We start from the raw sequence: 53,886 nt of genomic DNA, 5'->3' as shown, positions 1-53,886 counted from the left end.
CCAGCGCGCCCTCGGCTTTCTTGAGGCCGAGACTATCGGCGATGTCCGCGGTCACCGGCTGAATCTGGACACCGATCCATCCGCGGCTCACCGAGCCCTTGTCCTTGAGCTGGGCGACAACATTCTTGACGGTGTTGGCCGGAATCGAAAACGCGATGCCGACGCTGCCGCCGGACGGCGAATAGATCGCGGTGTTCACCCCGATCACGTCGCCCTTCATGTTGAAGGCCGGACCGCCGGAGTTGCCCTTGTTCACGGGCGCGTCGATCTGGATGAAATCGTCATAGGGGCCGTTGCCGATGTCGCGGCCGCTGGCCGACACGATGCCCGCCGTCACGGTGCCGCCGAGGCCGAACGGGTTGCCGACCGCGAGCACCCAGTCGCCGATCCGCGCCTTGTCATCCGACAGCTTCGCAAACGGGAAATTCGAGCCGCCCTCGACCTTGATCAGGGCCACGTCGGTACGAGGATCGGTGCCGATCACCTTGGCGGTGTAGGTCTTGCCGTCGTCGGTCGTGACTTCGACCTTGTCGGCGCCGTCTACGACATGGTTGTTGGTCACGGCATAGCCGTCGGATGAAATGAAGAACCCGGAGCCCTGCCCGGTCACGACGCCATGGCCATGCCGGCCGCGCAATCCGGGCGGCAGGCCGTCCGGTCCGCCGAAGCGGCGGAAAAACCGTTCCATCGGCGAACCAGGCCGGAACGGCGACTCCGCGTCATCGTCACCGGCGGCAACCTTGTCCTTCATGCGAACCTTCACCGAAATCACCGACGGCTTCACCCGCTCCACGATGTCGGCAAAACCGATCGGCTGGGCCACCTTGCTCACGTCATGGTTGACCTGCGCATAGGCGGGACTGGTGAAGAGATCGGCTTTGTTCGTCGACGGGCTGAACCCGTAGGCGGCCAGACCCAGGCCGGCGCCAACGGACGCCATCAACGCGAGCTTGCGCGCGGTGACCCCGAAGCGGCGGGCGGGCTTGAACGGAGAAGGCGGTGTATGGTCGGGCCTGGCGGTCATGCGGGGTCTCCAGAAGCAGATTGATATGGTGCCGAAGGCCGGCACTTCATGCCCTGAAGATGGGGATTTGCGCCTTACAGTGGGCTGGCCGGGAAATTAATGTTTGGTAACAATGGCAAACGCCTCGTGCGGCTGTTTGGCGCACGCATCACATTTTCAAGCGAAGAGCATCGCTTCGCTGTGAAGAAATTTGCGGTGAAGAAAACGCGTCGAACGAAAAGCCGGCCGCATTCGCAAAAAGGCGCTTCGCTGAAGGGCGACGCGTCCAGTCAGACCGGGTCACCCGTGGAAGGTTCCGTGGCCATCAGTTTTGCGAGCCGCGCCTCTTCTTCCTCGCTCAGGCGGGGCGGCGCATCCGCGGCCGCCTTCATCGCCTTCGAACGCCGCCGGCTGTATCCCCAGAGAGCGAGTCCGCCGCCCAGCAGAACCAGCGGGGTCAGCAGCCAGAGCGGCAAAGTGCTCTTCTCGAAGGGCGGCTTCAGCAGCACGAAGTCGCCGTAACGGGCGACCAGAAAGTCCAGCACCTGTTGATCGCTGTCGCCCTCTGCGATGCGCTCGCGCACCAGCAGACGGAGGTCGCGCGCCAGCGGTGCCGAGGAATCGTCGATCGACTGGTTCTGGCACACCATGCAGCGCAACTCGCGCGACAGGTTGCGCGCGCGCGCCTCCTGGGCGGGATTGGACATGATCTCGTCGGGCTGCACCGCACGGACGGGAGACGCCATCGTAAGCGCGAGGAGAAGAAGAACGCCAACGATGCGCGCGAAATTTCCACCCGCACTGAGTTGTCCCCGCCACGGCGTCCTTTGCATCACCTCATACACAACCCTACTCCGCCGGCTGCAGGGCGTGGAGAGCCTTAGCCGGCTTCGGCGCGCCAACTCGCAGGCGGCGGTCGGACAACGACAGCACGCCGCCGAAGGCCATCAGAACCGGCCCGAACCAGATCAGCAGCACCATCGGCTTGTGATAGATGCGCACCGCGATCGAGCCATCGGCGGCGGTATCTCCCAACGAAATGTAGAGCTGGCTTACGCCTCGCGTCAGCAGGGCGGCTTCCGTGGTCGATGCCGCGCGCGTGGTGAAGTTGCGCTTCGACGGCGTCATCACCGCGATCGGCTGCCCGCCTTTGCTCACGGTGAAGCGCGCGGTCTGTTCGCGATAATTGGATTGCTGCCGCTGCGACGTGCCATCGAAGGTCAGGCTGTAGCCGCCGACCTGCGCCACGTCGTTCGGCTTCATGGACGCGATGAATTCGGTGTTCCAGGTGGTTTCGCAGACGATGCCGATCAGGGCCACGCCGAGGCCGGCGTGAGCGAAGACGGTGCCCCAGGCCGAGCGCGGCAGCCCCTTGGCGCGGCGAAACGATACCGGGAGCGATGCACGAAACAGGTTGATGCGCTCGGCAAGATCACTCAGCGCGCCAAGAATCACGAACACCGCCAGTCCGATCGCCAGCGGCGCGAAGGTACTGCCGCCGCGCGTCCATGCCCACAGCACGGCCACCGCGATCACGCTGCCGATTCCGGCCGCCATCAGCCGTTGCGAGGCGCCGGCCAGATCGCCGCGCTTCCACGCCAGCAACGGGCCGAACGGCACCGCGATCAACAGCGGCACGAACAAGGGAGCAAATGTGAGATTGAAGAACGGCGCGCCGACCGAAATCCTGTTGCCGGTGAGGACCTCGAGCGCCAGCGGATACAGCGTGCCGACGAAGACGGTGGCGCAGGCCGTGGTCAGGAACAGGTTGTTGAGCACGAGCGCGCCCTCGCGCGAGATCGGCGCGAACAGCCCGCCCTGCTTCAGGGCGGAGGCGCGCCAGACATACAAGGACAGGCTGCCGCCGATGAAGGTGCACAGGATCAGCAGGATGAAGACACCGCGCGTCGGATCGGTGGCGAAGGCATGAACCGACGTCAGCACACCGGAGCGCACCAGGAAGGTGCCGAGCAGCGACAGCGAGAAGGTCAGGATCGCGAGCAGGATGGTCCACACCCTGAGCGCGTTGCGCTTTTCCATCACGACAGACGAATGCAGCAGCGCCGTTCCAGCCAGCCACGGCATCAGCGATGCGTTCTCAACCGGGTCCCAGAACCACCAGCCGCCCCAGCCGAGTTCGTAATAGGCCCAGTACGACCCCATCGAGATCCCGAGCGTCAGGAAGATCCACGCCATCAGCGTCCATGGCCGCACCCAGCGCGCCCAGGCGGCATCGATGCGGCCTTCGATCAGCGCGGCGACGGCGAAGGAGAACGAGATCGAGAATCCGACGTAGCCGAGATACAGCATCGGCGGATGCACCGCGAGCCCGATATCCTGCAGCACCGGATTGAGATCGCGACCTTCCAGCGGCGGATTGGCGATCCGCATGAACGGATTCGATGTCAGCAGGATGAACAGATAGAACGCGGTCGCGACCCAGGCCTGCACCGCCAGAACGTGCGCGCGCAGCGACAGCGGCAGATTGTTGCCGAACGCGGCGACCAGTCCGCCGAACAGCGCGAGGATCGTCACCCACAGCAGCATGGAGCCTTCGTGATTGCCCCAGACGCCGGTGATCTTGTAGATCATCGGTTTGAGCGAATGCGAATTCTGGAACACGTTGACGACCGAGAAGTCGGACACGACGTGCAGCGTCACCAACGCCAGGAACGACGCGCCGACGAACACCAGTTGCGCCAGCGCGGTCGAGCGCGCGACATTCATCAGCGCGCCATCGTTCAGCCTCGCGCCAATGATCGGAATGGTGGACTGGATCAGCGCAAGACCAAGCGCCAGCACCAACGCATAATGCCCGGCCTCTGCGATCATTGCGACACTCCCTGCTTGCTCGAGGCCTGCGCGCCCTGTTTGCTGGAAGCCTGTTCGCCGTAGTCGTCCTTCCAGTGGCCCTGCTTCTTCAGGGCGTCGGCGACTTCCTTCGGCATGTAGGTCTCGTCGTGCTTTGCCAGCACGGTGTCGGCGCGGAATACGCCCGAACTATCGAGCGCGCCCTCGGCGACCACGCCCTGCCCCTCGCGGAACAGATCCGGCAGGATGCCTTTATAAGCAACCGGAAGCGTCGCGCTGCCGTCGGATACCTTGAACCTGACCGCGAGATTGTCGCCGCGGACCAGCGAGCCCGTCTCCACCAGGCCGCCCAGGCGGAAGCGCTGGCCGGGCTTGATGTGATGTTCGGCGACCATCACCGGCGTCGAGAAGAATACGATGGAGTCGCGCAGCGCGTTCAGCACCAGCGCCGCCGCGATTCCGAGCACCACGAGGGCTCCGCCGATCATCGTCAACCGCCGCTGCTTGCGAGTCATGCTGTTTCACCTGCGCGGAACATCTTGATCATCCGTCTATCCCGAGCGCCTTGAGCCCTTCGTTGAGCTGGCGCAACCCTGCTTCGTTCCGTTCGAGCGCACGGCGGGCGTCGTCACGCACGACGCGCGACTTCTCCGGCTCCTTGAGCACCATATAGGCGCGAGCCAGACGCAGCCATCCCTCGACGTCGTTGCCGTCCTGTTTCAGGCGCGCGGAAAGCCGGTCGACCATTTTGTGGATCATCGCGGAACGATCGGCCTCGCTCATGTCGCTCGCCGCGGCCACCGCTTCTTCTGTCGGACGCGGCGCGCCGTTCCCGACCTGGTTCAGCGCATCCTGCACCGCGCCGCGCCATTGCGCATCCGCGGGCGCATCGGCCAGCAGAGCCTTCCATATCGTGACGGCGTCGGCGGTGCGGCCGTCCTGCTCCGCCGCCATTCCGAGGAAAAACCGCGCCTTAGGATCCTTGGGATCGAGGGCGACCGCGCGCTCGAACTCGCTTTTCGCATCGGTGGTGACGATGCCGTTGGCGGCCCCCGTAATCGCCGCGCCGAGATCGGCGCGGAGCTGCGCCGTCTCACCGGTATAGGCGATCACGTTGCGATAGGCGCGCACAGCGTCGTCGAAGCGGCTGAGCTTTGCGAGCACCGGCGCCAGCACGGTCCAGCCGCGGCCATCGGTGGGATGCTTTTCCAGATGCGATTCGACCTGCGCCACCAGGTTCTCGAGCGATTGCGATGCATCGGCTGATTGAACGCGCTCCGCCAGCGGGAAATCGGGCAGTTGCGGCGATCCGAGCGGCAGGTAGATCACCAGCGCCAGCAGCGGCATTCCGGCCAGCGCTCCGACCGCCACCACGCGCCGCAGCCAGAGCCTGGAGGCCTGGGGCTGATGATCGTCTTCGGCGTCGGCGGCCTCCAGGAGCCGCCGGCCGATTTCGACCCGAGCCGCGGCTGCCTCCGGCGCGCCGATCAGGCCGGCTGCGGCATCACGCCCGACTTCCGCCAGTTGATCCCGATAGACGGTGGTCTCGCTACCGCCTGACGTCTGCGGCCTCGCCGAACGACCAAGCGGCCACAGCACCGCAAAGACCGCTCCAGCGGTCATCAGCGCGAACACAAACCACAGCGTCATCTCATCAGCATTCCGATGGCCCGGCGCAGGAAACGGCCGGTCCGATGGCGGGGTTACATCACGACTGGACAGGGGACGCAATTGACAATTGCGGCACAATTGGCAGCAAACCCCTGCAACCCTCTGATTCTAGGGCGCGATCGGCAAAAGCGGGATCACACGCCTCGACGGACTAGCCGGCCCGCGACGACTTGGGTTCCGCCGCCAATGCGTTCTCGGCCGCCCGGCTCATCAGCGATGAATAATCGTGGCCGAACAGAACCTCGCAGAAGCGAATCGTCGCCTTGACCTGCTGCTGCCGGAATGGGCGGGCGCGCTCATCGCAGTTGCGGAGCGATTCCACCAGGGTTTGCGCGGCCCGCTCGACGTATTGCTGCAAATCCGAATAGGTGCGCATCGTGACTTCATTGATGGCCAGTTCGCTGGCATAGGTCCGGCACACCGCAACGAAATCGATCAGTGCGGCGGTTTCCTCGACCTCGGTCGGGTCGATCCGCGCGCCGGCCGGAATGTCCTTATCGGGACGCTGGCGGAGCAGACGCCGCACCCGGCCGGGGACATCATCGATTTCCGATTGCAGGCCATTGGAAATACCGACCCTGAGCGCCGCGAGTTGGCGGCCCCAGTTTGAATCGTTGCGGATGTCGAGTTCGGTCCGCAGGCCCCGAATGCCGTCGTGCACGGTCTTCAGATGCTCGGACACGTTTTCGAAACGCCCCCGCCGGATATCGTCATGCAGCGCGGCCGCTGTCCGCGACAAATCCTCCAGCACCAGCGTCACCGCCGCGCCATAGGGCGTGGCCGCCACCCGGAACTCGTCGTCCGCGCCGGCGAACTTGATCGCCAGGCGGATGACCTGCCACGACGCGGACAGCCGCTGCATCACCAGCGACAGCGCGAACGGCGCGGCCAACGGGGTCAGCAGGGAAGGAACATTGAGCGCGGGCATCAGGAGGGCAATCTGGGAATCCCCGCAGACCCGCATGAAACTCGGCAGCCGGATAATGAGGGTGTCGAGGGCCTCGCGAGCGTTCAGAACCGCTCCGATGGAGACAAAATCTTCAGCGACACTGGGCGCGCCGATACGGCCGAGCGCCCGCTGACGGTCGTTGCCATCGGCAATGCGCTGGATGGCGGCTGCGGCGGCCGTCTGCAATGTCCACGTCGCCGCTTCGATATCGGACGCCGATGCGGTTTGCGTTGCGAGAACAGCCTCGAACGCGCGCACGGCATCGGGCGCGCCGTCCTGCGCCAGCCATCGCCAGACAGGCATGAGCGAGGTGCGCCGGATCTGACCGGGGCGCGGCGCAGTCTCCCCCTCGATAAGAAACGGCTCCAGCGGACGGAACAGAAGCCGGGCCGGATCCTCGCGCCGTGGCGGCGCGCTGTCAGCGTGTCCGCCAGAGATTTTGCGCAACTCTTGGAGCACGAAGCTCGCGACCGCGGCGTCTTCATCGCGCTCGACGGCACGCTCGAACTCCCGCATCAGCAACGCCTGCGACTTCGCCGGGAGTTGCGCGAGATAATTCCTCAGCCGTTCGATCGAGGCCTGGTCCATGCCTGTAAATCTTGACGCGAGCGATCGCGCGGGCGCCGGAAGGGCCCGTGGCATGTCATAGCAGGGGCGGTATTAAGGATGCGTTGAGGAAGGCTGGAGCGTCGGCGAAGCGAAGCATGTCTTCGCGGCTCGACGCGAACACGGGTACCGCTTGGCGTGAAAGAGACCCGTCGAACCAAAAACGGAACGCTTCGCTTCTGCCGTCAAGGGTTGCACTCACATCTCAAAAAGAGCTTGCTCCAACATAAGGATAGGCACGGCTTTTAATACGGTCTCGCAGCCGGATCAGCCCACCGCGGCCCATTTGCCGTCGCCGCTCCGGCAGGCGGTTTTGCGCACGGTTTCGAGCTGGCCGCCGATCGTGACGGTGTGGGAGTAGCCGCGGCACGTCGCGCTCTTCACCCTGTAGGCGGGGCCGGCGACGATATTGCCATGGCGGCCAGAATCCGGATTGCGCCACGCAATCGGCGCGCCGGGCGCGCCTCGCTCAAGGGCATCCATCTGGGCCTGATACGCCAGACGGCGGTCGTCATCATCCAGCGCCGAATCGAGTTTGGGCCCGATCAGCCCGCCGAGCGCCGCCTCGGTCGCAGCCATCACCGCACGGTCGCGCGCCGCATCGCCTGTCCCTCCCGTCTGGACGGCGAATGCACCCGCAAACAAGCCCGAGCCGTCGGAGCCACCGGAACTCGTCACGTCGCAGCCGCCGAGGGCGAGCGCCGCCGCCGCGACAATCAACAGCGTATTTGTCTTGCTCATGACCCCTCCGGCGCCCACCCGCCGGGAAGATTTTTGCGTCCGGCCGCACAGGACCCGGCAATTCGGGCGGGACTGCGGCGATGTGGCCGCTTCTTCGTCGGGGTGGATACGTACGTCATGCCGCGGGCAGCACCAGTTCGGCCCGCAGGCCGCCGATCGGTGACGCACCGAGGCTCAGGCTGCCGCCATAAAGCGCGGCGAGGTCGGTGACGATCGACAGCCCGAGTCCCGATCCCGGCTTGGTCTCGTCGAGGCGGCGGCCGCGCTGCGAGGCCTGCATCCGCTCGTCGCCCGACAGTCCGCGGCCGTCGTCGTCGACGATGATGCGCAGCCACGCCGGCTCTGTTCCGGAGGGCGGGCAAATGGAAGCCCCGATGAACACCCGCGACCGCGCCCACTTGCAGGCATTGTCGACGAGGTTGCCGGCCATTTCCTCGAGGTCCTGGCGTTCGCCGCGGAATTTCGCCCCGGCGCTGGCCTCGACGTCAATGGCGACGCCGCGGTCGCGGTGAATCTTCTCCATGGTCCGGCGCAGCGCCTCGATGACGGGAACGACATCGGTCACCGTGGCAACGACGGTAAGCCGCGCGGCGATGCGGGCGCGCTCCAGATGATGAGCGACCTGGTTGCGCATCACCTCGGCCTGTTCGAGCACCTTCGCGGCGAACGGGTCGCGTTGATGCGCGTTGGCCTCGTTGACGATGACCGAGAGCGGCGTCTTGACCGCGTGCGCGAGATTCCCGACATGGGTGCGCGCGCGCTCGACGATCTCCCGGTTGGCATCGATGAGCGCATTGGTCTCGCGGGCGAGCGGTGCGATCTCGACCGGAAATTCGCCCTGGAGCCGTTCGGCGCGGCCGGACCGGATGTCGGCGATGGCGTCCGAAATGCGCTTCAGCGGGGCGAGACCGAACCGCACCTGAAAGATCGTGGTCAAGAGCAGGCCGATCGTGAGCGCGGCAAAGGTGCCGCCGAGGTAATAATCGAAGCTCCGCGTCTCGTCGAAAATCTCGGTTGCATCGCCCGCCACCGTGACGCGGAATTTGCCGTCGGCGCCGAGATCGACCGGCCTCTCCGCCATGCGCAGGGTCTGGCCCTCGGGGCCGTCGACATATCCGACGCGAACCCCCGAGGAGGAGAGCTCGATGCCCTGATCCTCCAGCTTCGGCAGCTTCTTGTCCCACAGCGAGCGCGATGCGCGAATCTCCTTCTCGTCCGGATCGGTGCGGACGATCTCCCAGTACCAGCCCGACAGCGGCAGATCGAACAGCGGCTCGCCGAGCGACTGGAATTGGCGATCGGCCGGCTCGTCGGGCGTCGCCACTTCGGCGATCAGGGTGCGAAGATAAAGATTGAGACGGCGATCGAAGGCGCGCTCGGACGCCGAGCGATAGACCGACGACAAAATCACGCCGGTGATGAACAGAACGATCACCACCCAGGCGGTCGCGGACAGGAACAGCCGCGTTGCCAGCGAAGTCGAGCGACGGGTCAGAAATTCCCTAGCGCGCATCTGCCGGCGGTGTCAGCAGGTAGCCGAGCCCGCGCACCGTCTGGATGATATCGACATCCAGCTTCTTGCGAATGCGGCCGACAAAGACTTCGATGGTGTTGGAATCGCGATCGAAGTCCTGATCGTAGAGATGCTCGACCAGTTCCGTGCGCGAGACCACCCGCCCGGTATGGTGCATGAGATAGGCGAGCAGCCGGTATTCGTGCGAGGTCATCTTGATCGGGTTGCCGCCGACGCTGACGCGGCCGGTGCGGGTATCCAGCGTCACCGGCCCGCAGGTCAGCTCGGACTGGGCATGGCCGGCGCTCCGGCGCAACAGCGCGCGAATGCGTGCCAGAATTTCCTCGAGGTGGAAGGGTTTTGCGACATAGTCGTCGGCGCCGGCATCGAACCCCTGCACCTTGTCGCTCCAGCGGTCGCGCGCGGTGAGGATCAGGACCGGCATGGTGCGCCCCTGACGCCGCCAGGACTCCAGCACCGAAATGCCGTCCATCTTCGGCAGTCCGATATCCAGCACGACGGCGTCATAGGGCTCGCTGTCGCCGAGGAAATGTCCCTCCTCGCCGTCGAACGCACGATCGACCACATAGCCGGCGTCGGTCAGCGCGGTCGTGAGCTGACGATTGAGATCGGGATCGTCTTCGACAACGAGAAGGCGCAAGGCAGGCTCCGCTGATTCCAGCCTTCAAGATGAACCGTCGCCGCGTGAATGGCAAATGAACGGCGAAACCCCGCTCATGTCATATTTCCGTGCGGCGGCAGCACCTTGTCCTCTCTCCGGGCAGTTCCTCGGCGGCGTCAGGTTGTGGTCGAGCCGTCGTCCGGCGGCAGCGGACTCAGAAACGCGCCGGCCGCCGCGTTGATCCGCTCCAGCACCGCATCGATCTCATCGGAGGTGGCGTTGCTGCCGCCGATCAGGCCGGCGATGGCCTGAACATAGGGGATCGACGAGACCACGCCCTGCTCGATCGCCGGCGCGACCTTGACGATGGCTTCGACGATGGCTTCGGCGACCGCAAGGCCGGCCTCGATTTCTGCTGCTGTAACCATGTTACTGTGCTCCCGATGCGAGGATCTGCTGGACGGCGACAAGCGCCGACTGCGCCGCCGAGAGCGCATTGGTGATGTCGACGGACGGATAGGTCTTCTGCAGAGCCACCAGATTGTTGACGGCGAGGTGCGCCTTGAGCATCGCGGCCTGCAACCGTTCGATCACCGACCGCCTTGCGCAGATGTTGGTCGCGCCCGGCAGGGTGCCGGTCCTGCAAAGCGGCAGCGCCTTGTAGGCATTGGCGGCATTCACCGCGACGCCATAGGCGTTTTCGATGCCGTAGACTGTGTTGCGTGCAACGGCCGTGTTCAGATTCAAGGACGGCAGCGAGACGGTCTGGCAACCTGCCAGCGCCAGACCGGAGACGAGCGCTGTCGCGACGACGAGCTTTCGCATGAGAACTCCTGTTGTTCGTGAACTTACTTGACCGCGCCGGTCGCGGCGCTGACGGTCGGCACGTCGGGACGCGCGGCCGCAACCGACGGGACCGCCTTGGTGCCGGCCTTGACGTAGAGGCCCCATGCCACTGTGAAGAGCGTGCCGATCGCGCCGATGATGCTGGTCACCTGGTCGGAGGTGACCCATCCCTTGCCGGTAGCGAAACTGCCGGCGGCGATCAGCAGATAGCGCACGATCTGCCACACCGAATCCGATGTCATGTCTTGTCTCCAGTGATGTTGCGATTGCCTGAAACCGTCAGGCGACGGGAAAAACCATGGCCTGCGCCCGACGCCACTCGGTTTCGGTCATGGGATACGGCTTGCCCGCTTCCCACTGCGCTTGCGCCTGCATCAGCGCGAGGCCCTTCGGAGAGGCGAGCAGCGCAGGCGTGATCCAGGTTTCCGCCGTTATGCCGACATGTTTGCCGAGGAAGGCCATATAGGCGGCCGAGGAATTGTGGCCGGACCATTTCTTTATCGCCGCCGCCAGCGACATGTTGCAGTAGCCGACCTTCCACAGCGCGAACTGCGCCGCCGCGCCGTGAACAACATCGGGAAACACGGCGATATGGTTGGCCTGTCCGTCCTTCAGCACAACATCGGAGACGGCGCCCCATGTGTTGGCGTGCCTGCCGCCCCACATGGCGCCGGGGTTCTTGTATCGAATGGACGCGGGTTCGCGCGCCGCCTTGAGGGCTGCGTTGGGCATTGGCTCGATCCTCTTTGATAATTGAGTGGATGCTACCGCATTCGGCGCGCCCGGATGGCTCCCCACGCCGATATGGTCGATGTGGACCAGTCAGCACGAGCGACAAGATAGTAAGTCGTACTACTGGCAATGCTGACGCGGCTTACCGGGATCGTTAACACCGAGGCGGCGGTGTCGCCTCCGCCCGGAGTCTTGATGCCCAGGATCGACACTCTCCCGCTGTCATTTGATGGCATGGTATTTGTGGCGGTACTGATTCCTGCACGATAGGCCGTCGTCACGACCGTGCCGCCAGGATTGAACCCGATCCAGCCTGAGATATCCCAATCGCCCGGGGTGAGGGTCAGGGACACAACTGTCACTACGGCGCCGCTCGTCAACGCGACCGCGCTTGCGATAGCCAGGTTGGCGATTTTCTCCTCGCCAACATCGCCAGCCGCTGCATCGGTATTCGTTGCGATGCCCGGGACTTGCCCCACGTCCGCAGTGGCAATGGCTGTCAGGCCAAGGTTGCTGCGCGCCGTCGCGGCACTCGCGAGGTCGCTCAGGTTGTTTGTCGACAGCAGGTCGCCGCCACCCGAAGCCCCCGCCCCGCCCGCGATCGCCTGCCAGCGCGTGGCGGTGCCGTCGTAACGCAGGATCGCGGCCCGCTTTGCCGCGATCGTCAGGTTTCCGCCGAAAGAAAAGCGGTTCGATGCCGACGACGATGTGCTTTCGTCAAGCAGCGTCACGGGCTGGCTTCCGACATTGATGATGGCGAGGCAACGCCCCTCCGCTCCGCTGGCCAGGCCCGAAATGTTGCGCGCCGCGTTCGCGTTGATTTGCAGTACCGACGCCGCCGCAAGACCGGTGGGATTATAGTTGTTCTGATCGGCGGTGATCTGCGCCGGCGAAATGACGCCGGTCAACGACAGCCCGCGCGGCAGCGTCAGGTTGCCGGAACTCTGATCGATCGTGAACGCTTCGATCCAACTCGATCCGTCCGGCGAAACCTTGAGCTTGAATGTGTCGGCGCCGACCAGGCCGAACTCCGCGCGGCCCGAGAAATTATCCGAGAAGAATACTGACGCCGTATTCGCCGAGCCTTCCTTCGAGACCTGAAGACGCATGTCGCCGGTGCCGCCGTCGGCAGCATCGATGGCGGCGAACAGTGCGGCGTTGGAAGCAACCGCCAGCAGATTGGGACTGCTCGCCGCCATGTTGACGCCGAGATGCGCCACATTATCGAGCGACGCCGAACCGCCTGCGCTCTGCCAGGCCGCGCCGTCGAACACGAACAGGCCGCTGTCAGCTGCCGACCAGATACACCATCCCGTCTTCGGCGCAAGGAACGCCCAGGCGCCGTCCTGCCAGGTCGCGATGGTGTTGTCTTTTCCGGTCCATGCGCCGGTCGCGCTGCTTGCGACCACGTGCCGGTCGCCGTCCGCCGGACTGGAGGGCGGTGTCGTGCGCGTCCGATCGAGCACGCCGATCTGCACCACTGCGTCGAGAATGCGCAACGCCTCGTTATGGGTGACGTGCTTCTGCGCCTGGCTGCCGTCGATATACGGCAGTCCGAGATTCGGTGTGTCTGTCATGGCAACTCAGAGGGTGAGAGTGAGTTCAGTGGGATGTCCCGCGCCGACCGTCGCCGATACTTGCGCGACGCGAACATGCAGGCTGGTTTGGGCGGTACCGAAATCGGCGAGTTCGTCGGCGTTGGCGTAGAGCGTCTCGGATGTGTTGCACGCGATGCTGCGTACGATCGAACCGCCGGAGAAGATGTCGAGCGTATAGGCTTCGCTGTCCTCACCAAGCGGCACCTCGACGCCCCAGCCGTCGCCGTCGATACGTGTCCGGCGAATCCACGAGATATGAACGCCGCCGCTCTCGCGCGATGCCTTCACCTGCACCGGCGACAGCGGCAGCAGCGCGGTGGCTCGCGGCGTCACCGTCAGCGTGACCGCGGTCGGATCGTCATGGTTTCGTCCGGCGGCGGCGAGCCGCACCAGGACCGGCCGGTCCAGTGCGTTCAATCCGCGCGCCAGCGGCGTAAGATGCGTGTCGAGCAGGACGAACCGCGCGCCCGCCGGCAACATGTCGGCGATGGCGTATTCGCTGCCGGCCTGCCCGCGCAGCAGGCGGGATACTTTATAAGTGCCCTCGTCCACCAGCTCCGCATTGGCGAACTGCAAAACTTCCCAGTCGCCGTCGGCACTCTGTACGGCGGCCGCGTTGGCGCCCGCCAGCACGCGGGCATCAGACAGCGACGTGAGCGCGCCGCCATAGAGCCGCACGCGGAAGACGTTGCCGCAATCCCAGCGACCCGAGGGTCCCCCCGCCAGCGGGTCCAGCGTTTCACCTGATGTGGCGGGGGCCGGTATCACCGCGGACGGTTGAAAGCTCGCGCCATCCGGCGAGGTCCAGACCGTCACCGACGTCGGCCACGGGCTGGCGAAGACGGCGAGCCGCGTCAGGATCGGCGGCTCCGACGACTCGATGGTCGGCAGATCGAGCACATCGGCTTCAACCGGCCCGAGCGCGGCCGGCATCGCGGGCTGCGTTGGGCGCGGCGTCGACAGCGGCACCGAAAACACCTCGGGATCGATGCTGCGCGCGGTCACCTGCCGCGCTTCCGCATCGACGGTCGCGCTGATTTCGAACAGCCGCCGCCGTCCGTTGACCGTCACCGCGATCACGTCGCCCGCCGTCAGCGACAGGCATTGCGGGCCGAGCGAGAACGCAGCGCTTTCGCGTCCCGCCCACAGATCCTGCAACCAGATCTCGGCGCGCCGCGCCATCGCGGCGTCGTCGCTGACGACCGCAAGGTCGGAGTGAACGCTGCGGTTCGAGCCGCCTGCGAGTCGTCGCGACGTCACCGCGGAGCGCCTGTAGTCCACGGTGCCGTCGGTAAAGCCGAAACCGGCCTCGCGCGGCAGTTCGGTTTCCTGCGCGCGGCTCAGCCGCGCCGGAGCGCCGTCGTCCGGGAGCACCAGGTCGTCCTCGACGAATTCGGCAACCGGCGCGCCGCCGCGTGAAAGGAAGCGCAGCGTGCCGTCAGCGGCGGTCGCGTCAAAAGCGTAGGCGCCGGCAAGCGGCTCGATCATGGCACGCGGCGACATCGGCCGGTCGATCACGTAGCCATCGCAAGCCTCGCGCAGCGCGGAGGTGTCGGCGCCGGCGATACCGCAGTCCGCGAGCAGCGACGCAACCAGCGCGTCCATTGGCGCGGCGCCGAGCCGTCCGGTGAGCCAGTGCCCGGTCTGCCAGTTCGGCCCGTCGCTCCAGACCTCGGTCGCGGCGGGAAACGCCGGATAGGGCCGCGCATCCCAGGTCCACAGATGGATCGCGGACGCATCGATCATGCGGCCGCCATAGACCGAAGAGACCGGATTGTCCGCATCCGCCGCGCCGAACGCGGGATCGAACTTGCCGAGAAACGCTTGCAGATAGCGGCGCTGGATCAGATCGTCGCGATTGCCGCCGGAGAAATATGGCAGGTTGTTTTCCGACGATTTGGGATCGGGAAACACGCTCGGCTGGTTGGCGCCCTTGTCGACCGCCGGGCAGCCGATCTCGGTGAACCAGATCGGCTTGCCTTGCGGCAGCCATGCGGTTGGGCTTGCGAGTTCAACGCCACTGATGCGCTCGTGATGCGCCGACGACCACCATGACCTGATGTCCTTGACGCGGAAGGTCCACGGCTTGCCGAGGCCGTCGGTGATCGGCGAGCGGTCCTGCGCCGCGCGCGCGGCGTCATCGGTGTAATACCAGTCGAACCCCTCGCCGCTGTAGACATTCCCGGCGAGATAGCCGACGTCGTAGGTCGAAGCCGCGATGCTTGAGTCAAGATGCCCGGCCTCGTCGCGCCAGTCCGCCAGCGGCGCGTAGTAATCGATGCCGACGACATCGATCGCGCTCGATGCCCACAAGGAATCGAGCGGAAAACGAACCTCCGAGGCGTCCGGCGTGACGACATCCGCGCCGTATTCGGTCCAGTCCGCGCCATAGGTCACGATCGTCGATCCGCCGACGATGGCTTTGACGTCCGCCGCGAGCGCAGCAAGCGCATTGACGGCGGGATAGACGCCGCTGCCGGAGCGCACCCGCGTCAGCGACCGCAACTCCGATCCGATCATGAAGGCGTGGACGCCGCCGGCGGAAGCCACCAGGTTCGCATAGTGCAGGATCATGTTGCGATAATTCCAGCTTCCGCCGGAGAAGAAATTGTTGACCTGCGTCCCCGCCGCCGGTGCGCCTTGCGGCGAGCCCGTCCGCCCCGGCGCGGGATCGCAGGTGATGCGGCCGCGCCAGGGATAGGCCGGCTGCGACGATGCTCCGCTCCATGGATCGGCGAGGCCGTTGCCGGCGGCAATATCCATCATGATGAAAGGATAGAACGTAACCTTGAGGCCGCGCGCCTTCAGTTCCGCGATCAGATGAACCACGCTGGCGTCCGAAGGCGTGCCGCCGAACGCCGGACGGCCATCGACCTGCGACACCACATAGGCGCTTCCCCGCGTCACGCCGGCGACCGACCAGTCGCCGCCGCGCGTGACCTTGCTTGCGCTGTCGACGCCCGGGCGAACGATGCAGCTTCCGGCGCGCAGGTCAGAGCCGAACCATGCCACAACGATCGCCACGCGTTCGAGGTTGGGACATGCGCCTTGCAGATCGTCGAGCGCCGCGATCACGTCGGACTCGGCGTTCGACACATGACGGTTTTCCGTCGCCGACTGACCGGGACCGAGCGAGCGCACGATAGCGGACGGCTCATAACCGAATTCTGTCGTGCCGGGGATCAGCGTCACCGCGCGCGCCATCCGTTCGAGCTGGCCGATGGGGCGGATGATCTCGAACGAAAGCTGCGGAATGCGGTTGCCGAAATTCGCCAGCGGCAGCCGCTCGAACACGACATAGGCGAGTCCGCGATAGGCCGGCGCGTTGCCGGCGCCTTCCTTGGCGACGATCAGATCGTCCGGGGCCTGATCCTCGGTGCCGCGGTGAACACGGATCGTCAGTCCGTGGAGATCGAACGGCCGTCCGTCGGCCCAGATCCGCCCGACCCGTCCAATCACGCCTTCGCAAAGGCCGACCGCGAAATTGGCGAAATAACTGTAGGTGGTGGTGGTCGTGGTGGGGCCGCTGAACAGTCCGCCCTTGCCGCCGGACGACGAGCTTGTTCGGCTGCTGACAACCTCTTCGAGTTGCGTCGCCCAGATCACCTGGCCGGACAGCCGCGCGCGGCCGTAGACGCGCGGGATCGGCGCGCCTTCGGTCGAAGCCATCACGTCGAGGTCGGCGAGCCGCGGACCGATTACATTCTGGTTGCCGGGGCCGAACAGCTTGCGGTCGACGACGTTGCCGACCAGCGCGCCGACGATGCGGCCCGCGATCGCGCCGGCCGGACCGAACAGCGCGCCGGCGGCGCCGCCCGCGACGGAAAGAACCAGCGCTGCCATCAGACGGACACTCCCGGAAAACGAAACGCGTAAGCCAGCCGACGCCGCCACCACGGCGCGAGAGCGATCTCGCAGACGGCCGCGCCGTCATGGGCGTGAATCATCGTGCGCTCGCCGGACGCGATCGCGACGTGCTTGGCGACGAAGCCGTCGCGCCAGCGGAACAACAGCACGTCGCCTGCTCCGAAGCCGTCGCCCGCGACCGGCACCAGATGACGCAGCGCCGCCGCGACCAGCGTCTCGTCGCCCTTGGCTTCGGCCCAGTCCGGCGCATAGGGCGGCGGCGTTTCCGGCTCGTCGCCGATGCAGTTGCGCCAGACGCCGCGCACCAGACCAAGGCAGTCGCAGCCGACGCCCTTGAGCGACGCCTGATGGCGATAGGGCGTGCCGATCCAGCCGCGGGCTTCCGCGACGATGGCGGCGCGGGTCGTATGCGGGAAAGTCATGAGCCGCCTCCGTAGTCCGCCTTGGTGCCGCTGCCGTTATCCGGCGAGCCGGGCAACGGGTAGCTCACGATGAAATCGTTGCCGGGAATCTGCGGAAAGCCGCGAAAATTGACGGTGTTGGCGAAACGATCGCGGCAGGTTGCGAAACTCTTGTCGCAGCCGGCGGTGATCGCAAAACTGTCGCCGACCGCGATCGGCTCGGCCATCGCCTGCCACAGCGACAGCCGCACGTCGCCCGCGGCGATGTGATGCTGTTTCACCTCGACGGCAACACCGGCATTGGCTCCGGTCGTCCACAGCACCCGCCCTGCGGTGAACCAGCCGTCGGCAAGGCCATCGAGACCCGAGACCGTGACCAGCGACGTTCCCTCGATTGAGGTCACCGCGCCGCTGCGGCGAAAAGTCGAGCTGGCCAGATTGACGCGGCATTTGCCATCGCCGAGATCGACGCCGCAGCGTGCCGTGAACAGACGCCCGCTATCCTGCGCCAGCGCATCCGCGAGTCCGCGCAGTTCCGCGGTGAACGCCGCCCCCTCGCGCCGCACCTCGCCGAGCGAGCCCCGCGCGATCATGACTTTCAGCGCGACGTCGCTCCAGTCCACCAGCCAGGTCGCGACTTCGGCGGCATCGTAACGTCCGGCGGCGAGATCGGCCTCGCTCAGCGCGTCGTCGGAAAACGCGCCGGAGATTTCGGAGCCGTCGACCGCAAGGTCGAACCGGCTGGTGGCTTCCGACGCGGTGAAGCCGGTGGCGGCGCGACAGGTGATGTCGCCGACCGCCAGATCGCAATCGTGATCGGTGAAGCCGAGCACGACGCCGTCGCGCCGCGTCACGATCCAGCAGCGCGCCAGCGTGGTCGCGCCGGAATCGAGTTTGGCCTGAAGCATGGGAGGGATGCTTCTCACAGACGTATCTCCACCAGCGGAATCTTCGGAATGGCGCCGGCGGCGAAGGTCGCGAGATCGACCTCGAGGTAGTCGGTGTCGAAGCGCACCGGCACGTCGAAACTGAATCCCGCGGTGATCGCAGTTCCCGCCGGAGGGACATGCCCGGCGGCAAACGTGACGACGCCCGTGGTCGCATCGCAGGTGAACGCGGAGCCCGCCGCGACTTCCTCGTCGGCGACTGCGACGCGCACGCTGCCGCTGACCGGCTTGGCGATCGCGCGCGCATAGGGCGCGAACGCGCCGCCATATGTCTTGATCAACTGAAACGACGCGGTCGCGCCGTCGCCGATGCCGATGACCTGGTCGAGCGGCGAGATCGCAACACCCGTCAACGCCGAACAGCAATCCACCCGGTCGCGCCAGCGAAAGCCGTAAAGCCGGCCACGACGCTCCTCGAAGAACGCAACGACGGCCTGCAAGGCATCCAGCGTCCTGACGCCGTAGCCGGCGTCATAGCGCCGGCGCGACTGCGCCCAGCGCGCGTTGCGCGCCTCGCGGCCCGAGCCGAAGCTCACGATATCGGTGCGCCGTTCCGGCCCGCCTGCGCTCTTCAGCGCGACATCGAGCGGAAACAGGACTTCGTGGAAGCTGGTCATGACATGTCCTGCGAGGCGATCAATGATCGTCATTGCCGGGCTCGACCCGGCAATCCATCACGATCAAATCATGATTGATGGATGGCCGGATCAAGTCCGGCCATGACGCTCGAATGAGACTCCAGACCATCACAAGCTCCGCTGGCCCCGCGCCACCGCGCGCGCGATCTGGCCGGTGACGTAACTCTCGGAGCGGCGGAAGCTGTCGAGATCCGGCGTGGCGATCTGCACGGTGATGCTGTTGCCGCCGCCGCTGCCGGAGACGCCGAGCCGGCCGTCGGGACCGCGCGCCAGCGGCATGATCGCCTCCGGGCCCGCCTCGCCGGCAAGGCCGACGCCGCCGTCCATCATCGGAAAGTAACTCGGCGCGCCGATCACGCCGCCCGACGCGAACGGCTTGATGGCGCCGAGCGCATTGGCCTGCACGCCGGCCGCGCCGATGCTGCCAGTCAGTCCCGAGAACAGGCTGGAGATGCCGCTGGTCAGGCTTGCCGTCAGCGGCTTGAACGCGGCGGTTACCGCCAGACTCGAGACGCGCAACGCCAACGTCTTCAGCACGTCGTCGAACTGCTTGCCGCCGATGACCGACGACGAGAACGCCTGCGTCATCGCGCGCGCAAAGCCGCCCGCGCTGACGGTGAGCGCCTGGGTCTTGGTGTTGAGGCTGTCCAGCGTACTCGATGCATCGTCAAAGCTCGTCTCGTCAGTCATTGTGTCCTCACTTGCGGGGCGTGTCGGGAAACCGTGCCAGCAGATCGTCGAGGTCGGTCCGCGCCAGCGGCGCGACGGAAGGCCCGCGCACCGCGCGGATCGCCTGCGCCAGTTCGCGCGGCGTCATCCGCCAGAAGGCATCCGGCGCGAGCCGCAACACGCCGAAGCCGAAGCCCATCGCATCCGCCCATGGAAACGGCTTCACCGCGCACCACCGTCATCGAAGGTCGCCGCGATCAGATCGGCCGCGATTTTGACGAAGCCGGCCACCCCGCCATCGACGGTCATGACCGCGACCTCATCGTCGGTGATGGCTTCGCCCGCGCCGCGCAAGCCTGCAGCGATGATGCGGGTCAGATCGCGCGCCGACGGCCGTCCCGAACCGAAACGCTCCGCAAGCGCCACCAGGTCGCCGGCGCCGAATGCAGATTCAAGCTCCGCGAGCGCGCCCAGTGTCAGCACCAGCGTGCGCTGCCGCCCGCCAAGCTCGGCGGCAATTTCGCCGCGATGTCTGTTCGGCATGAAGTAACCTCGTTTTTCCCTCTCCCCTTGCGGGAGAGGGTGGTTTCGAACGAAGTGAGAAATCGGATGAGTGGAGCTTGCGAACGAGGCGCTCCCCTCACCCGCCTTCGCTCCGCTCAGGCACCCTCTCCCACAAGGGGAGAGGGAAGGCAGCAAACGTCACATCGCCGTAAACGCCAGCGCCCCGGCGGATTCGAGTGCGACGTCGAACGTCACCTCGCCATTGTGCTCGCCGGCGAATTCGAGACTGGCGATCTGGAACGGGCCTTCGATGGTGCCGAAATCCGGCACCACGACCTGGCAATCGTTGATCGTGCCGTTGAAGAACGCCTGTCGCACCAGCGCGTCCGACGCCGCATCCTTGAACAGGCCGCGGCCCGACAGCGAGGCGCGCTTGACGCCGGCGCCGGCCAGCAATTCGCGCCAGCGATCGGTCGACTCCGCGTTGGTGATATCGACGATCTCGGCGTTGAACGCGATCCTGCGGCTGCGCAATCCCGCCACCGTGACGAAGCTCGCGCCGTCGCTCATCTTCAACAACAGGTCCTTGCCCTTTTGTGCGCCCATGACGGCTCCTTGATTCTAGGTTGTCGGTTCGGTCACGGCGCGGAATCGCACCAGCGCGTGATAGGTGCGGCCGTCGGACTCGCGGCGGATATCCGCGACCGCGAAGCGAAAGTTGACCAGCCGGTGGCCAGTGAGCGTGAGCGGCGCGTCGTCGAGCGCCTGCAGCATCGCGCCGGCAATGAGGTGAGCTTCGCCCTGCCCGCCCTGGCGCGAGCGCGCATGCAGCGTGATCTGATGTTCCTGTGTCGGCCCGTCGTCGACCGACGCATCGGTGACGCGCGCCTCGCCAATGCTGACATAGGGCAACAGCGCTCCGCGCGGTGGTTCGTCATAGACCCGCTTGCCGCCGAGCGCGGCATGAAGCCCGCTGTCGGCAGCGAGCGCATCGTGCACGGCAGCGCGAAGCGCTGAATTGGCGCTGGTCATCATGATGTCCTTTTCGAGTATGCGAAAGCGGTCACAACACCTGCACGCGATAGCTCGCGATCATGGCGCTGACGCTAGCCGGCATCATTGCGACGCTCTGGCCGATCGCGATCAGGCCGCGGTTCTCGTACCAGTGCGCCACCAGCGTCCGCACCGCATGGCGCAGCACATCCGGCACGTCGGTCGCACCCGTGCCGAAGCCGATCTCGACATCGAGTTCGATGCCGGCGGTCGCGCGTCCCGGCGCCGGCAGGCTCCACGCCGACGGCGCGATCACGCCGGCCGTCTTGTCGAGGACGAATGTTTCTGCATCGATGACCGAGGCATTGCCCGCGGAATCGTAGATCCGCGCGGCGACAAGCGTCCGCAGTGGACCACGGCCTAATCTGATGCACCCGTCCTTCGGCCATCGGTCCAGCACGAAGCGCCAGGTCTGCGCGATCAATGCGCAGCGCGTCATGGCTTCGACATGGCTGCGCGCCGCCGCGATCAGCGAGGCGATGACAGTGTCGTCGTCATCGTTCTCGGCGCGCAGGAAGCTCTTGGCCTCCGCGACCGACCACGGTTCGATCGCAGGCCCACTCAAAAGTATCGAAGGCATATTTGTGCTTTTCCTTTTGCTTGATTAATACGCCAGTCGGCTTGCTTCACCTCTCCCGTCGGGAGAGGTCGGCCTGCTCAATCGCGCGGAGCAGACCGGGTGAGGGTTACGGCTTGTCGAGAGGCAATGCCCCTCACCCCGCCTCTTTTTGCGGGAGGAAGCCTGTTGCGTATCCAGTTGACAGCCGCGCTACGCGATGGCTGACATCGCTCCATGATTCATAAATGTATTCGCCTGGCTGTGGCCGCGACGGTCCTGACGCTGATGCAGCCCTCATTCGCCATGATCGGCGGCGGCAGCGCGCCTTCGCACGCTGCGGCAGGCGCGGTCGTCACCATCGTCGGCTCGCACGGCAACTCCTGCACCGGCGCGCTGATCGCGCGCGATATCGTTCTCACGGCGGCGCACTGCATCGCGCCCGGGACCACCACCAAGATCGTGGACTACAAGAGCCAGCCGCCGCGCCTGCTCGATATCCGGCGCACCGCCGTTCATCCGCGGTTCGACATGCAGAGCCTGCTGGCGCATCGCGCCACCGCCGATGTCGCGCTGCTGCAACTCGCCTCACCCCTTCCCGCGCAACCCGCCGCGCTCGGCGGCGCGCTGATGCCGATCACTGTCGGAATGCGTCTCACCGTCGTCGGCATGGGCGTCGCGATCGCCGGCGACGGCCGCAGCGGCGGCGTGGCGCGCGCCGCGAGTCTGGCCGTCACGGGACGACCCGGCACCTTGCAGATCCGCCTGGTCGATCCTTCAACCAACAACACACGAGCCGGCCTTGGCGCCTGCACCGGCGATTCCGGCGCGCCTGCGTTTCTCGATTCGGGCGGTGGCGCCGTCATCGCCGGCGTCGTGAGTTGGTCGACGGGGCCGAACAATGCGTCAGGCTGCGGCGGCCTCACCGGCATCACGCCGCTCGCGCTCTATCGCGACTGGATTTTGAAAACGGCGCGAAGCTGGGGCGCGGGGATTTAGGGAGTGCCGGTTTACTCTGGCTTTATTCCCGTCAGCTTCAAATCGCCATCCATGATGGCAAGCGCCATCCCGGCGTCGCCGGCCTGAGGCATCCAGTGACTCTCCGCGATAGCCTCGATTTGCCGGCGAGCCTCGACGGGAAAAACTTCGCGTGTGTGTATCGCGGCTTTGAGCCTGACCTGTATATTTGGATGCTGGTAAAGAGATGCAAGCGCCCGTCGCTGATCACCGTCCCGGTTCTTCAGTTCATTCGATAGTTCAACCATTTGGTTAAATAGACCATTGAATTTTGCAACCTGACCACCAAGCAATGCTTGATCCTGCGCAACACCGATCTCTGCAAAACGGGCAACGAGATATTCGATGGGCATTTTGGAGAGATCAGTCTGCTTCATTGTTTCAAGACCTTAAATTTGCGTAACGCATAAAGACCCACTTCCCTACGTTCCGCCCAAGTTTTGTCGCTCAAATATTCGCGCGGGGACTGATTTCCAAAATATTCGCTCGGCGTCCCATACCATCCCGTGATCTGGTAGTGCATCAGCCTTGGAATACTAGCGAGGTTTGACGGATCATCAATCTGCGATCGCGCAAAACCAAAATATTCCGCCCATGTCTGCTCGACGATATGGTGATCATCATATCCTGGCCGCTTCAGGCCAACGTTGGCTTGTAGTTCATCAAGTGTCTTTGGCTCGTCGCTCGCAGCCTGAATGAGGGCGTGATAGTCTTTGAGCCATTCTACATTATTCATCATGCCGACATAGGCAACTGCGGCCGGCCCGCTGTTTCTCGCCAGCCAGCCTGCCGCCGCACGAAGATATTGCGTTCTTTCGGCACTGGTTATTGGCCGCTGCTTCGGAATCTCCGGGGGTTCATCCAGTGGCGGACCCTGGTTGTGTCCCATCCCCGGCGGCCAATCGCCGGCAAGTTGCACCCCTTCGATCGTATTGTCGCGCGGCGTGATCTGAAAAAGGCCGAGACTGCCTCCCTCGGCGCCGCCATCCGTCCACTGGCCGCCGTCCGGATTGCCCGCCGGCACGCGCGGCTGGTCCGGGTTGAATTTGCGCGCCAGCGCGGGAAAGGCTTTGGCGACATCTACGCCCGGCGGAAGAAACCGCGCAGCGTCGGGGCGAACCCAGCGGGCCGCATCCGGCCGCAGCCATCGCGATTGCTGATGGCGCAGCCAGGCGTCATGGTGCGATGACATCGGATACTGCCTGTCATTGGTAGCGTTTTCGAGCGAAGTGGATACCGGTTCGCGTCAAGAAAACGCGTCAAATCAAAATCATAGAGCCCCGCTTCTGATTCCATCAGAAGCGGAAAGGCTCGGATGATGGAGGATGGACAATGGAGAGGTCGCGCCACGGATGCGACGCCAGCCGCGAAGCGCTGTGCTGCCGATCCGTGACCGCTCCACGAAAGAAGCCGCACTCCGCGGCGGTACCGGTTCAGCGACGCGGCGTTGCACGCCGCATCGCGCCCGGGACACGAGACGCCTCAGCTCGCCGCGAACTTCATCAGCTTGATGGCGTCGAAGTCCTGCACGCCGCCGCCGACGCGCTTGGTGGTGTAGAACAGCACGTAGGGTTTCGCGGAGTAAGGATCGCGCAGCACGCGCACGCCGGAGCGGTCCACCACGAGGTAGCCGCGGCGGAAATCGCCGAACGCGATCGACAGCGAATTCGTCGCGACATCCGGCATGTCCTCGGCCTCGACCAACGGGAACGTCATCAGCGAAGCGCGCCCGCCCGCCAGCGACGGCGGCTGCCACAGATAAGAGCCGCCGGTATCCTTGAACTTGCGGATCGCGGCTTGCGTCTTGCGGTTCATCACGAAGGCGGCGTTCTGGCGATAACCGGCCTTCAGCGCGTAGACCAGGTCGACCAGCGCATCGGAGGGGTTCGACGCAGCGAACCCGCCGGCGAGGCCGCTGGCGACGTAGCCGAGCTTGCCCCACACCCATGAACCATTGGCCACGGTGTCGGATTGCAGGAAGCCCTTCGGCTTGTTGGTGCCGTCGCCGTTGACGAAGGCCGCGCCCTCCTGCACCGCGAAGGTCAGTTCGACCTCCTGCGCGATCCACTCGTCGATATTGACAGCCGCGTCGTCGAGCAGCGTCGCCGTTGCCGCCGGCATGGCGTAAAGCTCCATCGCCGGGAAGCTCAGCGCGTCCAGCGTCGGCGATGTGGTTTGCGTGCGCGAGTCGGTCTCGCCGACCCAGCCGGTGGCGGGCCCCGCCGTCATGAACGGCTTCTTGTAGACGTTGCCCGAGATTGTGCGCACCGACGAAAGCGCGCGGATCGGCGAGATCGCCGCCAGCCGCTCGCCGATGGTCTGTTCAAGTTCGACCGGCACCAGATAGCCGCCGTCGGGATTGGAGCCGACAGACATCGCCTTGGTCTCCAGTCCGCGCAAGGCGCCCGCCTCGCCGCCGCGCACATAGGCCTCGAACGCGCTCTTGTGCTCGCGCGACGCCGCATCGGTGGCGATGCGGCCGCGGCCTTCAAGCGCCGGACGGGCGTGCTTCAGCGCCAGTTCGTCCATACGCTTGTGCTGCGCATCGAGCGCGGCATTGATGCGATCGACCTTTTCCTCCAGCAGCACGTCGCCGCGCTTCTTCTCCAGCCGCGCCAGGCGCTCGTCGTTGGCAGCCTTGAATTCCTCGAAGGTGATGCGGAAGTCATCATAGTCGCCGCGGGCGGCGACGCCGGATTTGTGTTCTGGTGCGGTGTCGGTGATATCGTAGTCCATTCACATTCTCCTCGGTGGTGGTTGGTTTCGCGGCTATGTCGCCCAAGACTTGTGCGTGACACTGCGCTGGAGCGTTTCCCGCGAGGCATGTCCTCGGGCTTGACCCGGGGATGGGATACCGGTTCGCGGGAAGAAAACGCGTCACAACAAGAATCTGGAGCCCCGTTCCGATTTGATCGGAACGGAAATGGCTCTAGAATGGCTTCCCGCAACGAGAGCATCGTCGAGGCGAACCATGCGCTTTCTGATCTTTGTCTGGATAACTCTCGCCGTCGCCGCCGCGGCCAGTGCGTGGTATGCGATGGAGCCGTCGCGACGCGGCCCGGCCCGGTTCTGGATCGGCGTCTGCGCAGTGCTGCTGGCGGCGTTCGCGATTTCCTTCGTGATGCTGGGCGGCAGCACCGAAAAATCGCTGCTGTCGATCGCGCTTTATTTCCTGAACTGGGGCATGGCGGCCGGTGGCGCGGCGATCTGCGTCGGCGTTATCGCCGGCCTGTCGCTGGCGCTAACGTACAAGCGGTGATGCAACGCGACCTGGTCCGGTCGCTTCACTGCCTGCGCAGATTGATCCGGAATGCCGTATCGACATCAGCCGGGTGAACGGCGCATCTAACGGCCCTTGCGTTTCGCGTGCAGTTCCTTGCGGAATTTCATCAGCTTCTCGTACTGCTCCTTGGTCAGATCATACCATTCGATATGGCTGGGATCCTGCCGGCGCTGCGATTTCAGACCGTCGAGTTCTCCAAGGAATTTCCGTACCAGCCAGTATTCACGTTCGTCATGCCACGACAGATATACCTGAAGGCCCTCAACGTAGACCTCGATTTTATACTTCGCCATGATCCGCTCTATTCATTCCGGGGAAATGCTCCCTGGCAAGCCGAATACGGCATCGATATCCTCTTTCCGTTTCTCCTAATCGATCGCGTCCCGGATCAACGTCAAGACCCCGCGTATGTCGTCAAAGTCGTAGTTGGCCCCGGCATCTCCCCATATCCGCTGCAACTCGGCGTCCGTAAGGTTTTGCGCGAGCAATTCCTGCAGGAAGTTCTTGACGACCGCCCGCTGCTGTTTGTTCAAATACTCCAGGGCAAACACAATCCACTCTTCTATGGTGGAGACTTCCTCGTCGCTGCCCTGATAGAAGCATTCGACCAAGCGGTCGAACTCTTTCGGAACCAACATGACCTCTCCTTGCTAGTTGCGACGTTGGTTTCCGGGATAGGCCGGCAATCTCCTGAAAGCTCACACCTAGTCGGGCCGCTTCACTCCCTGCACGCGCCTGAACTCCATCAGGGCCACGAACTGATCCTCGGTCTCGAGATAGTAGGAATCCGGTTGGTCGGGATAGCGCTTCGTCTGGCCCGCCGGCTCACCGACCAGGCCGCGCAGGAAGGCGACGCCGTCCTTGAACTCAGCCTCGTGCCGCCACGGCAAAATCATGCTGACACCATTATGAGCACAATAAATTTCAACGCTATATCGGGACGTCATGATTTTTATCGCCTGCGATCAGGGTTGGTCGGGAATGCCGTATCGACATCAGCCGGGTGAACGCTTGTCTAACGGCCCTCGCGTTTCGCGCGCAGCGCCCGCGCCGGAATTTCATCACGCACGCTGCTCCTAATCGATCGCGTCCCGGATCAGCGTCAAGACCCCGCGTATGTCTTCGAAGAAGTAGTTGGCCCCGGCATCGTTCCATATCCGCTGCAACTCGGCGTCCGCAAGGTTCTGCGCGAGCAATTCCTGCAGGAAGCGCTTGACGGCCGCTTGATCCTGCTTGTCCGAACATCTCAGGGCCTTCGCAACCCACTCTTCCATCGTGGAGACTTCCTCGTCGCTGCCCTGATAGAAGCATTCGACCACGTAGACGAACTCTTTCGGAACCACCATGACCTCTCCTTGCTATTCGCTAGGTTCGTTTCTGGGATAGGCCGTTATCACGCTGAAACCCCTGGCAGCGCGTGGATCATGTCGGATAGATACGCCGACCCCATAGGTGTCTCGGAGGTAAGGCGCCGCATCGATGTCTCTCCTGAAAGCCTCGCGGCCGGTCTTGTAGCCAAAACGATATGTTATAAATTTTTCTGGTAACCGTCCCGTCGCCACGGCCTCAACCTGATCGCGATTCCGCTCAAGCGTCCGGTTGACGAAGTCGTTTGCGCTTTCCAAGGAGGCGAAAGATCCGTTAATCCTGCGCGCATATCTGTATATGACCGTCCGACCACGATCAACCGTCGTGCTCGCCAGCAGTTCGTCATCCGTCTTGCCGACATGCTCCCGCAAGGCGTGGCCGCCTCGCGCTTCCTCCTCTCGCAGGTCGATCGGCCGCTTGTCCAGGTTTTGTGCATACTGCTCATACGGGCGTATCCCATCAGGGGTGGCATCCGACAGAACACGCGGATCGTTGATGCCGCCGCCGCCATCCGTCCACTGTCCGCCGTCCGGATTGCCGGCCGGCACGCGCGGCTGGTCCGGGTTGAACTTGCGTTGAAGCGCCGGATAGACATCACGAGGATCGGTGCCGGGAGCGAGAAAGCGCGCGGCGTCCGGCCGGATCCATCTGTAGGCATCGGGCCGCAGCCAGCGCGCGCGCTGCGCGGCTTCGAATGCATTTTCATGACTTGCCATCAGCTTGCTCCCGCGATCTGCGCGCGCGCCGCGCCTTGCAGCGCCACGCGCCGTCCTTCCCTGCCGCGCAGCGACGCCACCACCGGGCGCGGGCGGAGCCGCGGCGCCGGTTCATCCGCGGCCTCCGTCATGCTCCGCCGGCCGCGCTCGGCCTGTGTCCGCACGTGCGAGCGCGGCGACGGGGGCGTCGCCTGCTTCACCGCGCGGACACGCGCTCCCGCCAATAGCGGGAAGGTGACGATGGAAATTTCCCACAGGTCGACCTGGTAGAGTTTGCGCACGCGCGTTCGCGGCTCGATCCGGCCGCGCACGGTGCGATAGCCGATCGACAGCCCGTCGACCGCGCCGGCTTCGACCAGCGCCAGCAGTTCGCGCGCCCGCGTCACGTCGGGGATCAGCTATCAGGACTCAACTATGGATCGGGAAACGTCTCCGGCGGCAGATCGCTGTTTGCGATCCATTCGATGCTGGTCGGCAGCTCACCGTCGGTCTCGATGAATTCCTTCACCGCCTTCCATGCAACAGGGAACGGCACGAACAGCCCCACCGACAACGGTGTGCCATGCAGGGACCGCACGAATTCGCCGAGACGGCTGAGATCGCCTTTGGAATAGAGGGTCTGCCTGCGCTGGATACGGCCATCCCATTTGTCGTATTGCAAATAGACGCCAAGGTCGCGATTACCGGTCATGTCGAGATTGACCGTAACCTGGTCATGACGAGCCAAGTTATCGGTGCCGTACAGACCTTCTGCACTCAGTCCCCAACTATCGTTACCTCCGGCATACGACCATTCGTGCCCCTTCGGAGCGAGAAAGAAACGCGCAAGCTCACCTGATGAAGGCCAATCGCTCGCGCGGGTGGAATCGAAGTATATACGCTTTCTCATCTGGAGTGCCTATTCAAGCCAATAGCCATTCCGCATCGTACTTCTCGCGCCATTCGCCGTATTTATGAATGTCACAGTCGGATTTCCAAGCTCCAAGCCCAGCAAAGGTAAAACGCGATCACAGCTTCGACACAGCTCGCGGTCAACCTGCACTTCGAAAATCTTATTCGTCAACGGACCTTCCTTTGCAGCTCTCATGAGAATCGTAGCCTCAGCATGGTAGAGAGCATCGTTTGGGCGTCGGCCGATATTATCGAACCTCATTACATCGGGATATTTGTTGACCAAACTCCACCGCCACCCATCAGCCTCAAAACGATCAGCCGCGCTATATCCCGGCGATCCGGAATTTACGCCAAAATACAGCTTTCCATCGATCTCAGCGGCAGCAACCGTACCATTGCCTGCCGGCCAAGAAGGCTGCCCGAATAGATTTGGCTCATTGTTGATGGTGCGATAGACGTTGATCCAGCCCTGCCCGTCGAACGGGCGCATTGACGGCAGACTCTGGCGCGGCGGATCAAGTGGCGGACCCAGATTGCCGCCGATCCCGGATCGAAGCTGATCGAGATGCGCCTCGGATTCCCTGGCGCGCGCTTCGGCCTCCGCGATGGCGCCTTCGATGCTGCCCGGCCGGGTCAGGCTCGATTCGCGCGGCTTTCAGTCCGGATCATACTGACGAATTTGCGCCAACGGCACTGCTGGTGCGCGCCATCGCCTGGTCGAGCAACGACTGTTGCCGAGCGGATGCTCCTGGAAAGACATCGCCAACCGAGCCACCACCACGTCGCCCGCCGCCGACCTCACGCAGGTTTGCTGCCAGGTCGTCGTTCGTAGCGGCCGGAATCGGCTTGATCAGATCGCTTAAGGTCCCGGGCGCGCTTCCCCAATCATCGGTCCAGCGTCCGCCGCCTGGTTGACCCGCCGGAATCCGCGGCTGGTCGGGGATTTGCGGGCGAGCGTCGGAAATACATCGGCGAGCTTCATGCCCGGCTTCAGAAATCGCGCAGCATCGGGTCTGATCCATCTGTGGGCATCGGGCCGCATCCAGCGCGCGCGCTGCGCGGCTTCGAATGCACTTTCATGACTTGCCATCAGCTTGCTCCCGCGATCTGCGCGCGCGCCGCACCTTGCAGCGCCACGCGCCGTCCTTCCCTGCCGCGCAGCGACGCCACCACCGGGCGCGGGCGGAGCCGCGGCGCCGGTTCATCCGCGGCCGCCGTCATGCTCCGCCAGCCGCGCTCGGCCTGTGTCCGCACGCGCGAGCGCGGCGACGGGGGCGTCGCCTGCTTCACCGCGCGGACACGCGCTCCCGCCAACAGCGGGAAGGTGACGATGGAAATTTCCCACAGGTCGACCTGGTAGAGTTTCCGCACCCGCGTTCGCGGCTCGATCCGGCCGCGCACGGTGCGATAGCCGATCGACAGCCCGTCGACCGCGCCGGCCTCGACCAGCGCCAGCAGTTCGCGCGCCCGCGTCACGTCGGGGATCAATTTCCCCCGCGCCCACAGTCCGCGAAAATCCTCGCGCAGTTCGAGCCAGATGCCGATCGGCTCGGCGGGATCGTGCTGGAACAGCATCGGGACCTTGCGCAAACCGCGCGCTTTAAGTGTCTGCGCGAACGCGCCGGGCATCACCATGTCGCGCGCCTGGTCGAGCTCGCCGAACAGGCTGGCATAGCCTTCCACCGTGCCGTCATCGGAAAACGACAGACGCGACACAGACGACAACGGGGCGTGCATGATCGACCTCGCGGAATGGGCGGGGGAAACGGATTGATGAAATTCGAAACGACGTATCGTGCCCGCCGCGCGCCGCTTGTGGCGGACGCTACCTGGCGATGCTCAGCCCTTGCGGCTGCGTTTCGCCGGCTTGCGCCGTGTCTGAGCCTTGGCGCGGGGCGCGCGCGCCGCAGCCGCAGCCGGCGCCTTGCGCTGGGCTCGATCGAGATGCGCGAGGAATTCGCGGAACACCGTGAGGTGATCCCGCGATGTTTTTGTCTCAGTGCTGAACGAGCGCAGCATGCTGTGAAGGTTGTCCATCAGTTCCGATCCTTGTCGAAGGTTACGGCGCGGCGGTGCGCCTTGCGATTGAACCGCTCCAGTTCACGGACGAAATCGTCGAAGCGACGCGAGGCCGCCGACAGTTCGCGCAACGCGAACAAAAGGCCGGCGCTGGCGGCGCTCGCCCACAGGAACAGCGCCAGATGCGCGAGGTCGCCGCGCTCTGCGAAGATGCGGATGAGGTCGGACATCGACTTTCCCTTCACTGTACCCGCTGGCAAGGGCGAGCAGCGCGCTCTACTCCAGCCGGTCGCCGCCCTCGATCGGCGCGTAGCCGACGGCCTCGCGCTTTTCGTTGAGCGTGAGAAACGCCGCGTTGCTGACGCGCTCCCACAACGCTGCGCGATCGGCGGCGAGCGCGTCGATCCTGTCGGCATCCACGACGATGCGAACGCTCTCACCGAACTGCGGCGACAGCCACTGCGCGAACGAATTGCCGAAACGCGAGGCCAGCGGCAGCACTGTCTGGCGGAAGAAGCAGCGGTTGGCCTCCTGGAAGTTCGCATAGGTGTTGTCGCCGGGAATGCCGAGCACCATCGGCGGCACGCCGAAGGCAAGCGCGATCTCGCGCGCGGCGGTATGCTTGGCCTCCAGGAAATCCATGTCCTTCGGCGTCAGCGACATCGCCTTCCAGTCGAGTCCGCCTTCGAGCAGCAGCGGCCGTCCCGCGTTCACCGCACCCTGATAGGTGTCGGTGAGTTCGCGCTTCAGCCGGTCGAACTGCGAATCCGACAGCACCGCGCCTTCTGGGCCGGAATAGACCAGCGCGCCTGAGGGGCGCGCGGCGTTATCGAGCAGCGCCTTGTTCCAGGCTGAGCCGGCGTTGTGAGTATCGATCGCAACCGCCGCCGGCTCGATCGGCGCGAGACCATAATGATCGTCGAGCGGATGGAAGTACGTCAGATGCAGGATCGGCGGCACCGCGGACGATGCCTGATCGAAGCGGATGCTGCGACCGCCGACCGCGTATTCATAGGCTTCCGCCCAACCGTCCGCGCCGGGCACCACCTTCATGCGATCGGGCCGCAGCGCATAAACCTCGCGCACCGCGCCGTCGAGCGCGACCGCCTCGACATAGGCGTTGCCGGACAGCAGAAGATGCGACACCAGCATTTCGAGGAACGCGCCGCCGTCCTGCCGTGCGTTCGGCCGCGCAAGCAGCAGCGACAGCGGATGCGCCTCGCGCTCCTGCGCGCCCTCGAACACGAGGTAGCTGCACGAGGCCACATTCTCCGCGATCAGCCGCACCGCGCGATGCACGATGGCGTTGTTGAGATAACCCTCGCGCGCCAGCGCAGCATAGTCGCGCGGCGTCCACCGCGCGCGGCCGCCGCTCTCGAAAGCGAGCAGCTTCGCCGTACGGCTGGCTTTTGCTTCGGGCGGGGCGAACATGTTTTTCAGGCGCAGGCGCATCGCAAAATGTCCTTCATCGTCGAACTGCGTCACAATAAAAGATTGTCATTGCCGGGCTTGACCCGGCAATCCATCATTGTCGCATGAACTACTGGGTCTATATTCTCGCGAGCGCGCCTGGAGGAACGCTATATGTAGGCGTGACGAACAATCTCGTTCGTCGCATTCATGAACACCGCGAGGGAGTGGCTGACGGGTTCACACGCAAATACGACGTGAAGCGACTCGTCTATTTTGAGGCTCACGACACTGTCATGGCAGCAATTCAGCGTGAAAAGAACATCAAGCACTGGCCGCGCGAATGGAAGATCGATCTGGTCGTTAGAGACAATTCCACTTGGCGCGATCTTTACGAAGATATCGCCCGATAGAATGTTGGCGCGTCACGGCCAAGCTTGATCTAGCCCCCACCCTTCTTGAAAAAGATGGACCCGCGGGTCAAGCCCGCGGGTGACGCCGAATACGCCGAGCGACTGAGTCACAATTCCCTCACCCGCGGCTGGGCGCGTGGCGCGAGCGCCAGCGACGTCACCGCCCACACCAGCGCATCGAGCCGGTCCGGCGAGCGCCCCGACGACAGGCCCGACAGAGCGAAGTCGCACATCTCGTCTTCCAGCGCGGCGAAGCTGCCGGCGTGACGAACGCGGCCCTGCTCATAAAGCGTCGCCACCGGTTCGGCGCGCAGCCACTTGCCGCGCGTCGCGCGCACCGGGATGACGGGCACCGCAGCATCCACCTCCGCGATCACGGACTTCACCATGTCGCCGCCCTGGTTGACTTCCGCCACCAGCGCATCCGCTTCGCACCGACGCCACAGCGCGATCGCCTTCGCTGCCCACAGCGCCGGCGTCGCTCCCGCCACCGTCTCATCGGCGATCACGTAAACGATGCCGCCCTCCGCCAGCCCCGCCGCCACGATGCCGCAGGCATCGGCGCGCTTGCCCGAGGTCGCCGGCGGATCGACCGCGACCACGACGCGTTGCATCGGCGGCGCCTCGCGCACGCGACACGTCTCAAGCAACGCGCGCGACCACAGCGCGTCGGGACGATCCTCGATGATCTCGCCGTCAAGCTCCTGACGCCCGAGCCGCGTTCCGGCGTAGCGCGCCATCACGCCTTGCAGAAAGGTCGGCGCCAGGTTGAAGGCGTTGGCCTGTGTCGGCGCGCGCGTGACCACGCTCGCCGCATCATTCATCAGGCGTTTCAGAAGCGCAGTCGGCCGCGGCGTTGTCGTAATCAACTGACGCGGCTGCGATCCGAGCCGCAAGCCAAACTGCAGCATGTCGAACGCCGCTTCCGCGTAGCGCCATTTCGCCATCTCGTCGGACCAGGCGCAGCCGAATTGCGGTCCGCGCAGGCTTTCGGGATCGTCAGCGGAAAAAGCCTGCGCCACCGCGCCGTTGCTCCATTCCAGCCGCTTGCGCGACGGCGACCATGACGGCCGCTCGTGGGCGGCATGAACCGCGAGCAGACCGGAGACGCCTTCGATCATCACCTCGCGCGCGTCGTGCTCGGTTTCTCCGACCAGCGCGATGCGCGACACCGCTTCGGTCGCGAACGGAGGCAGGCCGAGCGCCTGCGCGCGAATCCATTCGGCCCCGGCGCGGGTCTTGCCGGCGCCGCGGCCGCCGATCATCAGCCAGATCAGCCAGGGCGCGCCGTTCGGCGCGAGTTGCGGCGGACGCTGATGCTCGTGCGCAAAGATATCCCATTGCCTCGCCAGAAACCCGAGTTCCGCCTCACTCATGCTCTGGAGCAGGAGTTGCCGCTGGCGCGGCGACCACTTGCTCCAGTCGGCGCGAAAGCGCGCGCCGGAACTCGTCGAGATCGCGGGGCACGGCGTCGTCATCGGCGGGCTTCACCTTCTCCTCACTGGCGCGCAGCCGCGTCACTTCGCCGAGCGTGCGCGCGAGACTTGCAAGCGTGCGTGCGCGGCGCTCCGCCTCGGTGCGCTGCTGCGGCTTCAGATGACTGCCGCCGACAATGACCTCGATCAACGACAGTTCGCGCTCGATCGCGCGCGTCACCCGTTCGATCAGCACTGCGCCGCTCGCGGGCGGCGGATCGTCGACCCGCTCGACCGCCGTGCGCTTGACGCGCGGGCTCGGTTCATCCTTGCGCCGGACGGCCGTGCGCCGCGCGCGCTGTCTGCTCAATCGGGCTTTTGCTGCTTCGTCCTGTTCATCGACAGGAACCGGCTCGTCATCCACATAGTGCGTTGTGGCGGCCATCGTCGCCTTGCGCGCGGCCGCGGCTGTCATCCTGCCAGACTTCGTGGCGACCCGGGTTTGCTTGACAGCTTTCGCGGCGACATTTGCCGGCGCAACCGGTGTCTTGCAAGACGCCGGCCGCGCCGCTTTCTTCATTGCGGGGGATGAAGATTTTTTCGAAGCGGTTCGCTTTGCAGGCCCGGCTGCGGATGTTTTCGTTCGCGACGCAACGCGAGCAGCCGCCGGTTTTCGTCCCGGTCTGGCAATTCGCCTCACAGCCATGGATGTCGAAAGCCCCCTCGTCGCGAAATCATAACTGCCGAACCCGGCTTTCAAGGACCGTTGGAAGCCGAAAAGACTGCAGGATGATTTTGGATCGATCGATCCAAAATCATCAACGTGCTCTATTTCCAATATTCAAGAGATCGATGCGGGCGGAAAACCGCACCACATTTTTCCTCGTCCCGTTTTAGCGGAAAAACACCAACCAGATGCCGCCCAGGATCAGCACGGCAAGACCGGTACTGATGGCGAGAAGCATAAGGACGGACGGGCCAGGCTCGCCCTGTCGCGCCTCGGTCGGAGTTTCCACGATCCGATCGTCCTCGTCCGTTGCCATCCACATTCTCCCTGCTTCCTCGCGATCCACGCGGATCGCTCTGCATGGGTTGGAGCAACGCCAGATCTGTAGCGATGTTCCGTGCAATGCTTGCGGCGTCAATGCGATACGCGGATCCTCAAGCGCATCCCGTTCGATGGCGTCGCCAGCGGCTTGGAGGATCGAACTGGTCGGGAGTCTGGAAACGGCGCCGTCATCTCTTGGCGCAACTCTGGAGCATGCCGAAAACATACTCCGGCAGCGTTACGCTGTCAAGGTATATTTTCCTAGGAATATTTGCCGTACCAGTGCTGCCTTATCGGAACGCGGCGCCCATCGCGATGAACCACTCGTTGAGAGTACGGCCGATGCCGGTGACCGCGACCAGGATGACGATGCTGAGGCTGCCGGCGATTATCGCATACTCGATCGAAGTCGCACCGGATTCGTCGCGCAAAAAAGCCGATGCAAGCTTTGCAATGAAACGCATTGCCAACTCCGATAGATGGATGCGCGAATTTTCGCGCGAGCCTGGAAACGGCAACCTACAGGCGAATGATTGCACAGACCCTTAAGCTATACGCTCAACGAATGCTTAAATCCGTTGACGAATTCCACCGGCACCGATCACGCCGCCGGTCCTGCAAGCGGCCGCTCTTCCATTCGCATCAGCAGCAGCGCCGTACCTGCCAGCATCGCTGCGGCGGCGGCAAACACATAGCGGAACGCCGTGGTGAGATCGGATGCGGAGATCGCGAACGGATGACCGCTCTCCTGGCTGATCGAGATATCCGAACCCAGCATCATCAGCAGAATGGCGGCGAAGGCGGCGACGGTGAATGACGAGGCGAGCGCGCGAAAGAAATTCATCGCGCCGGTGACGGTGCCGACCTGCGGCCGCGCCACCGCGTTCTGCAGCGCCACCACGCTGACGGGAAACGTGGTGCCGAGCCCGAAGGCGAACAGCGAGAGCAGCGTCAGCAGCGGCCACAGCGGCATTGCGACCGCTGCCAGGATCGCGGCGATGACGGCGGCGAACGCGGTCCCGATAATCGCGACCCGCTTGTAGTGGACCGCGTGCGTCATGGTGCGGCCGGCAAGCGCGGCGCCGCCGGTCGAAATGGCTGCGATCGGTATCAGCGCCAGTCCGGATTCGCTGGCGCTGAGGTGATGGACCACCTGATAATACAGCGGCAGATGCACGGTGATCCCGATGATGGCGCCGAGCGCGAAGGCGCCGGCGGCAATGGCGTAAGGAACAACCGGCCCGCCGATCAGCGCCAGCGGCAGGAACGGTTCCGACGTCCTGCGCGCGTGCCAGACGAAACCGGCGGCAAGCACGAGCGAGGCGCCGAGCATGGCGGCGATCGCCGGCGATAGCCAGGCGAAGCGGTTGCCGCCCCAGGTCAGCACCAGCATGAACACCACGGCGGAGGCCATCAGCAGCGCTCCGCCCGCCCAGTCCACCTTGCGGCGGCGATGGAACACCGGGATTTTTTCCATCTTCGGCAGCAGCATCGCCAGCGAGACGACGCCGAGAGGCACGTTGATCCAGAAGATCATCGACCAGTGCAGGTGCTCGGCGAACACCCCTCCCAGCACCGGCCCGGCGATTCCCGCCGCAGTCCACACGCCGCTGAAATAGGCCTGATACTGGCCGCGCTCGCGCGGCGTCACCACATCGGAGATCACGGTCTGCACCACCGGCAGGATGCCGCCGCCGCCGAGACCCTGCACCCCGCGCGCGACGATCAGCGTCGCAATATTGGGCGCCAGGGCGCAAAGCACCGATCCCGCAATGAACAGACTGAGCGCAGTGATGATCATGGAGCGACGGCCATAGATGTCGCTCAGCGTACCGAACACCGGCGCGACCGCGGTCGATGCCAACAGATACGCGGTGATGATCCACGACAGCGTGGTGACGTCGTGGAACTGGCGGCCGATGGTGGGCAGCGCGGTCGCGACGATGGTCTGGTCGAGCGCCGCCAGGAACATGGTCAGCATCAGGCTGACCAGGATGGTGCGGACTTCGCTCCGGCTCAGTGGAACGGGAGGCGCGATCGGCGGCGCATCGGAATCGCCGGCGGCCGGACCCGCCGCGGCTTCGCGGGAGTTGCTACCGGCCGAAATCCGCGGAAAGGACGGATCCCGATCGGACTGATCGAGCTTGTTCATGTGCGGGAAACAAAATTTTCGGCTGAAATGGCGAGGGAGACGGACGGAGGACGAAAGGCTGCGTCATCTTATAAAGGCAGCGTCATCATATAACGTGCGCTGTCGGGTTCGGACAGCGCGGTCGGCGGTCGAATAGCATCTGCGGATGCTCAATCGCAAACATGTGATGGATAAGTCATCAGCTTCGCGGCCGATTCCTCAGCCGGGCGAGTTTGGACAACCGAATCGGCCACTGCACGATATGATTTTCGAGCTCGGAATCGGGAATCTCGTTCTCGGTCCCCCGCACCCGGCCCCGCACCGAGACCCCCGCCTCGTGCACCGTGTTGCGGTCGCCGGAAATCAGCGGATGCCACCAATAGAGATCGCGTCCCTCCGCGACCAGCCGGTAACCGCAGCTCGGCGGCAACCAGTTCAGGCTGCGAACGTTTTCCGGCGTCAGGCGGACGCAGTCCGGCACCTGTTCGGAGCGGTTCGCATAATCCTTGCAGGCGCAGAGCCCGGCATCCAGCAGCCGGCAGGAGACATGGGTGAAATAAATGTCGCCAGTGTCTTCGTCCTCGAGCTTTTCCAGGCAACAGCGCGCGCAACCATCGCACAGGCTTTCCCATTCGACGCTGGACATCTCTTCCAAGGTCTTGGTCTTCCAGAAGAATCCGGCCTGTTCCGACGGGCGCGAGGATCGTTGCGTCATGCTTCGCTTCTTGGTCCAGCTGAAAATTCGCAATTTCAAATCGCAATTTTTATGGGGTGTGGCCGCGCCGCGCGCAAGCGTCTCCGCTTTCGCCGTAGGCCGTGCTGTCCGAACGTGCAACCGGCCATTGGTTTATCACCTCTGCTCGGATAGAAAGAAACGCTTTCCTGGGCATGCGGATGATGTTCCATCCGTTGGTTTTGACGTGCCTTCCGTGTGCCTTGGGTTTGCCGCAACACTCTTGCATGACGTGCCGACGGCGCCGGACGGGGCGCCGCCACGCCGCAGATCGGTCACAGGCCCCTGGTGCGCAACCTGCTGCCCTCGGATTGGAAAAAGCGAATCCGGCATTTCCTGCTGGACTTCGACGCGCGCGTCGATTCGACGCTGTTCTCCTCTGCGGTCGGCGCGCGCGAGCTTTATGAGCGCTTCTCCACCTTCATGGACCGCTTCTATGTGGGCCGCTGGAAACGCTGGGTGTTCATCGAGCCTTTATCGGAAGCAGCGACGCTCGGCCTCGGCGGCCTCATCGTTCTGCTGGCGCTGGCGCAGCCGGCGTTCCGCGAAACCGCCGACGAGGACTGGCTGAAGAAATCCGATCTCGCGGTGACGTTCCTCGACCGCTACGGCAACCCGATCGGCAGCCGGGGCATCAAGCACAACGATTCGATTCCGCTCGAGGAATTCCCCGATAACCTGATCAAGGCGACGCTCGCGACCGAAGACCGCCGCTTCTACGATCACTTCGGCATCGACGTCGGCGGAACCTTCCGCGCGCTGGTGACCAACGCGCAGGCCGGCGGCGTGCGGCAGGGCGGCTCATCGATCACCCAACAGCTCGCGAAGAACCTGTTCCTCTCCAACGAGCGCACCATCGAGCGCAAGGTCAACGAAGCCTTCCTCGCGATCTGGCTGGAAACCCGTCTGACCAAGAACGAAATCCTGAAGCTGTATCTCGACCGCGCCTACATGGGCGGCGGCACTTTCGGCGTCGACGGCGCGGCGCATTTCTACTTCAACAAGTCGGTGCGCGACGTCAACCTCGCCGAAGCCGCGATGCTCGCCGGCTTGTTCAAGGCGCCGACCAAATACGCGCCGCACATCAATCTGCCCGCCGCCCGCGCCCGCGCCAACCAGGTGCTCGACAACATGGTGGACGCGGGCTTCATGACCGAGGGCCAGGTGTTCGGCGCGCGGCGCAATCCCGCCACCGCGGTCGACCGGCGGGACGAGAACTCGCCGAACTATTATCTCGACTGGGCGTTCGACGAGATGCGCAGGCTGGTCGATACGTTTCCGCGATCCTATACCGAGCGCGTGTTCGTGGTGCGCACCGCCATCGACATGAACGTTCAGCACGCGGCGGAAGAAGCCATCGAGAACCAGTTGCGGCAATTCGGCCGCGACTATCACGCGACTCAGGCCGCAACCGTGGTCGCCGATCTCGACGGCGGCGTCCGCGCGATGGTCGGCGGACGCGACTATGGCGCGAGCCAGTTCAATCGCGCGACCGACGCCATGCGCCAGCCCGGATCGTCTTTCAAGCCGTATGTCTACACCACCGCGCTGCTCAACGGCTTCAAGCCGACATCGACGATCGTCGACGGCCCGGTCTGCATCGGTAACTGGTGCCCGCAGAACTACGGACATTCCTATTCCGGCACGGTGACGCTGACCCAGGCGCTGACCCGCTCGATCAATGTGGTGCCGGTGAAGCTCTCCATCGCGCTCGGCAAGGGTGAGAAGAACCCGGCCAAGGCCGGACGCGCCAAGATCGTCGCGGTCGCCCGCAAGTTCGGCATCGTCACGCCGCTGCCGGATACGCCCTCGCTGCCGATCGGCGCCGACGAGGTCAACGTGCTCGAGCACGCTGTCGCCTATGTGGCATTTCCGAACAAAGGCAGGGCGGTCACGCCGCACGCGGTTCTGGAAGTCCGCACCGGCGCCGGCGATCTGGTCTGGCGCTACGATCGTGACGGCCCCAAGCCGCGCCAGATCATCCCGCCCTCGATCGCCGCCGACATGGCCGGCATGATGAGCCACGTGGTCAGCGAAGGCACCGCGCGCCGCGCCATCCTCGACGGCATTCCGGCGGCGGGCAAGACCGGTACCACCAACGCCTATCGTGACGCCTGGTTCGTCGGCTACACCGGCAACTTCGTGTGCGGCGTCTGGTACGGCAACGACGACTACTCACCGACCAACCGCCTGACCGGCGGCGCACTGCCTGCGCAGACCTGGCACGACATCATGACCGCCGCGCATCGCGGCGTCGAGATCAAGGACATCCCCGGTGTCTCCGCGCCGGCGAAGCCAACCGCAACCGACAGCGCCAAAGTCGCAGGCGACGACAGCGCAAGCCCCGCGCCGCCGCCCATCCTGACCAAACGGGGAGCCGAGATTCTGGTGCGTGTGGAAAAGATGCTGGATGAAGCCGCCAAGACTGTCGGAAAAACCTCGGCCGCCCCCTCCGTCTCGCCTGCTGCCTATTCGTCCGGCGCCGCGGCGTTTTCCGAAAGCCTGGCGGCTGCAACGTCCGGCGGCCGGACGACTCTCGCACCACGCAAGAACTGACGCATGATCCGTGGTCCATCGTAATCCATGGCCCATCGTTTTCGAGCGCAGCATGCCCTCGGGCTTGACCGGGGACGGGAGACCGGTTCGCGTACGGACAACGTGTTGAACAGGGATCCCTGCTTCTGGATTTCACGGAGCGGAAGGGCTCCATGACTTTCAACTCGAAACCGGACCGGAAGCCTAATATCATTACGCTCCTTTGATTCTGCAGTTCGCATCAAAGGAGCCGAGCGATCGTTTGCGAACTTCGAAACCGGAGCGCCGACCCGTGCGGCTGATTTTGATCACCTTGCTGGCGTTCGGTCTTGCCACCGGGGTCGGACTCGGAGCCACCTGGATCACCGCGACGCGGGGCACCGACCTGGGCACGCTCACCATCGGCGCGTGGACCGCAAGGCCAAGGAGCGGATCCGCCGACATCGATCCCTATTCGCGCGCCGCGATTGCGCGCAGCGGCGAATTGCCGATCGGAACCGGCGACGGCATTGCATTCCTCGCGACCACCTCCGACGACAAGCGACCGCTCGATGGGCGCTGCGACGTCATCGTCAGCGGCGTGACTCCCGCGGCACGGTTCTGGACGCTGACGCTCTACGACCGCAAGGGCCATCTGGTGGCCAACTCGCTGCAACGCTACGGCTTCACCAGTGAGGAGATCGTGCGGAATTCCGACGGCTCGTTCGCCGTGAACGTGGCAGCGCGCGCACGCGCCGGCAACTGGCTGCCGACCGGCGGTATCGAACGCTACGTGCTGATGCTCCGTCTCTACGATACGCCTGTCGGGGTCGCGACGCGAACCCAGCGCGACGCGCCGATGCCCTCAGTTACCATTGGGGGGTGTTCATGATCCGCGTGCTGCTTGCGGTCGTCGGCGGCATCCTGCTCGGCGGTGTCGTGCATCTCGTCAGCGTGCTGGCGCTGCCGCGGATCGCCTCGCAGGACGCCTATTCTCGGTTGATGGCGATGACCAAGGTGAACGCGGTGACCCCACTGCCGCCGGCTGATCCCGGCGTTTCGCCGATGCCGTTCATGGACCCGGCCTTTGCCGTCGCGGTCTGCCGCTACGACCTGTCTGCCGGATCGATCAAGCTGACGGTGCCGGTGAGCCAGGCCTACACCTCGGTGTCGTTCTACACCCGCAGCGATGTCGCCTATTACGCAATCAACGATCGTTCCGCCGGACGCAAGGTGATCGAACTCAACCTGATGACCGAAGCCCAGCACGCGGAATTGCCCGAGGAGGAGGATGTCACGGCGGCGGATCGGCTCATCATCGATTCGCCTTCAGCGACAGGGTTGATCGTTCTGAAGGCACTGGCGCCGGAGCCCGGCATGATGGAGCAGGTGAAAGCCTCTCTCGCCGCCGCGACGTGCCGGCTGCAGACCGAACCGCCCATGGTGAAGCCTGAAGCGAAACGGTAAGGCGACGGCGATCGCTCGATCGTTTCATGCTCTATAGTGTTTTCGAGCGAAGTGGGCCGGTTCGCGCGAAGAAATCGTGTCAAATCAAAATCATGGAATCTATCCCCGCGTGCGCAGGGCGCGGCCGATCACCGGCGCAGCGGTGACCGGAGGGTTGGCCGTCAGCGCCGCAAGCTGTCCGATCAGACGATCGGCATCGGCCGCCACGCCATCCGGCGCTTGAATAACCAGATGCTCGAGCGCCCATCTATAGGACGCGATCCGTTGCTCCAGGCACTGCTGCACCCACTGCACGATCAGGGTGTTCTCTTCCATCCGCGCGACGGCATCCGAACGCTCGCGCCGCGACAGATCAGACACGAGATTCAGACTAGCCTTGCGTTTGCTATCGAGATCAAAGACTTGCCGCGCGGTGTTGAAGAACGGATCGAAGCGCGTGATATCGTCGCGGACGTCGTCGATCAGTTGCGCGTAGCGCGAGGCGTGGGATCGATGCGGCTCATCGATCAACTGTCGGCCGTAGGCGCTGCGGTCAAATGCGGGTTTCTGCCGCCACGGCGGTGCCAACGGGTCATAGTCACCGAACACGCTCTTCCAGGCCGGCCGCGAATGCGGGGGCTCGACCAGGGGATAGGCGAGATCGCGCAACATCCGCTCGGTGTCGGTCAACTGAAATCGCGACGGCGGTCGGCCGATGCTGCCGGTCGCTTCCGCGCCCATCCAGCGATGCATGTCGTCGTTGCGGACGTCCTGGCGAACACGGCCGAAGTCCCCGCCGCTGCATGCCGCCAGCGTGGCGCCGAGAACAATCACGGAAACAATCGACACGAGCCGCGGGAGCAATGAACCTGCCGGCATCGTTGACGCCGTTCCGGCCTTGACGAGATCAAAGCCGGGCTCCAGTCCTTTTATCTGACGCGTTTCCTTAACGCGAACCGCGACCCGCTTCGCTCGAAAACGCTCCAGCGGATTCCCCGGCATCGGCGTCTATCCGCACGATCAGGATCGAGCGCGACGACGGCGACGGCGCCCGGGGGCCGTGCCCTCCTCGGGACCGCGGCCCCCGCTGGTTTCCTCACTGTCGCGGTCGATGCGGATGACCGGCAAAATCACAACGATGCCCATCGCGCGGTCCGCCGCGCGATCCATCGTTGATCCCGGCCGCGAAGCCGCATCGGCCGGAAACGCGATAACGATGCCCATCCCCAGTGTCTCCTCGCCCGGCGCCGGACCGATTTCGGCAGCGCCGCGTCGGGATTTAGAACCGGGCATGGTTAACGGCCTGTTAAAGCCGCCTCGCTAGATTGAGGTGAGTTGTCTCCACAAGCGTACGCCGACATGACCGCACCTCCGATGTTTCCCGGCTTCGACGGATTGTTGACGCTGTCCCGCAGGGAGGGTGTCGACATCCGTCCGACTCTGCTGCGGGTGCTGACCGACCTTTACGTGCAGACTGCCGCGCACACCGCCGAGGAGGAGCAACACTTCGTCGAACTCACCTCGCGCCTGATCGATCAGGTCGACGACGCCACCCGCGCCGCGGTGCGCGCCCGCCTGTCGATCTATCCACAGACACCGGCGGCGATCATGAGCAAGCTCCGGCTTCATGCGGCCGTCCAGCCGCGAGCGACCAAAGCCGCGCCGTCCCCGCCTCCAGCCTCTTTGCCGGCTGCGGAGACAAAACCCCGGGCCCTCGCGACGCTGTCGATGGAGCCGCGCGACGGCTCCGAAATCAGTCAGATGTTTTTCGCCGCAAACGCCAGGGACCGCGCCTTGATCCTGCAGAACCTGGCGACCGCGCCCCTGCGGCCATCGCCGCGCATCCATCCATCACGGGCCGCGCGCGCGATCGAGACCCTCCACATGGCCGCATTCGCATCCGACATCGATAACTTCGTGACCGAACTCGGCGAGACGCTGATCCTTCCCGCCCGGATCGCCGAACGGGTGGTGAAGGATTCGGGTGGCGAGCCGCTCGCCTGCGCCGTCAAGGCCATCGGCATGTCCTCGAAAATCTACCAGCAGATTCTGCTGTTTCTCGATCCGGCCATCGGCACGTCCGTCATCACGGTGTACCGGCTGTCGCGGCTCTACGACCTGCTCGACGAACGCTCCGCGCGGATCTTGCTGGCGGCCTGGCGCGGGGCGACGATGTCCGAGGTGCGGGCCAAATATCGCCCGGCGCTTTATCATGAAGAACGCCACCGCGCCCGAACGGTACCGACGCACGAACGCCCTGGCGTCGCCCAGCCAGACGCGACGGTCGTCACGCGCAGGACCGGACGCGACTCGTCTGGCAGCTAGGCGCTTGAGCATGATCTTAATCCAAAAACCGGTTCCCACTTTTCGGGATCACGCTCTGGACCATACCCGCTCGCCCCAACCTCTCCCCATGGGAGAGGGAGCGCACTCCGTCGCGTGGAAGTGGTCCGTCAGAATTGAAAACGCTTTGGCGCTTCGGTGCGAACGCCCTTCGCCCGGTTCGCTCAGGCGCGAGTGCGCTACCGCGTGCCAACCTCCACCTTTTTGAAGGGGAAATGAACACATAGACGCTTACGTCGGCGCCATCGTTTCCTTGACCTTGGCGACCAGCGCGCTAAGCGCGAAGGGTTTTGCGAGGAAAGCGAACTGCTCGTTCTCCGGCAGACTCTTGTCGAACGCTTCTTCCGCATAGCCGGACACGAAGATGATCTTGAGATCGGGGTTGCGCTTGCGCATTTCGCGCAATAGCGCGGGGCCATCCATCTCCGGCATCACGACGTCGGAGACGACGAGATCGACGACGCCGCTCTTCGCATCGAACGCTTCCAGCGCCTCGATGCCGTTGGCGGCCTCGATCACGCTGTAACCGCGCGAGCGCAGGCCGCGCGCATTCAGCGACCGCAGGCCGTCTTCGTCCTCGACCAGCAGGATGGTGCCCTGCCCGGTCAGATCGCCGGACGCCGGCTTGGCCGGAGCGGACGAGTCCCTTGAAGGCCCGCCGGCTGCGGCTTCGGGCCGGACATCGGTCTCGGGATGATGACGCGGCAGGAAGATGCGGAACGTCGTCCCCTCGCCCGCTTTGGAATCGACGTAGATGAAACCGCCGGTCTGCTTGACGATGCCGTAGACCGTCGACAGCCCGAGCCCCGTGCCCTTGCCGACCTCCTTGGTGGAAAAAAACGGCTCGAAGATTTTATCGACAATGTCGGGCGGGATGCCGGTGCCGGTGTCGCTGACCTCGACCAGCACGTAATCGGCGGCCGGCATTCCCTTGTGGCCGAACGTCGCGACCTCGGCCGCCGCAACATTGGCGGTGCGGATTGCGAGCTTGCCGCCGTTCGGCATGGCATCGCGCGCGTTGACCACGAGGTTGACGATCACCTGCTCGAACTGCGAGACGTCGGCCTTGACCGGCCACAGGTCGCGTCCGTGCACGACCCCGGGGAACGTGACCTTCTCGCCGATCAGCCGCTTGAGCAGCATGCCGATGTCGCTCAGCGTATCGCCGAGATCGAGCACCTTCGGCTGCAACGTCTGCCGCCGCGAGAATGCCAGCAACTGCCGCACTAGCGCGGCGGCACGGTTGGCGTTCTGCTTGATCTGCATGATGTCCTGGAACGACGGATCGGTCGGCTTGTGCGCGTTCAGCAGGAAGTCGTTGGCCATCATGATCGCGGACAGCACATTGTTGAAATCGTGCGCGATGCCTCCGGCGAGCTGGCCGACCGATTCCATCTTCTGCGACTGATTGATCTGGTTTTCCAGCGTTCGCCGCTCGGTCGTCTCCAGCACGTAGACGATCGCGGCCTCGGCATCGCGATCGTCGTCCTCCACCGCGGTGACGAAAAACTGTCCCCAGCGCTCGCGCGCGCCGACCAGCATCAATTCCACCGGCGGAATATCACCCTGCCCGTCCGCTGCGGCATGAATGGCCGCGCTCAACTGGCCGCGATCCCGCTCGTTGACCGCGGCGAGAATCGATTTGGCCGCCGCGCCATCGGAACTGAGACTTTGCGCGAGTTTCGCAAACCGCGCGTTGGCCCGGCTTACGGTGCCGGACTTGTCGACGGTCGCGATCGCCATCGGCGTGTGGTCGAAGAAGCGCATGAAGCGCACTTCCGCTACGCGCTGCGGATCAACGCGCTCGTCGCGGGCGCGGCTGATTACCAGCGTCCGCGAGGGACCGGGCACGCCGTCGGCGCCGAACGCCAGCTTGTGATAGAGACGCGCGGGCATGGTCTTGCCGTTGCGCATCCGCAGGTCGACATCGAACACCTCGGTCCGGACCTCGCCCGGCGCTGCGACAATCGACGTCAGCAAAGCCGCACCGTCGCCGGAGACGACGTCGGTGAGCTTCAAGCCGCCCGAACCGATCTCCGCGAGATCGTGATCCAGCCAATTGGCCAGCGTCGCGTTGACGTAGGCGAGATCGCCCGACGGATTGACCGAGAAGAAACCGCACGGCGCATGATCGAGATATTCGATCGCATGGCGCAATTCCTGGAAGACGTCTTCCTGCCGCTCGCGGTCGCGGGTGATGTCGGCGATCGACCACACCGCGTGTCTGGATTGCCGCTTCGCCTGGCCGAGCGGGCGGACCCGCAGCCGCAGCCAGCGGCCGTGCTCGCCATCGGCAGCGGCGACGCGCACCTCTTCCTGCTGGCGCTTGCCTTCGCGCGCGGCCTTCAGCAGACGGAACACCGCCTCGGAGACATCGGGGTTGCCGATGAAGACGCGCTCCACCGGCCGCACATCCTGCATCGAGGTGGCGCCCGTCAGGGTGAGGTAGGCGGAGTTGGCATAAACGATGTGTCCTCCGGCATCGGTGATCGCAATGCCGTCGAAGGCGTGATCGGCGACCGGGCGCATCAGCGGATCATCGGCGGTGCGGTCGGCGAAGCGGACGATGCCGGCCGCGAATGCGAACAGGGTGAACAGTCCGACCATCGCCAGCAGCGCCAGCAGCGCCAGAATATAAGGCTGGGCGTTGGCATGCCCGAGCGTCATGAATCCCACGGCGGCCGCGACGATTGCGCCCGCGACCAGCAGGACCAGCAGGATGCTGCCGCTCCGTCGCGCCGGTTCCTGCGCGACCTGCGGCGAATCGATATCGTGATCGGAGGTCATGGCATCCGGCGGGGCCTGTCGCGGCGGGCGCGGAATGCGCGTGCGCCGGGCCCTGAGTGCCTGAATCGGACCCGGCAGCGCAAGCACCTCATGGGCTCATTTCCCGCCATTTTCCCCGCCCGGATGCTCTTTCCGGATACCCTAAGCCGGCATCACGCGCGGCGCCCCGCAAAGCCGCGCTTCAGGCCCATGACGTAGCCGATGATTTCGGCGACCGCGTGATAATGCTCGGCCGGAATCTCGTCGTCGATCTCGACGGTAGCGTACAGCGCGCGGGCCAGCGGCACGTTTTCGACGATCGGAATGTCGTGCTCGCGGGCGATTTCCCTGATCTTGAGCGCGATGTTGTCCATGCCCTTGGCCACGCAGACCGGCGCCGACATGCCGCGCTCGTAGGACAGCGCGACCGAATAGTGCGTCGGGTTGGTGATGATGACCGAGGCCTTCGGCACCGCGGCCATCATGCGCTTCTTCATGCGCACGGCCCGCAACTGCCTGATCCGGGCCTTGATGTGCGGATCGCCTTCCGTTTGCTTGAACTCCTCCTTGATCTCCCGCAGCGACATCTTCTGCCGTTCGAACCACTGCCGGTACTGCAGCAGGTAGTCTGCGATCGCGACCAGCGCGAGCATCGCGACCACCGCACCGAGCAATTGCAGCGTCAGGGTTCTGGTGGTGCCGAGGATGGCGTTGGGATCGAGCCGCACCATGGCGTCGAGCCGCGAGCGCTCCGGCCACAGCACCGCGGTCATGACCGCGCCGAGCGCCACCACCTTGAAAAGTCCCTTGGCGAAGTTCGCGGCCGCCTGCTTGCCGAAAATCCGCTTGGCCCCGGAGACCACCGAAATCTTGCTGAGCTTCGGCTTCAGCGCCTCCCCCGACCAGACGAAACGGTGCTGAATGACATTGCCGGCGACGGCGGCCAGCACCAACATCAGCAGCGGCACGCCGAGCGCGGCGACAAGCACGTATTCGAGCTGCACGGCCAGCGCCAGCAGACCAGGACCGTCGGTCCGGATCTGCCAGGAGTTGGCGATCAGGTTGCGCAGCGGCATCTCGAATCCGCCGCCGACGGAGCCCGCGAAGGTCGACAGCACCAGCGTCGCGCCGGCGATCACGAACCAGGTGTTGACCTCCTGGCTCTTGACGACGTCGCCGCGCTCGATCGCGTCATCGAGACGTTTTTGCGTCGGGTCTTCTGTCTTTTCGGTATCGTCGCTCTCGTCGGCCATCGTTGCCGTGTCCTAGTGTCCCGATTCCGAAGTTCGCATACCCTCGCAGCAACCTTTGATGCGAACTTCGGAATCAAAGGGACACTACCAACTTTATGATTCTAGTGTGGTTTGGGTTCAGAAGTTCGCTTGACGGACTCGCAGAGACACTGGGAGCGAACTTCTGAACCGCCACACTAGTGGTCCAATTCTAACATTTGCATCCCGTTGCCGCAGGGAGTTCTTGCAAATGTTAGAATCAAAGGACCACTAGCAACTATCAGGTTTCTAGTGGAGTTTTGAATTTGACATTCGCCTGACAAGTTCGCGGCAAAGTGGGTAGCGAATGTCAAATTCACTCCACTAGTTCGACAACGTCAGATCGCGCATCACGCCGATAAAATAATCCATGTAGGTCCCCATCATGGACACCAGCACGGCAGCGAGAATCATGAAGCCGATGAGGATCGAGAGCGGCACGCCGATGAAATAGACCTGCATCTGCGGCATCAGCCGCGCCAGCACGCCAAGCCCGATATTGAAAACAAGTCCGAAAACCAAGAACGGCGCCGACAGTTGCAGGCCGATCTTGAAAGCGGCCGAGAAGGCGCGCGTGGCCAGCGCCGCCACATCGCCGCTCGGCATCAGTTCGCCCGGCGAGAAAATCCTGTAGCTCTCGTTCAGCGCGGTGATGACCAGATAGTGCGTGTCGGTCGCGAACAGTATCGCGATGCCAAGCAGGGTCAGGAAGTTGCCCATCAGCGCGCCTTGCTGGCCCTGGGTCGGATCGATCGACGTGACGAATCCAAGCCCCAGTTGCTGCGCGATGATCGAGCCCGCGACCTGCAGCGCCGCGAGCGTGACGCGCGCGGTGGCGCCCAGCACCACGCCGATGATGATCTCATGCACCAGCAAGATCGCCAGCGGCGCGGCCGACTGCATGTCGACGTGATAGGCGGCACGATGCAGCGGCAGGATAATCAGAGTCAGAAGCAGGGCGATGGCGAGCTTGACCCGGACCGGAATGAAGACCTCGCCGAAGCCCGGCAACAGCATCACCATCGCGCCGATGCGGGCAAACACCAGCATGAAGGCGGCGCCGAGAGCGGGCAGAAGCGAGATATCGATACGCATGATGCCCTTGAGGTGCTATCCCGACATTCTCGTCGGAAACTTGCAGCGAGCGGATCGCGATACCGCATCCACCCCTGCGATCTTGTGCATCAACCGCCGATGATTCGCGATGAAATCCGTATCATTTCGGCGTGCAGCGCGTCGGCCATGAACGGCAGCGCCAGCACCAGCGTCACGAAAATGGCCAGGATCTTCGGCACGAACACCAGCGTCTGCTCCTGGATCTGCGTCAACGCCTGGATCAGCGAAATGGCGACGCCGACGATCAGGCCGACGCCCAGTAGCGGCCCCGAGACCAGAACGATGGTCCAGATCGCATCGCGCGCGATATCCAGTGTTTCAGCGCCGGTCATTGCCTTCTCCCATGTACTTATTCTTTATGCTGGGACGCGCGCCTTCACGCGCTCCAAAATTCATTCTTCCTGCTTCAGCTTATGGATTTTCGGGTTCGCGCTATCGGCGCGAACGCGAAGCGTTCGTCGCCCAGCGCGCCGTCGGAATGACAACTTGAATCCATAACCGCGCGATCAGATCGGCATTCTCATGATGTCTTCGTAGGACTGGATGACGCGGTCGCGCACCGAGACCAGCGTCGACACCGCGACGTCGGTATCCGCCACGGCGGTCACCACATCCATCAGGTTTGCCTTGCCCGACGCCATCGCCACCGTCTGCGCGTCGGACTTCCGGCCCGCCTCCATCACGCTGCCGAGCGCATCCTTGAGCACCGCACTGAACGAGGGGCCATCGCCCTCCGGCGGCTTGCCGGCGGCGGCGCCGGAGCCCATCATCTTTGCAAGGCTCGCATAGGCGTTTGCTGCGACTGTGGGTGATGCCATGGTCAGGTCTCCGATCAGGATTTGAGAATATCGAGCGTGCGCTGGATCATCCGGCGTGTTGCGCTGATGATGTTGACGTTCGCCTCGTATGACCGTTGCGCGTCGCGCATGTCGGTCATTTCGACCAGCGAGTTGACGTTGGGATATTTGACGTTGCCGCTGGCGTCGGCAGCCGGATTGCCCGGCTCGTACTTGACGCGGAACGACGACATGTCGGGCTTCACCCGGCCGAGCGTCACCACTTTCGCATCGAGCGCACGATCGAGCGCCGATGAAAAGGTCGGCACCTTGCGCCGATAGGGATCACCCCCGGGCGTCTGCGCGGTGGAATCGGCGTTGGCGATGTTTTCCGAGATCACCCGCATCCGTCCGGCCTGCGCCCGCAGACCGGATGTCGCGATGCCCATCGAACGCATGAAGTCGGCGCCGTTGTCTGCCATGATGCGGTCTCCTTTTCTTCAGCTCTGCGTCATGCCTTGCCGACCGCCATCTTCAGCAGACGCAGGCTGCGGCTGTAGAGCGAGGTTGCGGCGGCGTAATCCATCTGGTTGGCCGATACCTTGAGCATCTGGTCCTCCAAATTGACCGCGTTCCCTGCGGGACGGGTCTGAAAACCGGCATTGCGATTCTGGTCGAAGTTCGAGCCCGGGCCCGAGCCGGTGATATTCCGGCCCGAAGTGGTGCTCATCATCGCCAGCGTCGCGCCGGACGAAGCGTTGCCGCCCTTCGCGTCGAACTTCGGTTCGATCAGGTCGCGCGGCTTGAAATTCGGCGTGTCGGAGTTGGATATGTTTTCGGCGAGAACGCGCTGGCGCTCCTGATGCCATTGCATCCGGGTGCGCAGAGCCGCCAAAGCGGAAATATCGTTGATGGGCACGCCGGGCCTCCGCTCCACTCCGGGGACGGTGCGCCGCGGAGGGTAGGCAGAATTTGCCGCCTTTATGGTTAACAGCCGGTTAAGAACGGCGGGCGCGCGATCCGAATCGATCCTCCGCCTTCCAAAGCCAAGGACGTTCCTGGTCCGACCGGACGATTTTTGTTAGGGAACGCCGCGTTAACCACCCGCATTAACCGGAACGTCTGGTACTCAGAAGTTGTTTTGGTCTGGTCGATTCATAGGTTATTAAGGATCAGCGGCAGCTTTTGCCGGACGGGGTTAACAGATTGGGCCAAGGCTCGGTCGTCACGGGAGGGTGCCGCAAGGCATTCGACGATCGAAGCTGTAATAAAGGCGCTTTCTGTCAGGGACACAGAAATGCAGGCCATTACATTCGTCATCGCATTCATTGTGGTCCTGGCGCTGATCGCCGGGACCGCCTGGCTGGTGCGGCGATTTGCGGGAAGCCGGCTTGGCACCACCGCCAATCGCGGACGGATGCCCCGCCTGGCGGTCATCGATGCCGCGGCGGTGGATGGGCGCCGGCGGCTCGTTCTGGTGCGCCGCGATAATGTCGAGCACCTGCTGATGATCGGCGGACCGTCCGACATTGTCGTGGAACCCAACATCGTCCGCGCGCCGGGCCGCGATCAGACCCCGCAACGTCCTTCACCCGGCAACGAACCGTCGCTGCCGCGCCTGCCGCCGCTGGCTGAAACAGGCTGGGCGGAGTCCGACGGCCCGCGTTCCGATCCTCTCGATCATCCCGAGGAGATGCCGGATCCGGCGCGACCGGTCCTGCGTCCCCCCTTCCCTGATCCGGCGCGACGTCCGGCCGCCGCCGAGCGCCGCAATGATCCCCTGGCGGGCTTCACGCCCGAACCCATGAGCCGGACCGACATTCGCGGCACCCGTCCCGCGCGCAGCGAGCCTGCGATGCCGCCGCGTCCGCCTGTTCGTGCAGCCGAGCCCGGGAGCACATCGCCGCCGCGCCCTGCGGAGCGGCCGACGTTTTCGCCGCCGCCGCCACCACCGGCCCCACCGCCCGCCGCATCGCCGCCACCTGCTTCGAACGCGGATCAAAATCTTGCCGAGATGGCGCAGCGTCTCGAAGCCGCGCTCCGGCGTCCGGCCAACGACGGCAAGCCGGCGGCCGTCGCGCCTCCGGTTGTTCCCGAGCCGCCACCCCGTCCGCGCGCCGTGGAAAGTCCGCCCGCTTCGCGCAGCGAGCCGCCGGCGCCGCCGGCAGCCCCCTCGCCCGGTTCGAAATCCGGCTTCGAGCACCTTGAAGACGAGATGGCGTCGCTGCTCGGGCGACCGAAGTCGCCTTCGTGAGGCCGGCGGCCATCCCGCGTAGAGTTTTATTCCTTCTCGTTCTGATAGCCGCCGGATCGCTCGCAGGTCCGGCGTTCGCGCAGGATATCAGCATCAATCTCGGCGGCGCCGGCAACGGCGGCGTGACCGAGCGCGCGATCCAGTTGATCGCGCTGCTCACAGTGCTGTCGATCGCGCCGTCGATCCTGATCATGATGACGTCGTTCACGCGCATCGTGGTCGTGCTGTCGTTGCTGCGCACGGCGCTCGGCACCGCGACCGCGCCGCCCAACACGGTGATCATCGCGCTCGCGATGTTCCTCACCGCCTTCGTGATGGGACCGACGCTGCAGAAATCCTATGACGACGGCATCAAACCGCTGATCGCGAACGAGATCACCGTGGAGGACGCGCTGCAGCGTGCGTCCGTCCCCTTGCGCGGCTTCATGCAGAAGAACGTGCGCGAGAAAGATCTCAAGCTGTTCATGGATTTGTCGGGCGAGCCGCCGCCAGCGACGCCGGCCGACCTTTCGCTGCGGATCCTGATGCCGGCCTTCATGATCTCTGAACTGAAGCGCGCCTTCGAGATCGGATTCCTGCTGTTCCTGCCGTTCCTCATCATCGACCTTGTGGTGGCATCGGTCCTGATGTCGATGGGCATGATGATGCTGCCGCCGGTCGTGGTATCGCTGCCGTTCAAGCTGATCTTCTTCGTGCTGGTCGACGGATGGTCGCTGGTGGCAGGCAGCCTGGTGCAGAGCTACGGGAGCTGAGCGACGGTGCGCTCAGGTGTGAGCCCGGACTGCCGTGGACAGGGTTCTACACGACAGCGCCACGACGGCTGGAGCCTTTCCGCTTCTGATGGAATCAGAAAGCGGGCTCCGAGATTTTGTTTTGACGCGTTTTCTTCACGCGAACCGGCATACATCCAGGGGTCAAACCCAAGGTCGTGCTTCACTCGAAACGCTATAGGCTCTCCATCGAACGATACGGCATAGTCAGAAGAGTCGCCGGATCACGATGACTTTGAATCGACCCACCCAAATCATGAACGTGATCGATACCAATATCCTGGAGCGGAACACGGGCGGAATGCCGCAACACGCTTTTTTACGCCCAAGGCAAAAACAAAATCCCCCGGCAGTTTCCTGCCAGGGGTTTGTTCGGGATGTTGTCAGATGATCTGTTTTACCAGTTGCGCTGCGCGCGGAACATGAGGGTCCAGGTGTCCTGATCTTTCAGGACAT

General features: G+C 64.4%; 65 protein-coding genes (1 of these 65 only partly in view). 10 read left to right on the top strand and 55 right to left on the bottom strand.

Annotation, left to right across the window (positions count from 1 at the left end; genetic code table 11):
• From ACS3WA_RS06715 to ACS3WA_RS06600, 24 genes are all read right to left on the bottom strand, one after another.
• A protein-coding gene (locus tag ACS3WA_RS06715) for a Do family serine endopeptidase (RefSeq protein ID WP_438277766.1) crosses the window boundary here: on the bottom strand, positions 1-1,024 show its 5' portion. Its footprint begins 551 nt before the window's first position; 1,024 of the gene's 1,575 nt are visible here — the first part of the coding sequence; the start codon lies at positions 1,022-1,024; the stop codon falls past the left edge of the window.
• A gap of 269 nt (positions 1,025-1,293) precedes the next feature.
• The gene (locus ACS3WA_RS06710) at positions 1,294-1,836 is read right to left on the bottom strand and encodes a cytochrome c-type biogenesis protein (RefSeq protein ID WP_438278025.1); all 543 of its coding nucleotides are present in this window, start codon (positions 1,834-1,836) and stop codon (positions 1,294-1,296) included.
• Between the two features lie 16 nt (positions 1,837-1,852).
• A complete protein-coding gene (locus ACS3WA_RS06705) occupies positions 1,853-3,835 on the bottom strand; it encodes a heme lyase CcmF/NrfE family subunit (RefSeq protein WP_438277765.1) in 1,983 nt (660 codons plus the stop codon).
• A complete protein-coding gene (ccmE, locus tag ACS3WA_RS06700) occupies positions 3,832-4,329 on the bottom strand; it encodes a cytochrome c maturation protein CcmE (protein ID WP_438277764.1) in 498 nt (165 codons plus the stop codon). Before ccmE ends, ACS3WA_RS06705 begins: the two co-directional genes overlap by 4 nt.
• A gap of 28 nt (positions 4,330-4,357) precedes the next feature.
• The gene (ccmI, locus tag ACS3WA_RS06695) at positions 4,358-5,464 is read right to left on the bottom strand and encodes a c-type cytochrome biogenesis protein CcmI (protein ID WP_438277763.1); all 1,107 of its coding nucleotides are present in this window, start codon (positions 5,462-5,464) and stop codon (positions 4,358-4,360) included.
• Positions 5,465-5,636: 172 nt separating this feature from the next.
• The gene (locus ACS3WA_RS06690) at positions 5,637-7,022 is read right to left on the bottom strand and encodes a hypothetical protein (protein WP_438277762.1); all 1,386 of its coding nucleotides are present in this window, start codon (positions 7,020-7,022) and stop codon (positions 5,637-5,639) included.
• Between the two features lie 285 nt (positions 7,023-7,307).
• Positions 7,308-7,781, bottom strand: coding sequence for an RT0821/Lpp0805 family surface protein (locus ACS3WA_RS06685; protein ID WP_438277761.1), 474 nt, complete (start codon positions 7,779-7,781; stop codon positions 7,308-7,310).
• Between the two features lie 115 nt (positions 7,782-7,896).
• A complete protein-coding gene (locus ACS3WA_RS06680) occupies positions 7,897-9,294 on the bottom strand; it encodes an ATP-binding protein (RefSeq protein WP_438277760.1) in 1,398 nt (465 codons plus the stop codon).
• A complete protein-coding gene (locus tag ACS3WA_RS06675; RefSeq protein WP_438274806.1) occupies positions 9,284-9,955 on the bottom strand; it encodes a response regulator transcription factor in 672 nt (223 codons plus the stop codon). The genes ACS3WA_RS06680 and ACS3WA_RS06675 overlap by 11 nt, the downstream gene beginning before the upstream one ends.
• Positions 9,956-10,092: 137 nt before the next feature.
• On the bottom strand, positions 10,093-10,344 hold the full coding sequence (locus tag ACS3WA_RS06670) for a hypothetical protein (protein WP_438277759.1): 252 nt from the start codon (positions 10,342-10,344) through the stop codon (positions 10,093-10,095).
• Between the two features lies 1 nt (position 10,345).
• The gene (locus ACS3WA_RS06665) at positions 10,346-10,741 is read right to left on the bottom strand and encodes a hypothetical protein (RefSeq protein ID WP_438277758.1); all 396 of its coding nucleotides are present in this window, start codon (positions 10,739-10,741) and stop codon (positions 10,346-10,348) included.
• 23 nt (positions 10,742-10,764) lie between these two features.
• Complete coding sequence (locus ACS3WA_RS06660; protein WP_438277757.1) at positions 10,765-11,004, bottom strand: Pam3-gp28 family putative phage holin; 240 nt, start codon at positions 11,002-11,004, stop codon at positions 10,765-10,767.
• A gap of 37 nt (positions 11,005-11,041) precedes the next feature.
• Positions 11,042-11,494, bottom strand: coding sequence for a hypothetical protein (locus ACS3WA_RS06655; RefSeq protein ID WP_438277756.1), 453 nt, complete (start codon positions 11,492-11,494; stop codon positions 11,042-11,044).
• Positions 11,495-11,526: 32 nt separating this feature from the next.
• Entirely contained in the window at positions 11,527-13,071 is a 1,545-nt protein-coding gene (locus ACS3WA_RS06650) for a DUF2793 domain-containing protein (protein ID WP_438277755.1), read from the bottom strand.
• A 6-nt stretch (positions 13,072-13,077) separates the two neighbouring features.
• Positions 13,078-16,935: a baseplate multidomain protein megatron gene (locus ACS3WA_RS06645; RefSeq protein WP_438277754.1), complete on the bottom strand. Its 3,858-nt coding sequence runs from the start codon at positions 16,933-16,935 to the stop codon at positions 13,078-13,080.
• Entirely contained in the window at positions 16,935-17,381 is a 447-nt protein-coding gene (locus ACS3WA_RS06640) for an NlpC/P60 family protein (RefSeq protein ID WP_438277753.1), read from the bottom strand. Before ACS3WA_RS06640 ends, ACS3WA_RS06645 begins: the two co-directional genes overlap by 1 nt.
• Complete coding sequence (locus ACS3WA_RS06635; RefSeq protein ID WP_438277752.1) at positions 17,378-18,286, bottom strand: DUF2163 domain-containing protein; 909 nt, start codon at positions 18,284-18,286, stop codon at positions 17,378-17,380. The genes ACS3WA_RS06640 and ACS3WA_RS06635 overlap by 4 nt, the downstream gene beginning before the upstream one ends.
• Positions 18,283-18,924: a phage distal tail protein, Rcc01695 family gene (locus tag ACS3WA_RS06630; RefSeq protein WP_438277751.1), complete on the bottom strand. Its 642-nt coding sequence runs from the start codon at positions 18,922-18,924 to the stop codon at positions 18,283-18,285. The genes ACS3WA_RS06635 and ACS3WA_RS06630 overlap by 4 nt, the downstream gene beginning before the upstream one ends.
• 129 nt (positions 18,925-19,053) lie before the next feature.
• Entirely contained in the window at positions 19,054-19,635 is a 582-nt protein-coding gene (locus ACS3WA_RS06625) for a phage tail tape measure protein (RefSeq protein WP_438277750.1), read from the bottom strand.
• 7 nt (positions 19,636-19,642) lie between these two features.
• The gene (locus ACS3WA_RS06620; protein WP_438277749.1) at positions 19,643-19,840 is read right to left on the bottom strand and encodes a rcc01693 family protein; all 198 of its coding nucleotides are present in this window, start codon (positions 19,838-19,840) and stop codon (positions 19,643-19,645) included.
• A complete protein-coding gene (locus ACS3WA_RS06615; RefSeq protein WP_438277748.1) occupies positions 19,837-20,157 on the bottom strand; it encodes a gene transfer agent family protein in 321 nt (106 codons plus the stop codon). The genes ACS3WA_RS06620 and ACS3WA_RS06615 overlap by 4 nt, the downstream gene beginning before the upstream one ends.
• 159 nt (positions 20,158-20,316) lie before the next feature.
• On the bottom strand, positions 20,317-20,724 hold the full coding sequence (locus tag ACS3WA_RS06610) for a phage major tail protein, TP901-1 family (RefSeq protein ID WP_438277747.1): 408 nt from the start codon (positions 20,722-20,724) through the stop codon (positions 20,317-20,319).
• A 15-nt stretch (positions 20,725-20,739) separates the two neighbouring features.
• Complete coding sequence (locus tag ACS3WA_RS06605) at positions 20,740-21,150, bottom strand: DUF3168 domain-containing protein (RefSeq protein ID WP_438277746.1); 411 nt, start codon at positions 21,148-21,150, stop codon at positions 20,740-20,742.
• Between the two features lie 31 nt (positions 21,151-21,181).
• Entirely contained in the window at positions 21,182-21,751 is a 570-nt protein-coding gene (locus tag ACS3WA_RS06600; protein ID WP_438277745.1) for a head-tail connector protein, read from the bottom strand.
• Positions 21,752-21,964: 213 nt separating this feature from the next.
• Here ACS3WA_RS06600 and ACS3WA_RS06595 point away from each other — a divergent pair, with 213 nt between their 5' ends.
• Positions 21,965-22,726, top strand: a complete 762-nt coding sequence (locus tag ACS3WA_RS06595) for a S1 family peptidase (RefSeq protein ID WP_438277744.1) — start codon at positions 21,965-21,967, stop codon at positions 22,724-22,726.
• 11 nt (positions 22,727-22,737) lie between these two features.
• Here ACS3WA_RS06595 and ACS3WA_RS06590 read toward each other — a convergent pair whose 3' ends face one another.
• The 3 genes from ACS3WA_RS06590 to ACS3WA_RS06580 all read right to left on the bottom strand — a co-directional run bounded on the left by ACS3WA_RS06590 (position 22,738) and on the right by ACS3WA_RS06580 (position 25,480).
• Entirely contained in the window at positions 22,738-23,121 is a 384-nt protein-coding gene (locus ACS3WA_RS06590) for a DUF2019 domain-containing protein (protein WP_438277743.1), read from the bottom strand.
• Positions 23,118-23,936: a hypothetical protein gene (locus tag ACS3WA_RS06585; RefSeq protein WP_438277742.1), complete on the bottom strand. Its 819-nt coding sequence runs from the start codon at positions 23,934-23,936 to the stop codon at positions 23,118-23,120. The genes ACS3WA_RS06590 and ACS3WA_RS06585 overlap by 4 nt, the downstream gene beginning before the upstream one ends.
• Before the next feature lie 290 nt (positions 23,937-24,226).
• Positions 24,227-25,480 carry a phage major capsid protein gene (locus tag ACS3WA_RS06580; protein ID WP_438277741.1) on the bottom strand — a complete coding sequence of 418 codons (1,254 nt, stop codon included), beginning with the start codon at positions 25,478-25,480 and terminating at the stop codon, positions 24,227-24,229.
• Positions 25,481-25,715: 235 nt separating this feature from the next.
• Between ACS3WA_RS06580 and ACS3WA_RS06575 the strand changes: the two genes are divergently transcribed.
• Positions 25,716-26,003, top strand: coding sequence for a hypothetical protein (locus ACS3WA_RS06575; RefSeq protein WP_438277740.1), 288 nt, complete (start codon positions 25,716-25,718; stop codon positions 26,001-26,003).
• Positions 26,004-26,089: 86 nt separating this feature from the next.
• Here ACS3WA_RS06575 and ACS3WA_RS06570 read toward each other — a convergent pair whose 3' ends face one another.
• From ACS3WA_RS06570 to ACS3WA_RS06510, 13 genes are all read right to left on the bottom strand, one after another.
• Positions 26,090-26,320, bottom strand: a complete 231-nt coding sequence (locus ACS3WA_RS06570; RefSeq protein WP_438277739.1) for a hypothetical protein — start codon at positions 26,318-26,320, stop codon at positions 26,090-26,092.
• Positions 26,321-26,395: 75 nt separating this feature from the next.
• Complete coding sequence (locus ACS3WA_RS06565; RefSeq protein ID WP_438277738.1) at positions 26,396-26,665, bottom strand: hypothetical protein; 270 nt, start codon at positions 26,663-26,665, stop codon at positions 26,396-26,398.
• A 66-nt stretch (positions 26,666-26,731) separates the two neighbouring features.
• Positions 26,732-26,923 (bottom strand): hypothetical protein, encoded by a 192-nt coding sequence (locus ACS3WA_RS06560; protein WP_412773159.1) that lies wholly within the window; start codon positions 26,921-26,923, stop codon positions 26,732-26,734.
• Positions 26,924-27,103: 180 nt separating this feature from the next.
• Positions 27,104-27,373 (bottom strand): hypothetical protein, encoded by a 270-nt coding sequence (locus ACS3WA_RS06555; protein WP_438277737.1) that lies wholly within the window; start codon positions 27,371-27,373, stop codon positions 27,104-27,106.
• 12 nt (positions 27,374-27,385) lie between these two features.
• A complete protein-coding gene (locus ACS3WA_RS06550) occupies positions 27,386-28,111 on the bottom strand; it encodes an RNase A-like domain-containing protein (RefSeq protein ID WP_438277736.1) in 726 nt (241 codons plus the stop codon).
• A complete protein-coding gene (locus ACS3WA_RS06545; protein ID WP_438277735.1) occupies positions 28,111-28,497 on the bottom strand; it encodes an HK97 family phage prohead protease in 387 nt (128 codons plus the stop codon). The genes ACS3WA_RS06550 and ACS3WA_RS06545 overlap by 1 nt, the downstream gene beginning before the upstream one ends.
• A gap of 26 nt (positions 28,498-28,523) precedes the next feature.
• Positions 28,524-29,000: an Imm1 family immunity protein gene (locus ACS3WA_RS06540; protein WP_438277734.1), complete on the bottom strand. Its 477-nt coding sequence runs from the start codon at positions 28,998-29,000 to the stop codon at positions 28,524-28,526.
• Positions 29,001-29,009: 9 nt separating this feature from the next.
• A complete protein-coding gene (locus ACS3WA_RS06535) occupies positions 29,010-29,495 on the bottom strand; it encodes a hypothetical protein (RefSeq protein ID WP_438277733.1) in 486 nt (161 codons plus the stop codon).
• A 369-nt stretch (positions 29,496-29,864) separates the two neighbouring features.
• Positions 29,865-30,095 carry a hypothetical protein gene (locus ACS3WA_RS06530; protein WP_438277732.1) on the bottom strand — a complete coding sequence of 77 codons (231 nt, stop codon included), beginning with the start codon at positions 30,093-30,095 and terminating at the stop codon, positions 29,865-29,867.
• Positions 30,095-30,742: an HK97 family phage prohead protease gene (locus ACS3WA_RS06525; protein ID WP_438277731.1), complete on the bottom strand. Its 648-nt coding sequence runs from the start codon at positions 30,740-30,742 to the stop codon at positions 30,095-30,097. Before ACS3WA_RS06525 ends, ACS3WA_RS06530 begins: the two co-directional genes overlap by 1 nt.
• Positions 30,743-30,844: 102 nt before the next feature.
• Entirely contained in the window at positions 30,845-31,042 is a 198-nt protein-coding gene (locus ACS3WA_RS06520) for a hypothetical protein (RefSeq protein ID WP_412773165.1), read from the bottom strand.
• Positions 31,042-31,254, bottom strand: coding sequence for a hypothetical protein (locus ACS3WA_RS06515; RefSeq protein WP_412773166.1), 213 nt, complete (start codon positions 31,252-31,254; stop codon positions 31,042-31,044). The genes ACS3WA_RS06520 and ACS3WA_RS06515 overlap by 1 nt, the downstream gene beginning before the upstream one ends.
• A gap of 46 nt (positions 31,255-31,300) precedes the next feature.
• Positions 31,301-32,476: a phage portal protein gene (locus tag ACS3WA_RS06510; protein WP_438277730.1), complete on the bottom strand. Its 1,176-nt coding sequence runs from the start codon at positions 32,474-32,476 to the stop codon at positions 31,301-31,303.
• 83 nt (positions 32,477-32,559) lie between these two features.
• On the opposite strand from ACS3WA_RS06510, the gene ACS3WA_RS06505 reads away from it, so the two are divergent.
• Positions 32,560-32,847 carry a GIY-YIG nuclease family protein gene (locus ACS3WA_RS06505; RefSeq protein ID WP_438277729.1) on the top strand — a complete coding sequence of 96 codons (288 nt, stop codon included), beginning with the start codon at positions 32,560-32,562 and terminating at the stop codon, positions 32,845-32,847.
• A 107-nt stretch (positions 32,848-32,954) separates the two neighbouring features.
• Here ACS3WA_RS06505 and ACS3WA_RS06500 read toward each other — a convergent pair whose 3' ends face one another.
• Entirely contained in the window at positions 32,955-34,223 is a 1,269-nt protein-coding gene (locus ACS3WA_RS06500; protein ID WP_438278024.1) for a DNA-packaging protein, read from the bottom strand.
• Positions 34,216-34,707, bottom strand: a complete 492-nt coding sequence (locus ACS3WA_RS06495; protein ID WP_438277728.1) for a hypothetical protein — start codon at positions 34,705-34,707, stop codon at positions 34,216-34,218. The genes ACS3WA_RS06500 and ACS3WA_RS06495 overlap by 8 nt, the downstream gene beginning before the upstream one ends.
• Between ACS3WA_RS06495 and ACS3WA_RS06490 the strand changes: the two genes are divergently transcribed.
• A complete protein-coding gene (locus tag ACS3WA_RS06490) occupies positions 34,697-35,002 on the top strand; it encodes a hypothetical protein (RefSeq protein ID WP_438277727.1) in 306 nt (101 codons plus the stop codon). The two genes, ACS3WA_RS06495 and ACS3WA_RS06490, sit on opposite strands and share 11 nt — an antisense overlap.
• 153 nt (positions 35,003-35,155) lie before the next feature.
• On the opposite strand, the gene ACS3WA_RS06485 is transcribed toward ACS3WA_RS06490, so the two are convergent.
• The 4 genes from ACS3WA_RS06485 to ACS3WA_RS06470 all read right to left on the bottom strand — a co-directional run bounded on the left by ACS3WA_RS06485 (position 35,156) and on the right by ACS3WA_RS06470 (position 38,156).
• Positions 35,156-35,305, bottom strand: a complete 150-nt coding sequence (locus ACS3WA_RS06485) for a hypothetical protein (RefSeq protein ID WP_438277726.1) — start codon at positions 35,303-35,305, stop codon at positions 35,156-35,158.
• A 295-nt stretch (positions 35,306-35,600) separates the two neighbouring features.
• Positions 35,601-35,774: a Flp family type IVb pilin gene (locus tag ACS3WA_RS06480; RefSeq protein WP_438277725.1), complete on the bottom strand. Its 174-nt coding sequence runs from the start codon at positions 35,772-35,774 to the stop codon at positions 35,601-35,603.
• 137 nt (positions 35,775-35,911) lie between these two features.
• Complete coding sequence (locus tag ACS3WA_RS06475; RefSeq protein ID WP_438277724.1) at positions 35,912-37,462, bottom strand: MDR family MFS transporter; 1,551 nt, start codon at positions 37,460-37,462, stop codon at positions 35,912-35,914.
• Positions 37,463-37,640: 178 nt separating this feature from the next.
• A complete protein-coding gene (locus ACS3WA_RS06470; protein WP_438277723.1) occupies positions 37,641-38,156 on the bottom strand; it encodes a YcgN family cysteine cluster protein in 516 nt (171 codons plus the stop codon).
• A 306-nt stretch (positions 38,157-38,462) separates the two neighbouring features.
• Between ACS3WA_RS06470 and ACS3WA_RS06465 the strand changes: the two genes are divergently transcribed.
• The 3 genes from ACS3WA_RS06465 to ACS3WA_RS06455 all read left to right on the top strand — a co-directional run bounded on the left by ACS3WA_RS06465 (position 38,463) and on the right by ACS3WA_RS06455 (position 42,155).
• Complete coding sequence (locus ACS3WA_RS06465) at positions 38,463-40,730, top strand: transglycosylase domain-containing protein (RefSeq protein ID WP_438277722.1); 2,268 nt, start codon at positions 38,463-38,465, stop codon at positions 40,728-40,730.
• Positions 40,731-41,001: 271 nt separating this feature from the next.
• Positions 41,002-41,580 (top strand): DUF1214 domain-containing protein, encoded by a 579-nt coding sequence (locus ACS3WA_RS06460; RefSeq protein ID WP_438277721.1) that lies wholly within the window; start codon positions 41,002-41,004, stop codon positions 41,578-41,580.
• A complete protein-coding gene (locus ACS3WA_RS06455; RefSeq protein WP_438277720.1) occupies positions 41,577-42,155 on the top strand; it encodes a DUF1254 domain-containing protein in 579 nt (192 codons plus the stop codon). The genes ACS3WA_RS06460 and ACS3WA_RS06455 overlap by 4 nt, the downstream gene beginning before the upstream one ends.
• Positions 42,156-42,254: 99 nt before the next feature.
• Here ACS3WA_RS06455 and ACS3WA_RS06450 read toward each other — a convergent pair whose 3' ends face one another.
• The gene (locus ACS3WA_RS06450; RefSeq protein ID WP_438278023.1) at positions 42,255-43,013 is read right to left on the bottom strand and encodes a hypothetical protein; all 759 of its coding nucleotides are present in this window, start codon (positions 43,011-43,013) and stop codon (positions 42,255-42,257) included.
• Positions 43,014-43,154: 141 nt separating this feature from the next.
• Positions 43,155-43,358, bottom strand: a complete 204-nt coding sequence (locus tag ACS3WA_RS06445) for a hypothetical protein (protein ID WP_438277719.1) — start codon at positions 43,356-43,358, stop codon at positions 43,155-43,157.
• A 135-nt stretch (positions 43,359-43,493) separates the two neighbouring features.
• On the opposite strand from ACS3WA_RS06445, the gene ACS3WA_RS06440 reads away from it, so the two are divergent.
• Positions 43,494-44,459: a DUF2336 domain-containing protein gene (locus tag ACS3WA_RS06440; protein WP_438277718.1), complete on the top strand. Its 966-nt coding sequence runs from the start codon at positions 43,494-43,496 to the stop codon at positions 44,457-44,459.
• Between the two features lie 249 nt (positions 44,460-44,708).
• On the opposite strand, the gene cckA is transcribed toward ACS3WA_RS06440, so the two are convergent.
• From cckA to flgB, 7 genes are all read right to left on the bottom strand, one after another.
• Positions 44,709-47,264, bottom strand: coding sequence for a cell cycle histidine kinase CckA (gene cckA / locus ACS3WA_RS06435; protein ID WP_438277717.1), 2,556 nt, complete (start codon positions 47,262-47,264; stop codon positions 44,709-44,711).
• Positions 47,265-47,416: 152 nt separating this feature from the next.
• Complete coding sequence (flhB, locus tag ACS3WA_RS06430; RefSeq protein ID WP_438277716.1) at positions 47,417-48,496, bottom strand: flagellar biosynthesis protein FlhB; 1,080 nt, start codon at positions 48,494-48,496, stop codon at positions 47,417-47,419.
• Between the two features lie 342 nt (positions 48,497-48,838).
• Positions 48,839-49,609 (bottom strand): flagellar biosynthetic protein FliR, encoded by a 771-nt coding sequence (gene fliR, locus ACS3WA_RS06425; RefSeq protein WP_438277715.1) that lies wholly within the window; start codon positions 49,607-49,609, stop codon positions 48,839-48,841.
• Between the two features lie 89 nt (positions 49,610-49,698).
• On the bottom strand, positions 49,699-49,962 hold the full coding sequence (fliQ, locus tag ACS3WA_RS06420) for a flagellar biosynthesis protein FliQ (protein WP_292617274.1): 264 nt from the start codon (positions 49,960-49,962) through the stop codon (positions 49,699-49,701).
• A 174-nt stretch (positions 49,963-50,136) separates the two neighbouring features.
• A complete protein-coding gene (gene fliE, locus ACS3WA_RS06415) occupies positions 50,137-50,448 on the bottom strand; it encodes a flagellar hook-basal body complex protein FliE (RefSeq protein ID WP_438277714.1) in 312 nt (103 codons plus the stop codon).
• 14 nt (positions 50,449-50,462) lie between these two features.
• On the bottom strand, positions 50,463-50,888 hold the full coding sequence (gene flgC / locus ACS3WA_RS06410) for a flagellar basal body rod protein FlgC (protein WP_438274849.1): 426 nt from the start codon (positions 50,886-50,888) through the stop codon (positions 50,463-50,465).
• Between the two features lie 29 nt (positions 50,889-50,917).
• Positions 50,918-51,325, bottom strand: coding sequence for a flagellar basal body rod protein FlgB (gene flgB, locus ACS3WA_RS06405; RefSeq protein WP_438277713.1), 408 nt, complete (start codon positions 51,323-51,325; stop codon positions 50,918-50,920).
• A gap of 378 nt (positions 51,326-51,703) precedes the next feature.
• On the opposite strand from flgB, the gene ACS3WA_RS06400 reads away from it, so the two are divergent.
• Together ACS3WA_RS06400 and fliP are read left to right on the top strand one after the other, a co-directional pair.
• Positions 51,704-52,660 carry a flagellar biosynthetic protein FliO gene (locus ACS3WA_RS06400; RefSeq protein ID WP_438277712.1) on the top strand — a complete coding sequence of 319 codons (957 nt, stop codon included), beginning with the start codon at positions 51,704-51,706 and terminating at the stop codon, positions 52,658-52,660.
• Positions 52,657-53,412: a flagellar type III secretion system pore protein FliP gene (fliP, locus tag ACS3WA_RS06395; protein WP_438277711.1), complete on the top strand. Its 756-nt coding sequence runs from the start codon at positions 52,657-52,659 to the stop codon at positions 53,410-53,412. The genes ACS3WA_RS06400 and fliP overlap by 4 nt, the downstream gene beginning before the upstream one ends.
• Positions 53,413-53,886 lie beyond the last annotated feature (474 nt).

Source organism: Nitrobacter sp., from assembly GCF_051535235.1.
Classification (GTDB): domain Bacteria; phylum Pseudomonadota; class Alphaproteobacteria; order Rhizobiales; family Xanthobacteraceae; genus Nitrobacter.
The sequence above is the reverse complement of the archived record's forward strand: the minus strand, read 5'-3'. Positions and strand labels throughout refer to the sequence as shown.

Bases quoted from the DNA above. Each gene is read 5' to 3' on its own strand.
- ACS3WA_RS06710 (WP_438278025.1), bottom strand. From the start codon at position 1,836: ATGCAAAGGACGCCGTGGCGGGGACAACTCAGTGCGGGTGGAAATTTC.
- ACS3WA_RS06705 (WP_438277765.1), bottom strand. From the start codon at position 3,835: ATGATCGCAGAGGCCGGGCATTATGCGTTGGTGCTGGCGCTTGGTCTT.
- ccmE (WP_438277764.1), bottom strand. From the start codon at position 4,329: ATGACTCGCAAGCAGCGGCGGTTGACGATGATCGGCGGAGCCCTCGTG.
- ccmI (WP_438277763.1), bottom strand. From the start codon at position 5,464: ATGACGCTGTGGTTTGTGTTCGCGCTGATGACCGCTGGAGCGGTCTTT.
- ACS3WA_RS06690 (WP_438277762.1), bottom strand. From the start codon at position 7,022: ATGGACCAGGCCTCGATCGAACGGCTGAGGAATTATCTCGCGCAACTC.
- ACS3WA_RS06685 (WP_438277761.1), bottom strand. From the start codon at position 7,781: ATGAGCAAGACAAATACGCTGTTGATTGTCGCGGCGGCGGCGCTCGCC.
- ACS3WA_RS06680 (WP_438277760.1), bottom strand. From the start codon at position 9,294: ATGCGCGCTAGGGAATTTCTGACCCGTCGCTCGACTTCGCTGGCAACG.
- ACS3WA_RS06670 (WP_438277759.1), bottom strand. From the start codon at position 10,344: ATGGTTACAGCAGCAGAAATCGAGGCCGGCCTTGCGGTCGCCGAAGCC.
- ACS3WA_RS06665 (WP_438277758.1), bottom strand. From the start codon at position 10,741: ATGCGAAAGCTCGTCGTCGCGACAGCGCTCGTCTCCGGTCTGGCGCTG.
- ACS3WA_RS06660 (WP_438277757.1), bottom strand. From the start codon at position 11,004: ATGACATCGGATTCGGTGTGGCAGATCGTGCGCTATCTGCTGATCGCC.
- ACS3WA_RS06655 (WP_438277756.1), bottom strand. From the start codon at position 11,494: ATGCCCAACGCAGCCCTCAAGGCGGCGCGCGAACCCGCGTCCATTCGA.
- ACS3WA_RS06650 (WP_438277755.1), bottom strand. From the start codon at position 13,071: ATGACAGACACACCGAATCTCGGACTGCCGTATATCGACGGCAGCCAG.
- ACS3WA_RS06645 (WP_438277754.1), bottom strand. From the start codon at position 16,935: ATGGCAGCGCTGGTTCTTTCCGTCGCGGGCGGCGCCGCCGGCGCGCTG.
- ACS3WA_RS06640 (WP_438277753.1), bottom strand. From the start codon at position 17,381: ATGACTTTCCCGCATACGACCCGCGCCGCCATCGTCGCGGAAGCCCGC.
- ACS3WA_RS06630 (WP_438277751.1), bottom strand. From the start codon at position 18,924: ATGACCAGCTTCCACGAAGTCCTGTTTCCGCTCGATGTCGCGCTGAAG.
- ACS3WA_RS06625 (WP_438277750.1), bottom strand. From the start codon at position 19,635: ATGACTGACGAGACGAGCTTTGACGATGCATCGAGTACGCTGGACAGC.
- ACS3WA_RS06615 (WP_438277748.1), bottom strand. From the start codon at position 20,157: ATGCCGAACAGACATCGCGGCGAAATTGCCGCCGAGCTTGGCGGGCGG.
- ACS3WA_RS06610 (WP_438277747.1), bottom strand. From the start codon at position 20,724: ATGGGCGCACAAAAGGGCAAGGACCTGTTGTTGAAGATGAGCGACGGC.
- ACS3WA_RS06605 (WP_438277746.1), bottom strand. From the start codon at position 21,150: ATGACCAGCGCCAATTCAGCGCTTCGCGCTGCCGTGCACGATGCGCTC.
- ACS3WA_RS06600 (WP_438277745.1), bottom strand. From the start codon at position 21,751: ATGCCTTCGATACTTTTGAGTGGGCCTGCGATCGAACCGTGGTCGGTC.
- ACS3WA_RS06595 (WP_438277744.1), top strand. From the start codon at position 21,965: ATGATTCATAAATGTATTCGCCTGGCTGTGGCCGCGACGGTCCTGACG.
- ACS3WA_RS06590 (WP_438277743.1), bottom strand. From the start codon at position 23,121: ATGAAGCAGACTGATCTCTCCAAAATGCCCATCGAATATCTCGTTGCC.
- ACS3WA_RS06585 (WP_438277742.1), bottom strand. From the start codon at position 23,936: ATGTCATCGCACCATGACGCCTGGCTGCGCCATCAGCAATCGCGATGG.
- ACS3WA_RS06580 (WP_438277741.1), bottom strand. From the start codon at position 25,480: ATGGACTACGATATCACCGACACCGCACCAGAACACAAATCCGGCGTC.
- ACS3WA_RS06575 (WP_438277740.1), top strand. From the start codon at position 25,716: ATGCGCTTTCTGATCTTTGTCTGGATAACTCTCGCCGTCGCCGCCGCG.
- ACS3WA_RS06570 (WP_438277739.1), bottom strand. From the start codon at position 26,320: ATGGCGAAGTATAAAATCGAGGTCTACGTTGAGGGCCTTCAGGTATAT.
- ACS3WA_RS06565 (WP_438277738.1), bottom strand. From the start codon at position 26,665: ATGTTGGTTCCGAAAGAGTTCGACCGCTTGGTCGAATGCTTCTATCAG.
- ACS3WA_RS06560 (WP_412773159.1), bottom strand. From the start codon at position 26,923: ATGATTTTGCCGTGGCGGCACGAGGCTGAGTTCAAGGACGGCGTCGCC.
- ACS3WA_RS06555 (WP_438277737.1), bottom strand. From the start codon at position 27,373: ATGGTGGTTCCGAAAGAGTTCGTCTACGTGGTCGAATGCTTCTATCAG.
- ACS3WA_RS06550 (WP_438277736.1), bottom strand. From the start codon at position 28,111: ATGGCAAGTCATGAAAATGCATTCGAAGCCGCGCAGCGCGCGCGCTGG.
- ACS3WA_RS06540 (WP_438277734.1), bottom strand. From the start codon at position 29,000: ATGAGAAAGCGTATATACTTCGATTCCACCCGCGCGAGCGATTGGCCT.
- ACS3WA_RS06535 (WP_438277733.1), bottom strand. From the start codon at position 29,495: ATGCGCCCGTTCGACGGGCAGGGCTGGATCAACGTCTATCGCACCATC.
- ACS3WA_RS06530 (WP_438277732.1), bottom strand. From the start codon at position 30,095: ATGGCAAGTCATGAAAGTGCATTCGAAGCCGCGCAGCGCGCGCGCTGG.
- ACS3WA_RS06525 (WP_438277731.1), bottom strand. From the start codon at position 30,742: ATGCACGCCCCGTTGTCGTCTGTGTCGCGTCTGTCGTTTTCCGATGAC.
- ACS3WA_RS06520 (WP_412773165.1), bottom strand. From the start codon at position 31,042: ATGGACAACCTTCACAGCATGCTGCGCTCGTTCAGCACTGAGACAAAA.
- ACS3WA_RS06515 (WP_412773166.1), bottom strand. From the start codon at position 31,254: ATGTCCGACCTCATCCGCATCTTCGCAGAGCGCGGCGACCTCGCGCAT.
- ACS3WA_RS06510 (WP_438277730.1), bottom strand. From the start codon at position 32,476: ATGCGCCTGCGCCTGAAAAACATGTTCGCCCCGCCCGAAGCAAAAGCC.
- ACS3WA_RS06505 (WP_438277729.1), top strand. From the start codon at position 32,560: ATGAACTACTGGGTCTATATTCTCGCGAGCGCGCCTGGAGGAACGCTA.
- ACS3WA_RS06500 (WP_438278024.1), bottom strand. From the start codon at position 34,223: ATGAGTGAGGCGGAACTCGGGTTTCTGGCGAGGCAATGGGATATCTTT.
- ACS3WA_RS06495 (WP_438277728.1), bottom strand. From the start codon at position 34,707: ATGGCCGCCACAACGCACTATGTGGATGACGAGCCGGTTCCTGTCGAT.
- ACS3WA_RS06485 (WP_438277726.1), bottom strand. From the start codon at position 35,305: ATGGCAACGGACGAGGACGATCGGATCGTGGAAACTCCGACCGAGGCG.
- ACS3WA_RS06480 (WP_438277725.1), bottom strand. From the start codon at position 35,774: ATGCGTTTCATTGCAAAGCTTGCATCGGCTTTTTTGCGCGACGAATCC.
- ACS3WA_RS06475 (WP_438277724.1), bottom strand. From the start codon at position 37,462: ATGAACAAGCTCGATCAGTCCGATCGGGATCCGTCCTTTCCGCGGATT.
- ACS3WA_RS06470 (WP_438277723.1), bottom strand. From the start codon at position 38,156: ATGACGCAACGATCCTCGCGCCCGTCGGAACAGGCCGGATTCTTCTGG.
- ACS3WA_RS06455 (WP_438277720.1), top strand. From the start codon at position 41,577: ATGATCCGCGTGCTGCTTGCGGTCGTCGGCGGCATCCTGCTCGGCGGT.
- ACS3WA_RS06450 (WP_438278023.1), bottom strand. From the start codon at position 43,013: ATGCCGGCAGGTTCATTGCTCCCGCGGCTCGTGTCGATTGTTTCCGTG.
- ACS3WA_RS06445 (WP_438277719.1), bottom strand. From the start codon at position 43,358: ATGGGCATCGTTATCGCGTTTCCGGCCGATGCGGCTTCGCGGCCGGGA.
- ACS3WA_RS06440 (WP_438277718.1), top strand. From the start codon at position 43,494: ATGACCGCACCTCCGATGTTTCCCGGCTTCGACGGATTGTTGACGCTG.
- cckA (WP_438277717.1), bottom strand. From the start codon at position 47,264: ATGACCTCCGATCACGATATCGATTCGCCGCAGGTCGCGCAGGAACCG.
- flhB (WP_438277716.1), bottom strand. From the start codon at position 48,496: ATGGCCGACGAGAGCGACGATACCGAAAAGACAGAAGACCCGACGCAA.
- fliR (WP_438277715.1), bottom strand. From the start codon at position 49,609: ATGCGTATCGATATCTCGCTTCTGCCCGCTCTCGGCGCCGCCTTCATG.
- fliQ (WP_292617274.1), bottom strand. From the start codon at position 49,962: ATGACCGGCGCTGAAACACTGGATATCGCGCGCGATGCGATCTGGACC.
- fliE (WP_438277714.1), bottom strand. From the start codon at position 50,448: ATGGCATCACCCACAGTCGCAGCAAACGCCTATGCGAGCCTTGCAAAG.
- flgC (WP_438274849.1), bottom strand. From the start codon at position 50,888: ATGGCAGACAACGGCGCCGACTTCATGCGTTCGATGGGCATCGCGACA.
- ACS3WA_RS06400 (WP_438277712.1), top strand. From the start codon at position 51,704: ATGCAGGCCATTACATTCGTCATCGCATTCATTGTGGTCCTGGCGCTG.